This is a genomic window from Clostridium thermobutyricum, from assembly GCF_000371465.1.
Lineage (GTDB): Bacteria > Bacillota > Clostridia > Clostridiales > Clostridiaceae > Clostridium > Clostridium thermobutyricum.
In genome coordinates, this window is the sequence record NZ_KB850956.1 from 261,532 (window position 1) to 319,202 (window position 57,671).

Annotated in this window: 54 protein-coding genes (1 of these 54 running past the window's edge); 43 read left to right on the top strand and 11 right to left on the bottom strand. The window is 24.9% G+C overall.

Going from position 1 to position 57,671, the window contains the following annotated elements:
- Positions 1-471 precede the first annotated feature (471 nt).
- Genes HMPREF1092_RS16355 through HMPREF1092_RS01155 form a run of 3 tightly spaced genes read left to right on the top strand, consistent with a single transcriptional unit; the run spans position 472 to position 3,707 of the window.
- Positions 472-2,145: an AAA family ATPase gene (locus HMPREF1092_RS16355; RefSeq protein ID WP_002596742.1), complete on the top strand. Its 1,674-nt coding sequence runs from the start codon at positions 472-474 to the stop codon at positions 2,143-2,145.
- Between the two features lie 11 nt (positions 2,146-2,156).
- On the top strand, positions 2,157-3,386 hold the full coding sequence (locus HMPREF1092_RS01150) for a hypothetical protein (RefSeq protein ID WP_002596743.1): 1,230 nt from the start codon (positions 2,157-2,159) through the stop codon (positions 3,384-3,386).
- Positions 3,387-3,431: 45 nt separating this feature from the next.
- Complete coding sequence (locus HMPREF1092_RS01155) at positions 3,432-3,707, top strand: hypothetical protein (RefSeq protein WP_040413593.1); 276 nt, start codon at positions 3,432-3,434, stop codon at positions 3,705-3,707.
- Positions 3,708-3,832: 125 nt separating this feature from the next.
- On the opposite strand, the gene HMPREF1092_RS01160 is transcribed toward HMPREF1092_RS01155, so the two are convergent.
- From HMPREF1092_RS01160 to HMPREF1092_RS01170, 3 genes are read right to left on the bottom strand one after another with little or no spacing between them, the layout of a single operon-like run.
- A complete protein-coding gene (locus HMPREF1092_RS01160) occupies positions 3,833-5,719 on the bottom strand; it encodes a PTS fructose transporter subunit IIABC (protein WP_002596745.1) in 1,887 nt (628 codons plus the stop codon).
- Positions 5,720-5,764: 45 nt separating this feature from the next.
- Positions 5,765-6,676: a 1-phosphofructokinase gene (gene pfkB / locus HMPREF1092_RS01165; protein ID WP_002596746.1), complete on the bottom strand. Its 912-nt coding sequence runs from the start codon at positions 6,674-6,676 to the stop codon at positions 5,765-5,767.
- Positions 6,673-7,422, bottom strand: a complete 750-nt coding sequence (locus HMPREF1092_RS01170; protein ID WP_002596747.1) for a DeoR/GlpR family DNA-binding transcription regulator — start codon at positions 7,420-7,422, stop codon at positions 6,673-6,675. Before HMPREF1092_RS01170 ends, pfkB begins: the two co-directional genes overlap by 4 nt.
- A gap of 634 nt (positions 7,423-8,056) precedes the next feature.
- Here HMPREF1092_RS01170 and HMPREF1092_RS01175 point away from each other — a divergent pair.
- Positions 8,057-8,455: a hypothetical protein gene (locus tag HMPREF1092_RS01175; RefSeq protein WP_002596749.1), complete on the top strand. Its 399-nt coding sequence runs from the start codon at positions 8,057-8,059 to the stop codon at positions 8,453-8,455.
- 132 nt (positions 8,456-8,587) lie between these two features.
- On the opposite strand, the gene HMPREF1092_RS01180 is transcribed toward HMPREF1092_RS01175, so the two are convergent.
- Complete coding sequence (locus HMPREF1092_RS01180) at positions 8,588-10,210, bottom strand: amidohydrolase (protein ID WP_002596750.1); 1,623 nt, start codon at positions 10,208-10,210, stop codon at positions 8,588-8,590.
- Between the two features lie 234 nt (positions 10,211-10,444).
- Between HMPREF1092_RS01180 and HMPREF1092_RS01185 the strand changes: the two genes are divergently transcribed.
- The 4 genes from HMPREF1092_RS01185 to HMPREF1092_RS01195 are packed head-to-tail and all read left to right on the top strand — an operon-like array spanning position 10,445 to position 13,125.
- Positions 10,445-11,629: an MFS transporter gene (locus HMPREF1092_RS01185; RefSeq protein WP_002596751.1), complete on the top strand. Its 1,185-nt coding sequence runs from the start codon at positions 10,445-10,447 to the stop codon at positions 11,627-11,629.
- Between the two features lie 51 nt (positions 11,630-11,680).
- On the top strand, positions 11,681-12,349 hold the full coding sequence (locus tag HMPREF1092_RS01190) for a replication initiation protein (protein WP_002596752.1): 669 nt from the start codon (positions 11,681-11,683) through the stop codon (positions 12,347-12,349).
- Between the two features lie 56 nt (positions 12,350-12,405).
- Positions 12,406-12,546, top strand: coding sequence for a hypothetical protein (locus tag HMPREF1092_RS17045; protein ID WP_002596753.1), 141 nt, complete (start codon positions 12,406-12,408; stop codon positions 12,544-12,546).
- 39 nt (positions 12,547-12,585) lie between these two features.
- Positions 12,586-13,125, top strand: a complete 540-nt coding sequence (locus HMPREF1092_RS01195; protein ID WP_002596754.1) for a hypothetical protein — start codon at positions 12,586-12,588, stop codon at positions 13,123-13,125.
- A gap of 107 nt (positions 13,126-13,232) precedes the next feature.
- On the opposite strand, the gene HMPREF1092_RS16360 is transcribed toward HMPREF1092_RS01195, so the two are convergent.
- A complete protein-coding gene (locus HMPREF1092_RS16360; protein ID WP_002596755.1) occupies positions 13,233-15,677 on the bottom strand; it encodes an SH3 domain-containing protein in 2,445 nt (814 codons plus the stop codon).
- 363 nt (positions 15,678-16,040) lie between these two features.
- On the opposite strand from HMPREF1092_RS16360, the gene HMPREF1092_RS01205 reads away from it, so the two are divergent.
- From HMPREF1092_RS01205 to asnB, 22 genes are all read left to right on the top strand, one after another.
- Entirely contained in the window at positions 16,041-16,490 is a 450-nt protein-coding gene (locus HMPREF1092_RS01205; protein WP_002596756.1) for a MarR family winged helix-turn-helix transcriptional regulator, read from the top strand.
- 1 nt (position 16,491) lies between these two features.
- Positions 16,492-16,887, top strand: coding sequence for an HsmA family protein (locus HMPREF1092_RS01210; RefSeq protein WP_002596757.1), 396 nt, complete (start codon positions 16,492-16,494; stop codon positions 16,885-16,887).
- 129 nt (positions 16,888-17,016) lie between these two features.
- Positions 17,017-17,706 carry a hypothetical protein gene (locus HMPREF1092_RS01215; RefSeq protein ID WP_002596758.1) on the top strand — a complete coding sequence of 230 codons (690 nt, stop codon included), beginning with the start codon at positions 17,017-17,019 and terminating at the stop codon, positions 17,704-17,706.
- Between the two features lie 362 nt (positions 17,707-18,068).
- On the top strand, positions 18,069-18,731 hold the full coding sequence (locus HMPREF1092_RS01220) for a TVP38/TMEM64 family protein (RefSeq protein ID WP_002596759.1): 663 nt from the start codon (positions 18,069-18,071) through the stop codon (positions 18,729-18,731).
- A 164-nt stretch (positions 18,732-18,895) separates the two neighbouring features.
- On the top strand, positions 18,896-19,663 hold the full coding sequence (locus HMPREF1092_RS01225; protein ID WP_002596760.1) for an ABC transporter ATP-binding protein: 768 nt from the start codon (positions 18,896-18,898) through the stop codon (positions 19,661-19,663).
- Positions 19,653-21,683, top strand: a complete 2,031-nt coding sequence (locus HMPREF1092_RS01230) for an ABC transporter permease (protein ID WP_002596761.1) — start codon at positions 19,653-19,655, stop codon at positions 21,681-21,683. Before HMPREF1092_RS01225 ends, HMPREF1092_RS01230 begins: the two co-directional genes overlap by 11 nt.
- A 300-nt stretch (positions 21,684-21,983) precedes the next feature.
- Positions 21,984-22,508 carry an SDR family NAD(P)-dependent oxidoreductase gene (locus tag HMPREF1092_RS01235; protein ID WP_002596762.1) on the top strand — a complete coding sequence of 175 codons (525 nt, stop codon included), beginning with the start codon at positions 21,984-21,986 and terminating at the stop codon, positions 22,506-22,508.
- Positions 22,492-22,731, top strand: a complete 240-nt coding sequence (locus tag HMPREF1092_RS17625) for an SDR family oxidoreductase (protein ID WP_207637617.1) — start codon at positions 22,492-22,494, stop codon at positions 22,729-22,731. The genes HMPREF1092_RS01235 and HMPREF1092_RS17625 overlap by 17 nt, the downstream gene beginning before the upstream one ends.
- Positions 22,732-22,885: 154 nt before the next feature.
- Positions 22,886-23,314 (top strand): zinc ribbon domain-containing protein, encoded by a 429-nt coding sequence (locus tag HMPREF1092_RS01240; protein ID WP_002596764.1) that lies wholly within the window; start codon positions 22,886-22,888, stop codon positions 23,312-23,314.
- Positions 23,315-23,530: 216 nt separating this feature from the next.
- Positions 23,531-25,402 carry a molecular chaperone HtpG gene (gene htpG / locus HMPREF1092_RS01245; RefSeq protein WP_002596765.1) on the top strand — a complete coding sequence of 624 codons (1,872 nt, stop codon included), beginning with the start codon at positions 23,531-23,533 and terminating at the stop codon, positions 25,400-25,402.
- A gap of 399 nt (positions 25,403-25,801) precedes the next feature.
- The gene (locus HMPREF1092_RS01250; RefSeq protein WP_002596766.1) at positions 25,802-27,370 is read left to right on the top strand and encodes a ClC family H(+)/Cl(-) exchange transporter; all 1,569 of its coding nucleotides are present in this window, start codon (positions 25,802-25,804) and stop codon (positions 27,368-27,370) included.
- Positions 27,371-27,662: 292 nt separating this feature from the next.
- On the top strand, positions 27,663-28,217 hold the full coding sequence (locus HMPREF1092_RS01255; protein WP_002596767.1) for a hypothetical protein: 555 nt from the start codon (positions 27,663-27,665) through the stop codon (positions 28,215-28,217).
- Positions 28,218-28,232: 15 nt separating this feature from the next.
- Positions 28,233-28,595 carry a metallophosphoesterase gene (locus HMPREF1092_RS01260; RefSeq protein WP_002596768.1) on the top strand — a complete coding sequence of 121 codons (363 nt, stop codon included), beginning with the start codon at positions 28,233-28,235 and terminating at the stop codon, positions 28,593-28,595.
- Between the two features lie 204 nt (positions 28,596-28,799).
- Positions 28,800-28,982, top strand: a complete 183-nt coding sequence (locus HMPREF1092_RS01265) for a hypothetical protein (RefSeq protein WP_002596769.1) — start codon at positions 28,800-28,802, stop codon at positions 28,980-28,982.
- 159 nt (positions 28,983-29,141) lie between these two features.
- Positions 29,142-29,648, top strand: coding sequence for a YbhB/YbcL family Raf kinase inhibitor-like protein (locus tag HMPREF1092_RS01270; RefSeq protein ID WP_002596770.1), 507 nt, complete (start codon positions 29,142-29,144; stop codon positions 29,646-29,648).
- Between the two features lie 204 nt (positions 29,649-29,852).
- Complete coding sequence (locus tag HMPREF1092_RS01275) at positions 29,853-30,770, top strand: DMT family transporter (RefSeq protein ID WP_002596771.1); 918 nt, start codon at positions 29,853-29,855, stop codon at positions 30,768-30,770.
- Positions 30,771-31,314: 544 nt separating this feature from the next.
- Complete coding sequence (locus HMPREF1092_RS01280; protein ID WP_002596772.1) at positions 31,315-31,557, top strand: YgjV family protein; 243 nt, start codon at positions 31,315-31,317, stop codon at positions 31,555-31,557.
- A gap of 112 nt (positions 31,558-31,669) precedes the next feature.
- The gene (locus HMPREF1092_RS01285; protein WP_002596773.1) at positions 31,670-31,948 is read left to right on the top strand and encodes an ArsR/SmtB family transcription factor; all 279 of its coding nucleotides are present in this window, start codon (positions 31,670-31,672) and stop codon (positions 31,946-31,948) included.
- Positions 31,949-32,098: 150 nt separating this feature from the next.
- On the top strand, positions 32,099-34,600 hold the full coding sequence (locus HMPREF1092_RS01290) for a DsrE/DsrF/DrsH-like family protein (RefSeq protein WP_002596774.1): 2,502 nt from the start codon (positions 32,099-32,101) through the stop codon (positions 34,598-34,600).
- Between the two features lie 278 nt (positions 34,601-34,878).
- The gene (locus HMPREF1092_RS01295; RefSeq protein ID WP_002596775.1) at positions 34,879-36,174 is read left to right on the top strand and encodes a purine/pyrimidine permease; all 1,296 of its coding nucleotides are present in this window, start codon (positions 34,879-34,881) and stop codon (positions 36,172-36,174) included.
- Positions 36,175-36,299: 125 nt separating this feature from the next.
- Positions 36,300-36,626, top strand: coding sequence for a rhodanese-like domain-containing protein (locus HMPREF1092_RS01300; RefSeq protein ID WP_002596776.1), 327 nt, complete (start codon positions 36,300-36,302; stop codon positions 36,624-36,626).
- 221 nt (positions 36,627-36,847) lie between these two features.
- Positions 36,848-38,713, top strand: a complete 1,866-nt coding sequence (asnB, locus tag HMPREF1092_RS01305) for an asparagine synthase (glutamine-hydrolyzing) (protein WP_002596777.1) — start codon at positions 36,848-36,850, stop codon at positions 38,711-38,713.
- 71 nt (positions 38,714-38,784) lie between these two features.
- On the opposite strand, the gene yjeM is transcribed toward asnB, so the two are convergent.
- A complete protein-coding gene (yjeM, locus tag HMPREF1092_RS01310; RefSeq protein WP_002596778.1) occupies positions 38,785-40,293 on the bottom strand; it encodes a glutamate/gamma-aminobutyrate family transporter YjeM in 1,509 nt (502 codons plus the stop codon).
- Between the two features lie 644 nt (positions 40,294-40,937).
- On the opposite strand from yjeM, the gene HMPREF1092_RS01315 reads away from it, so the two are divergent.
- On the top strand, positions 40,938-41,255 hold the full coding sequence (locus tag HMPREF1092_RS01315) for a hypothetical protein (RefSeq protein WP_002596779.1): 318 nt from the start codon (positions 40,938-40,940) through the stop codon (positions 41,253-41,255).
- Positions 41,256-41,595: 340 nt separating this feature from the next.
- On the opposite strand, the gene HMPREF1092_RS01320 is transcribed toward HMPREF1092_RS01315, so the two are convergent.
- Positions 41,596-41,892: a hypothetical protein gene (locus tag HMPREF1092_RS01320; protein WP_002596780.1), complete on the bottom strand. Its 297-nt coding sequence runs from the start codon at positions 41,890-41,892 to the stop codon at positions 41,596-41,598.
- A gap of 177 nt (positions 41,893-42,069) precedes the next feature.
- On the opposite strand from HMPREF1092_RS01320, the gene HMPREF1092_RS01325 reads away from it, so the two are divergent.
- From HMPREF1092_RS01325 to HMPREF1092_RS01335, 3 genes are all read left to right on the top strand, one after another.
- Positions 42,070-42,744 (top strand): response regulator transcription factor, encoded by a 675-nt coding sequence (locus tag HMPREF1092_RS01325; RefSeq protein ID WP_002596781.1) that lies wholly within the window; start codon positions 42,070-42,072, stop codon positions 42,742-42,744.
- Positions 42,741-43,751 (top strand): sensor histidine kinase, encoded by a 1,011-nt coding sequence (locus tag HMPREF1092_RS01330; protein ID WP_002596782.1) that lies wholly within the window; start codon positions 42,741-42,743, stop codon positions 43,749-43,751. Before HMPREF1092_RS01325 ends, HMPREF1092_RS01330 begins: the two co-directional genes overlap by 4 nt.
- A gap of 102 nt (positions 43,752-43,853) precedes the next feature.
- Positions 43,854-44,897, top strand: a complete 1,044-nt coding sequence (locus tag HMPREF1092_RS01335) for a hypothetical protein (protein ID WP_002596783.1) — start codon at positions 43,854-43,856, stop codon at positions 44,895-44,897.
- Between the two features lie 44 nt (positions 44,898-44,941).
- Here HMPREF1092_RS01335 and HMPREF1092_RS01340 read toward each other — a convergent pair whose 3' ends face one another.
- Positions 44,942-45,529 (bottom strand): hypothetical protein, encoded by a 588-nt coding sequence (locus tag HMPREF1092_RS01340; protein ID WP_002596784.1) that lies wholly within the window; start codon positions 45,527-45,529, stop codon positions 44,942-44,944.
- Positions 45,516-46,421 (bottom strand): DUF1700 domain-containing protein, encoded by a 906-nt coding sequence (locus HMPREF1092_RS01345; protein WP_002596785.1) that lies wholly within the window; start codon positions 46,419-46,421, stop codon positions 45,516-45,518. The genes HMPREF1092_RS01340 and HMPREF1092_RS01345 overlap by 14 nt, the downstream gene beginning before the upstream one ends.
- A 573-nt stretch (positions 46,422-46,994) precedes the next feature.
- On the opposite strand from HMPREF1092_RS01345, the gene cls reads away from it, so the two are divergent.
- Positions 46,995-48,530, top strand: coding sequence for a cardiolipin synthase (gene cls / locus HMPREF1092_RS01350; RefSeq protein ID WP_002596786.1), 1,536 nt, complete (start codon positions 46,995-46,997; stop codon positions 48,528-48,530).
- 72 nt (positions 48,531-48,602) lie between these two features.
- On the top strand, positions 48,603-49,280 hold the full coding sequence (locus HMPREF1092_RS01355) for a TrkA C-terminal domain-containing protein (protein WP_002596787.1): 678 nt from the start codon (positions 48,603-48,605) through the stop codon (positions 49,278-49,280).
- A gap of 376 nt (positions 49,281-49,656) precedes the next feature.
- Here the strand turns inward: HMPREF1092_RS01355 and HMPREF1092_RS01360 are convergent, their stop codons facing one another.
- Entirely contained in the window at positions 49,657-50,373 is a 717-nt protein-coding gene (locus HMPREF1092_RS01360) for a MurR/RpiR family transcriptional regulator (RefSeq protein ID WP_002596788.1), read from the bottom strand.
- A gap of 187 nt (positions 50,374-50,560) precedes the next feature.
- Here HMPREF1092_RS01360 and HMPREF1092_RS01365 point away from each other — a divergent pair, with 187 nt between their 5' ends.
- The 5 genes from HMPREF1092_RS01365 to HMPREF1092_RS01385 all read left to right on the top strand — a co-directional run bounded on the left by HMPREF1092_RS01365 (position 50,561) and on the right by HMPREF1092_RS01385 (position 56,151).
- Positions 50,561-51,325: a carbohydrate deacetylase gene (locus HMPREF1092_RS01365; RefSeq protein WP_278244372.1), complete on the top strand. Its 765-nt coding sequence runs from the start codon at positions 50,561-50,563 to the stop codon at positions 51,323-51,325.
- Between the two features lie 13 nt (positions 51,326-51,338).
- Positions 51,339-52,769, top strand: coding sequence for a PTS transporter subunit EIIC (locus tag HMPREF1092_RS01370; RefSeq protein ID WP_002596790.1), 1,431 nt, complete (start codon positions 51,339-51,341; stop codon positions 52,767-52,769).
- A gap of 1 nt (position 52,770) precedes the next feature.
- Positions 52,771-54,096, top strand: coding sequence for a family 4 glycosyl hydrolase (locus tag HMPREF1092_RS01375; protein WP_002596791.1), 1,326 nt, complete (start codon positions 52,771-52,773; stop codon positions 54,094-54,096).
- Between the two features lie 60 nt (positions 54,097-54,156).
- Positions 54,157-55,440: a glycoside hydrolase family 16 protein gene (locus HMPREF1092_RS01380; RefSeq protein ID WP_002596792.1), complete on the top strand. Its 1,284-nt coding sequence runs from the start codon at positions 54,157-54,159 to the stop codon at positions 55,438-55,440.
- Between the two features lie 66 nt (positions 55,441-55,506).
- On the top strand, positions 55,507-56,151 hold the full coding sequence (locus HMPREF1092_RS01385) for a hypothetical protein (protein WP_002596793.1): 645 nt from the start codon (positions 55,507-55,509) through the stop codon (positions 56,149-56,151).
- 231 nt (positions 56,152-56,382) lie between these two features.
- Here HMPREF1092_RS01385 and HMPREF1092_RS01390 read toward each other — a convergent pair whose 3' ends face one another.
- On the bottom strand, positions 56,383-56,655 hold the full coding sequence (locus tag HMPREF1092_RS01390) for a DUF1294 domain-containing protein (protein ID WP_002596794.1): 273 nt from the start codon (positions 56,653-56,655) through the stop codon (positions 56,383-56,385).
- Positions 56,656-56,790: 135 nt separating this feature from the next.
- On the opposite strand from HMPREF1092_RS01390, the gene HMPREF1092_RS01395 reads away from it, so the two are divergent.
- Together HMPREF1092_RS01395 and HMPREF1092_RS01400 are read left to right on the top strand one after the other, a co-directional pair.
- Complete coding sequence (locus tag HMPREF1092_RS01395; protein ID WP_002596795.1) at positions 56,791-57,387, top strand: hypothetical protein; 597 nt, start codon at positions 56,791-56,793, stop codon at positions 57,385-57,387.
- A 64-nt stretch (positions 57,388-57,451) separates the two neighbouring features.
- On the top strand, positions 57,452-57,671 hold the start of the coding sequence (locus tag HMPREF1092_RS01400; RefSeq protein ID WP_002596796.1) for a hypothetical protein. Its footprint extends 236 nt past the window's final position; 220 of the gene's 456 nt are visible here — the first part of the coding sequence; it begins with the start codon at positions 57,452-57,454; its stop codon lies beyond the right edge, outside the window.

Genomic DNA, 57,671 nt, shown 5'->3' on the forward strand with positions numbered 1-57,671 from the left:
TTCTTATAAACTATTATAATTATATCATTTTATAAATATTAAAAAGTATAAGGAAAATTAAATATAATTTTTTATATATAAATTCTTAAGAATAAAATCATAAAGAATTCATGAAGAAGATAATAATTAGAAATCATTTGTTTAAATGATGATAATATAATAAATACAAATGGTAGGGGTACTATTGATAAATTCTAATAATGCTTACATTAATATAAGGAGTGATATTATGTATGAAAAAATTAGAACTTTTATTATTGGGAGCGGATGGGTTATAATAGCCTTTTGTTTTGGGTTCTTTTTTAATAAGCTTTAAATTATAGTTAAATATATAAAGAGTGTTTAAATTTGATTTAAGCACTCTTTTTTTATTTATATAAAATTTAAAAAATAAAATCCATAAAAAGTTGGTTAAATAAAATAAAAATAGAGAAAAATAAATATTATTTGAGAAGGAGATGAAAGATTTATATGGAGATTACACCTATAATACATAAAAGTATAAACCTTAAAAATTTAAGAGATTTATTAAAAATGTATCCTTATTTAATAAATAATTTAAAATGGGAAAAAACCTTCTCAACTTTTGATTTTAATTCTATTAATACTAACTTTGAAGGTTATAAAGAGAGCATATATAAGTTTGCGTGTCAGCTTGGAATAGAAAATAGAGGAAATAAATATTTTGAAGTAAATGAATTTCTTTTTCTTTTAAGTGATAAACAACTTTTAAATTATATAATATTTTGGATTTTAACATATTATGTACCAAATCCTTATGTAATTAGCGAAGGTAATCCTAAAATTATTTGGATAGATATATGTGAAAATATACTTAAATCAGAAAGGTTAGAAATAGATTATTATAAGTATTTTCATGATAACATAAATAAAAAAATTAAGGTTTCAAGACCAGATAATTTCGCTAATTCAAGAACATTACTAAAAGCTATATTGGAATATGGTATTTTTATAGAATTAAAAAATGATAAAAGAACTATTTTTATAAAAAAAGAAGAAAAAGAATTAGTTAGAAAAACTGTAGATTATATAAAAAAATATTTTGAAATACCTAAAAGGCATAAAAATAAGAATGAATTTTTCAAAAGGTATTCAATTGATAATTTTCAAAAAATGTTTCCTATAAGTATTCGAAAGAAAAATTATAAAGATATAGAAGTTAACATGGATAGAGAGATAAAGATAGATAATTTAATATTTGAAAATAAAGAAGAGATAAAGAGAAGAGTAAATAAAGCTTTAAAGAGTGGAAAAAATATTATTTTAGCAGGTGTACCTGGAAGTGGAAAATCTAAATTAGCTAAAGAGATATGTGAATCTTTTGAAGTCGAATATAAAATGACTACAGCAATATCAGACTGGACTACATATGAAACTATGGGAAGTTATAAAGTTGATTCAAAATCAAATTTATATTTTGATGAAGGAATATTTTTATCTTGTTTTAAAGATGAAAGAAATGAAGTTAAAAATGAATGGCTTATAGTAGATGAAATGAATAGAGCTGATATAGATAAAGCTTTTGGAGTATTCTTTTCTGTTCTTTCAGGTGATGATATAGATTTAAGCTTTAAAAATGAATATAGAGAAAATATAGAGATAATAAGCGAAGAAAATATAACAGATCCAAGAGATATAAAAAGCAATCAATATCTTATTCCAAAGGATTGGAGAATGATAGGAACTATAAATACATTAGATAAAAATACGCTATATGAGATGAGTTATGCTTTTATGAGAAGATTTGCAATAATTCCTATAGAAGTTCCATCTAATATTACAAAAGAATTAATTAGAGAGTATTTTTCAATATGGAATATAAAAGAAGAGACAATAGGAAATATAAATAATGTAGATGCAATTTATAATCTATGGTTAGGAATAAATGATTATAGAGAAATTGGTCCAGCAATAATTAAGGATATTGTGAGTTATGTTGAAGAAGAAGAGGATTGGACTTCAGCAATTATTTTATATGTATTACCACAATTTGAAGGAGTAAATGAAGATATTATAAATGGATTTATAGATAAGCTAGAAGAGATAAATAAATTAGGAGTAAAAATAAATATAGATAAATTGAAAAAATATATAGAGGATTTCTTTTCTTTAGATTTATATTAGGATAATTAAAGATGACAAAAGAAGAAATTATAAAATTTATTGAAAAAGAACTCATAATTTATCTTAAAAGTGGAAAATTATCAATAAATCCTTATTTAAAAGATTTAAATTTTAATATTGATAACTTGGAAAAACTTTTAAAAATACATTTTTTATTAGATGAAGAAGTTTTAAGCTATATAAAGAGTTTAAAAATAAATATTAAAAGATTAAATACATCTATAGCTAAAGAAGAGATATTAACTAAAGGAAATATTAGAGGCAATATATTATGGCATAAAAGCATAATAAAAAGATATAATATAAATCCAAAAGACTGTAGCATTTTTATATGTAAAGAGAACTTTAAAAATCATATTGCAAAAGAAAATATAGTTTTAAATGAGCTATTAAAAATATTGTATGAAATAGTTACTGAAACGAGTGACTTAATATATGATAATTATGATTTAGATAAAGAGGTCTTATTAAAAAACATAAATGTATATAAGAAAAATATATATTTATCTAAAATAGAAGAAAAATATATTACAGATAAAATGATAAATTCAGTAATAAATAGTAGAAATAAATTTTATAGTCAATCAGCTAAATTACTTAAGAGATATAAAAAGATACTAAATTTAAATAAGGAAGAGGTAGAAAATTTATTTAAAAGAACTTTTATAGATATTTTAAATGATTGGACCTTATTTGAATTATATTGGGTAGTTAGAATAATAAAAGAAAACACAAAAAATGCAAAATTATATATATTAGATGATAAAAATACTAAAGTAGCGGAATGGAGAGATAATGAGAACATTTATACAATATATCATAACTCAACAGGAAGTAATGAAATAAGCTTTAAAGTAGATTTAGAAGAAATATCTGATATTGAAAATATAGTTATAAATAAAAGAAGAGAAATAATAAATGAAACAAATAATATTGCAAAAAAAATTTTTCCTAACATAAGAGAAAGATATTCAAAAGTTTTTAATGGAAGACCCGATATATTAATTGAGATAAGAAATATAAATGATAAAAAATTAAATAAAGTAGTGATAGGAGAAGTAAAATATACAAAAGATACAAATAATATAATTCAAGGAATAAAAGAATTATTAGAATATATTAAATTTATAAAATATAAACAGAATAATAAATATGAATATTTTTCTGAGTTAGATATTGATTTAGAAGTAGAAGGGTTACTTTTAAGTGATAATTTGATATTAAAAATAACTGATTCATAAAGAAAGGTTTAAGATATTGGATGGTTGATGAGAGGAGATATAAATTTGGATTTAATAAAAAGTGTAATTAAAGGATTATTAAAGAAATGGGGTGCCTTTGCCATTATATGGACTTTATTAGCTATACCTAAAAATCCAAGGCTAAGCGAAAGTCTATTAAATGAAAGGTTTATAGATAAAATACTTTATATAAATTTTTCTTTAGACTATTCAATAATAGCAATAGTTAACTATATTTTTCTAGGAATATTTATGATTTTAAGCTTTTTGGTAATGATATATTTAATTTTAGAGATTACTATAAATGAAGAAATTGAATAGAATTTTATATTATGATATATAAATAAAAACTCTTATGATTATAAAGTCATAAGAGTTTTTTAGTTGTTTTTTACTCATTATTGATAAATATAATATATTTATAATAGATTATATTTTAAATTATATTATGCTATATCTTTTAATGGTTTCTTTATTATAGTTAATATAATTGCACCAACTACTGAACCAATTACTAATGATAATAAATATAATAATGCACTTCCACCTACTAATGGGAATACAAATATTCCTCCAAAAGGAGCTGGCATAGTTATTTTAAATAACATTGATAATCCACCAGCTATAGCTGAACCAACAACACACGCTGGAATTACTCTTATTGGATCTGCTGCTGCAAATGGAATTGTTCCTTCTGTTATAAAAGATAATCCAAGAACATAAGCAGTTTTACCAGCATCTCTTTCACCTTTAGAGTATTTATGTTTTGCAAAAGTTGAAGATAATGCAACTACTAATGGAGGAACCATTCCACCAATCATTACAGCTGCCATTGGAGCAGAATCTCCTGAAGCCAACATAGCAATAGCAAAAGTATAAGCAGTTTTATTAATTGGACCACCCATATCTACAGCCATCATTCCACCAACTATGGCACCTAATAATACAAGATATCCAGTTCCCATTGTTTTTAATAAATGTTCAGCTCCATGCATTAACATTGCAACAGGAGGAGCAACAAATAATAACATTAATCCACCAGTAATTAATATTCCAAGAACAGGATAAATAAGCATTGGTTTAAGTCCAGCAAGACTTTCAGGAAATTTATTAAATATTTTCTTTAATAATAAAACAACATATCCACCAAGAAAACCAGCTAAAAGTCCACCGAGGAATCCAGCATCTGTGTTAGCAGCAATAAAACCACCAACCATTGCAGGAGCAAAACCAGGTCTATCAGCTATACTTGAACCTATGAAACCTGCAAGTACAGGAACCATTAGAGAAAATGAGTATTTAGAGCCAACGGTTTTTAAAACATAAGCAACTATATTGTATTGAGAACTATTAGGATCTGCAGAGTGAATTCCAAATACAAAAGATAATGCTATAAGGATTCCACCTCCTATTACAAAAGGAAGCATATTTGAAATACCATTCATAAGATGTTTATATACACCTGTTCTATTTTTAGTTCCAAGCATTCCAGCAATTGAAGTTTCTTCTTTTTTATCTGTATAAATAGGAGCATTATTTAATGATTCCTCAATAAGTTCTTTAGGTCTTTTTAAAGCATGAGTAACAGGAACTATCACAACAGGTTTTCCAAGAAATCTATCCATTTCAACTTTCTTATCTGCTGCAACTATTATTCCATCAGCTTTATCTATATCATCTTTAGTTAAACCATTTTTTACACCAGTTGAACCATCAGTTTCTATTTTTACTTTATAACCTAATTCTTGTGCAGTTTTAGTTAAAGATTCAGCAGCCATATATGTGTGAGCTATACCAGTAGGACAAGCTGTAACTCCAATTATATATTTTTCTCCTGAAGGATCATTGGTTAAAACGTTTTCTTCTTCAGCAGAATCTTTCTCTTCATATTTATCTAGGAGAGAAAACACTTCTTCAGCACTTTTAGAATTTAATAATGAATTTTTAAAATCATCATTCATAAGAAGAATAGAAAGTTTTGAAAGTGTCTCTAAATGCTCATTATTTGCTGATTCAGGAGCTGCAATCATAAATACTATATTTACAGGTTCACCATCTAAAGAATCAAATTCAACTCCATCTCTAAAAATACCTAAAGCTAGAGCAGATTCTTTAACTGCTGATGTTTTACCATGAGGAATTCCTATTCCTCCACCAATTCCGGTAGAGGACAATTCCTCACGCCTTAAAACTTCCTTTTTATAAAGCTCCTTATCATTTAATAAATTAGCATTATAAAGTGAATCAACTAATTGATTTATTACATCTAATTTATCTTTAGCTTTTAAATCTACTGATATTGTATTAGTTCTTAATAACTCAGAAATTTTCATTTGTTTTTCCTCCTAGATTTAAATTTAAATTAATATGAAGAATAATTATAATTTTTTCAATTTAATTTGTGGTAATAGTTCTAAAACAAAGTTATTATCACAAAGGTCTAATGAAAATGCACTAGCACTTCCAGTTGCAATTCCTCTTTTAAAAGAATCTAAAATATTTTTAGATTTTGAGTATTCATGTAAAAAACCAGCCACTAAAGAATCACCAGCACCTACTGAATTTTTTACTTCGCCTTTAGGAGCATTGCCAAAGAATACACCAGAATTATTTATTAATAATGCTCCATCTCCAGCCAATGAAATTATTACATTTTCAGAACCCATTGTATTTAGCTTTTTACCATAATCTATAAGTTCATTTTTATCTTTAATTTTTATATTAAAAGCTTCTTCAATTTCAAAATTATTTGGTTTTATTAAAAAAGGTTTCTTTTTAACAGATTCTAATAAGGCTTTTCCAGATGTATCTACTACAACTTTTACATTGTTTTTATTTACTATCTCTTGAATTTTAGAATAGAGATTATTTGGAAGAGAGCTTTGAATCTTTCCAGCTAAAACTAAGATGTCATCATCTTTAAGCTTATTTAATTTATCTAAAAGTAAATTTAGTGCTTCCTTTTCTATATAAGGACCATCTGCATTTATATCAGTTTCATCAACAGATTTTATTTTTACATTTATCCTAGAATCTTCTTTTACTTTTATAAAGTCTGTATGAATTCCTAAATTATTTAATGTTAAGTTTATAAATTCACCAGTAAATCCTCCTACGAAGCCTAAAGCTACACTATCAGTACCTGAATTTTTCAAAACTCTTGAAACATTTATTCCTTTTCCACCAGGAAATTTAAAAGTTTTAGTGCATCTATTAACTTTTCCTAATTCAACAGAATTAAGAGAAATTATATAATCAATAGATGGATTTAAAGTTAGTGTATATATCATTTTTTATTCACCATCCTTACATCTGTAATTTCTTTATATTTATCTAAATCAGAATTTTTATTAGTAATTATAGAGCAATCACTTAGCTTAGCAAATTTTACAAAGCTTACATAACCAAATTTTGATGAATCAGCTAGAATAAAAGCTTTTTTTGAATTGTTTATTGCACATTCTTTTATGCTTGCTTCTTCACAATCAGGAGTTGTAAAGCCAGATTCTAAATCTACTCCATTAGTTCCAATGAAGGATTTATCAAATTTAAATTTATTTAAACAGTTTAATGCGTGACTTCCTATAATAGCTTTTGTAGTAAGCTTTACATTTCCACCTATCATATAGCAATCAATGTTATTTTCAACTAGAGCATTTATATGATTTAAACCATTAGTAACTACAAAGACATTTTTATTTGCTAAATATTTTATTATTTCATATGTTGTTGTTCCTGCATCAATAAAGATACAATCACCATCATTTATTAATTCTGAAGCATATTTTGCTAATATATTTTTTTCATCAGTGTGTTTAGAAAGCTTTTCTTTGTAACTTAATTCTTTACGTTTTGAAGAAATTGCTTTAGCACCACCATGAAATCTTTCTAATAATCCTCTTTCTTCTAGTATTGATAAATCTCTTCTTATAGTAGAGTCAGAAGCCTCTAGTTTAGAAGATAATTCTTCAAACTTTATAAGTTCTTTTTCTTTTAATAAATCTAAAATTAAACTATATCTTTCTTCTGTTAACATAATTTATAACTCCTTTAGTGAGATCTTATGATATAAGTATAACTTAAAAAATAATCATTTACAATCAGAAATAATCAAAAATAATTATAAATAATCAAAAAAGATTAAAATATATATAGATTAATCTTTTATATAATGATATTTTAATTAGAAAAATTTATTTTTTATTATAAAAGTTGGGATTTATATAATAATATTTTTAAAAAATATTAAATTTAGGAATAAAAAGTACGATAAATAAATAGAATATATAGTTGCTAAATTTTAAGAGGGGCGTGATTTTTATGAGCACTAATGGAGTTAAAAGAAGGGTAATTTCTTTTGATTATGAAATACCAAATAATAAAAAAGAAAAAAATGATTCAAATAATAATGAAGAGAAAAAAACTTGTTAAAATAAAATATAAATAGAAAAATAATAAATCTTGATATTATTAATGAATTTTTAAGAGAAGTTCATTGATATATCAAGATTTTTTTGTGTTAACATTTACAAAAAATAAAAATTTTTATATAAAAAAATATTGTCATTAATTTGTAAGAAGTTTGTATTCAATTTATAAATTTTATTAAAAAAATAGAGAATATAATTAAATTAATAAGAGAGAAAAAATGTTTCTGGAGGGATAGTAAAATGAGAGATAATGCAAAGGAAATTCAACAAAATTTAATGGAATTATTAGTTTTAAATGGTGATAAAACTATGATTAGAAATTTAGAGAAAGAATTAGAGATGAGCTATTCATTTGTAATTGATAATGGTAAAGAAGTTATAAGAAGAAAAAATGAAGGATTAGGTGAATATATTGAAAGATATTCAGTTAGCTTAATGAAGAATTTTTCAAGAAAAAAATATGAAAGATTAAAAAATCTTTGTAATGAATACAATACAATTGGAGATTCAAGAGTTGTAGAAAAAGTTTTTGAAATAGATGAAAAAGCAGTTAAGCATAATGCATTTGAAAGAATATCAATGTCAGTAGAAAATTTCATACAAGGAATATTTAAGAACTCAAAGAAAAAGTTCGTGTAGTAAGAACCCTGAATTTACTAAGATATATCTAAAGAATATAGATAGTTATCTTAAAGAAAAATTCAGGGTTCTATTAATTTAAAATAAGTTATTATAAGTATATAAAAATAGAAAAATTTCAGTAATTAAAGTTTAGTCTGCTTTATATAAAACTTCACCAGATTTTATAGTTTCAAGGATTTTAATTTTATATAAATCTATAGGATTTATTTCAAATGGATTTTTATCAATAATAATCATATCTGCAAATTTACCTTTTTCTAATGAACCTTTTTTATCATCTTCAAAATATTGTTTTGCAGCATTAATTGTAACTGCTTTTATAGAATCTAGAACAGAAATTTTTTCATCTTCTCCAATAGTTACTCCATTTAAAGTTATTCTATTTACTGAACACCAAATAGTTCTAAACATATCAGGCATAAGTACAGGAGTGTCTTGATGGAAAGTGAAAGTTAAGTCTATATTTAAAGCAGATTTAGCAGGACTTATTTTAGAAGCTCTTTCTAATCCAAAATTTTTAATGTGTATATCACCCCAAAAATAAGAATGTGCTGTAAAGAAAGATGGAATCATTCCAATTTCTTTCATATCTTTAAGTTGAGAATCTCTAACTAATTGAGCATGTACCATAACAGGTAATGTTGAAGTAAAGGATTCATTTCTTTCATTTAATACTTTTTTAAATGAATAAATTAATTGTTTTGCAGCAGCATCTCCATTACAATGAGATAAAATTTGTGCATTATCATTTAAAGCTTGTTCTATAAAATTTGATACTTCCTCATCTGTAAGAGTTCCAATACCAAATTCTTCGCTATTTTTATCAGGATTATTAATATCTTTATAAGGTGTTAACATCCAAGCTGTTCTTCCTTGAGGAGATCCATCTAAGAACATCTTATATCCACCAATTCTAAAATTGTTTATATAACCTTTAACATAAGTTTCTTTATTTTCATCATAAATCTTTTTATTATTTTTTATATCAATAAAACTTACGATATCCATTTTAAGTTTCTTATTTTTAGATGAATAATCTAATATTTCAAATTCTTCTTTTCTCGTAAATCCATCTTGGCAAGTCGTTATTCCAAATTTTAAATAATCTTCTTGAGCCTTAACAAGTAAATCTGATAAATCTGAAACAGAAGGAACAGGAATTTTAAAAGTGTTTTGAATAAAAGCATTTTCCTTTAAAAGTCCAGTAGGTTCATTTGAATCTTTAAACTTAATAATTTCTCCACCATCAGGGTTTATAGAATCTTTTGTTATGTTAAATAGATTTAATCCAATAGAATTAATAACACCCATATGTCCAGAAATATGACTTAATATTATTGGGTTAGTTTTAGATAATTTATCAAGCAAAAGTTTAGTTGGGTGTTCTTTTTCTCTTAATCTTTCATGGTCATAATTAAATCCAGTTATCCATTCATCTTCTTTTAAATTATTTTTATCAATAAAGTTTTTTAAAGTATTAAAGATATCTTCAAAGCTAGTACAATTATATAAATTAACAAGTCTTAATGTTTGAGCATAACTAGTTATATGACTGTGAGAATCTATAAATGAAGGCATTATAGTATTTCCTTTTAAATCAACAAGATCAGTATTAGAATCTTTTAGTTTTAAAATTTCATTAGAAGATCCAAGTTCCTTTATAATACCATCTTCTATTAATAATGCTTCAAAAATAGATGATTTATCATCTATAGTCAAAATAGTACCATTATAGTAAATTATTCTTTCCATAATAAACCTCCTATCTAAATAAAATTTACTTTTTAAATATATTATAGCAATAAATGTAATGAATTAAGTCAAATAAATTTATTTTAACGAAATTACTTAAAATATTTAAATAAATAAAATAAAAAATTTTTATATATGAATTTTTAAATAACAAATATGACTTTTTATTGAAAAGGTCATATTTAAAGAGTAATATGACTAATATAAAAATAGGTCATATTTGAGGTGATTAACATGAGTAAATCAAAAATAAAAAAAGAAAATTTGATTTTAGTAATTGTAATAGCATTAGCATTAGGAAGTAGACAACTTGCAATGAACATAGTTACACCTTTTGTAGCTTATTATGCTCAAACTTTACTTTTTGGTTCTCTAGTGCTTGGAGGAATAGCTTTAGGAATTTTTAATTTAACACAAGGATTTTGTCAAGTTCCTTTTGGAAATTTATATGATAAGATAGGTGGAAAAAAAGTTGTTTTAATAGGACTTGGAATGCTTATTTGTGGATTATTTTTATCATTTATATCAAATAACGCATATGTTTATGTGTTATCTAGAGCTCTTCAAGGTTCAGGTGCTATAACATCAGCTGCTTATTCTTGGTTATCTAAAAGCGTTCCACCAGAAGAAAGAGCAGATTCAATAAGTTTAGTTGGAGTGGTTGTGGGACTAGCATCAGCAATAGCATTAGGTGGAGGACCAGTATTAATAAAATTTATTTCAGTAAAGACTTTATATTTAGCTTCAACAATAATAGTTTCTTTAGTATTTTTATTTGTTTTATTTTTTGTGAAATCAGATGTAGTTGAAAATACAAAAAAAGAAAAAATAGAAGGTAAAGGAATTTATTTGAAAAAGATTTTTAAAGATAAAAAATTTATTTCTTATTTAATAATAGCTTTCTCAGCAAATTATATAGGAATTGCTTCTTTCTTTTTAATACCTGAATATTTAAAGCTATCAATTGGATTAGATTCTATGTGGAAGGTTTTAACACCTGCAATATTAATATCAATAGTTATAATGAGAGTTTCAACAAAGTTTATTAAAAAAGGTCATATAAAAAGAGTTGCATTTTTAGCGGGAATTGGAACAATTATAGCAGGATTATTGTTATTAACTGAAAGTAGAAATTTACTTTTATTATTAATAGAAAGTATATTAGTTTTTGGAGCTTATACAGTTGTAACAGCTTTAATACCAACAGTAATAAATGATTTTGTAGATAATAAATTTAGAGGATTAGTTAATGGAATAGCAAATGGATGCTCTTATTTAGGAAGTTTTTTAGGAGCTACTATTTCAGGATTGTTATTTTCAAATCACTTAATAATAGCTTTAATTATTATTTTAGTTATAGGAATTATGTTCACTTGTACTACACTTATCATGTCTAATGAGAAAAAAGTTGGAGTTTAAAGTTTAAATTACTATTGTATAATTAAGTTATAAATCTTAAAGGAGAAGACTATGAGTAATTTTGATAAATGTGAAGTAATAAATATACCTGATATGAGTATAAAACCAGTTAATTTATTTAGTAATGAGCAAAAAAAGATGATAGGATTATTTATAGCAGCAGTAGATGAAAATAATTTAGATAAAGAAGTTACAATATTTTTTAAAACATTAACTGAATGTTTAGGGTTAACAGATAAAGAGATAATAAAAATATTTAAATTAATAAATGGTCAGTTATTAGAAGTTTCTTTACATAATGAAAGAAAAGAATATGTAATAAATATATTTTCCTTTATTTCTTATGATTTAGATCATAAAATAGTAACTTTTAAGTTTAATAATTCTATTGATGGTTTATATTTTAAACTTAAGAAAGTGTTCCAAGAGAGATTAAATTTTGAAGTTTCAAAATTAAAAGGAAAATATTCATGGCAAGTATATGAGATTTTAAAAAATCTAGAAGATGGGAAAAGGTATTATATCTCAATAGAATATCTGAAATATCTTTTAAAGATTGATAGTGCATATAAATTATATGCTGATTTTAAGAGGAAAGCGATTTTATATACACAAAATGAAATAAATAATAAAACAGATATACATTTTGAATTTGAAGAGAAAAAAGAAGATAAGAAAATTATTGGACTTTATATAATAGTTCATAAGAATTTAGAGTAAAAGTATTATAGTGAAGCATACTAAATTTATAAATATAAATTAAAGGAGGCTTCATTATGATTAAAAAGATACTAGGAGTCATATTATTAATAATTATTATTTTGATAGCAATGGGATATTGCTCAGGTAGGAGAAGTGTTAGTGATAATTCAAATGAAATAAGAGTTATAAATGTAACATTTAATAGAAGTGAATAATGCGTCCTTATTTATTATTTTAAATAAGGAGGAATTAATATGATTAAAAAAATACTAGGAATTCTAATTATAATTATAATTTTATTTTTAGGGATAGGTTATTGTACTGGACGAAAAAGTCTGAAAAGCAGTGAAATAAATATTAGTTTAGATTATATAAATTCAGAGCTTGTAAAAATTGATAATGAACTTATTAATATAGGAAATAATATTATAACTATTTGGCAAAATACTATAGATAAAAAATCTATAACTAAAAGTGATATGGCTATTATTTCTAATATAAAATATGATACTTTTTTAGAAAACACTAAAGAATATAGTAAAGAAGTGTATAATGATGGATTAGAAGCAGCAAAAGTTGTAGTTGCATATTATAATAATTCAGAAATATTGCCAAGTATAAGAGAAAAACTATTAACTATAAAAAATCAATTAGATTCAATGAATGTGAAAAATGAAGTTGAGTATAACTCTACAGTAATTAAATATAATAATATTAAAGAATTACAAGAGTTAATAAGTAGTCCAAAAGGAGATTTTAATACATATAAAAATACTTTATATAGCGTAGAATAAAATAAAAAGACATCATATTAGTTTTAATAAATATGATGTCTTTTTATATTTAAGAACTATTTTATTTGAAAAATTTAATCTATGAATAATAAAAATATATTTTATTATTAGCTTTGTTGAAATTTAGGAATTCCAAATGTAAATGTATCATTTGAATTATAAAGATAGCTATATTGTTTTATTAATTCTCCAAGTGTTTGAGCATATTGTATATCACTAGAATATTGATGCCACATTTGGTCATTAGTTCCATTTATATATCTTATTTCATATGGAGTAACTTGTTTAACTTCATTATATAAATAATCATCATGTAGCATTTTAGCTCCACCTTCAATTGCATCTGCAGGAGTAAACCATCCATGATTGTAAGCATAAGTTAATGCATAATTAGGATCAGAATTATAAGCTCCTATTCCAAAGAAATTATAAACTGTTACAGGTTTTGAAAGTTTTTCATTAGTAATTTTTATGATTTTACCTTCTTTATTTTTTGTAATATGTTGTATTGAATCAATAGTTATACCATTAGCAAAATTACTATGTCCATGATTAGTTTCTAATATTGATTGTGATAAAAGGTATATAGGATCCATTCCATATTTCTTTGCAGCATTTACGAATGCTTGTCCTTGTCCTTTAAATACTCCCATATTTTCTAAAGCTGCATTAAGTTCATCAACATTAACATTTCTAAATTTATTAATTTCTAAAAATTCAAACATTGTATCAGCTGCTTTAGGATTTATAGCTGTACTTAATTGTTTAGAATAAGATTCAAGTTGTGATTTTGTTAATTTATTTCCATAAATTGCATTAAGTTCTTTTAATTCACCAGCTACATATTTTTTCATTGTATTTGGATAATTAGCATTTACTGTAATAGTATTTGCTTTATTTGCAACTGATTTTGCAGTTGGAATATTAGCTCCATTAGTATTTACGAAATCAGGTCTAATATATCCTACACTTCCTCCAAATTCTATTTCATACCATCCATTAATTCTACTAATTACTTGAACAATATCACCTTTTTTTACAATTCCTAAAATAGATTCATAAGAAGGATTAGTAGAAGGTGCACTTCTTACTGTAGCTGTATTTGGAATAACAACAGCAGAATAAGTTGGTATTATTTGTCCAGGCATTACCTTTGGAATATTATTAACTGGTTTAACTTCAGGCTTTACTTCAGGAGACGTTTTGTGAGTATCAGGTTTAACTTCAGGCTTTACTTCTGGAGAAGTTTTGTGAGACTCGGGTTTAACTTCAGGTTTTACTTCAGGAGAAGTTTTATGAGACTCAGGTTTAACTTCAGGCTTTACTTCTGGAGAAGTTTTATGAGACTCAGGCTTAACTTCAGGTTTTATTTCTGGAGAAGTTTTGTGAGTATCAGGCTTAACTTCAGGTTTTGCTTCAGGAGAAGTTTTGTGAGACTCAGGCTTAACTTCAGGTTTAACTTCAGGAGAAGTTTTGTGAGACTCAGGCTTAACTTCAGGTTTTACTTCTGGAGTAGATTTATGAGTATCAGGTTTAACTTCAGGAGAAGTTTTATGAGACTCAGGTTTAACTTCAGGTTTAACCTCAGGAGAAGTTTTGTGAGTATCAGGCTTAACTTCAGGTTTTACTTCAGGAGAAGTTTTGTGAGTATCAGGATTAACTTCAGGTTTCACTTCAGGAGAAGTTTTGTGAGTATCAGGATTAACTTCAGGTTTTACTTCAGGAGAAGTTTTATGAGACTCAGGTTTAACCTCAGGTTTTACTTCTGGAGTAAATTTATGAGTATCAGGATTAACTTCAGGTTTTATAATTGGAATAGGATTATTAGTAGTAGAATTTATTTCAGTTTTAACATTTGGAGATTGTTGAATAACTCCAGGTTGAGATTGATTAGAATTATATGAAGGAGTTATTTTTACTTTAGGATTTACTATTTGTCCTTTTGAGCTATTTGTTGTTGAATCTATTTTTTGATTTGATTGTTGGAAATTTTTAGTTGATGTGTTTACAAATCCATTTTGAACAAAATCTCCAAAAACAAAACCAGTGTAGCCATTTACATTAACTTTCAGCCATTGACCTTGTCTTCCAATAACATTTAAATTAGTTCCTTCTTTTAAATTAGTTATAATTGGAGAATTTGCTGAAGCTTCACTTCTTAGATGTAAATCAGTAGTAACATGAATTACATGTTCTTGTTCATTAAGGGTAATTAATTTATCTTGTTCATCATTTTGTACAATTAATAAATCATTTTTATTTACAGTTCCAATTAATCCGAATTCAGTAACTACATTATAAGTGTTCCCATTATGACTTTGAATTACAGCCATATCATAAGCATTAGCATAACCTACAATTTTTCCATTATTCATAATAGCTACTCTTCTAGTTATAACAGCTTTTTGTAAATGAACATTTGATTGTTCTTGATTATATATATTTATATTATTAAGAGTGTTTGCATGTGAAATAATAGTTGGAGCAGCACTTATGGTTGAAACAGCCACACCAGCTAGGAAAATAAGTTTTGTTATTTTTCTTTTATTCATTATAAATCTCCTTTTTAATAATGTTAATTTAATAATTAAAATAAATTATAATATATAAATATTTCGAACTTAGAAGCTAGTTATTAAAATTATGTTAATTTAGAATAAAATGGAACAAATAATAAAATATGAAAAAATTAAAACTTAAAGTAAATAAAATTTTAATAATTAGTTAAATTGTATATAGATATATTTATAAATAGCAATATAACTAGGCTTTAAGTAGTTTTATATAAATTGACAATAGAAAATATTATGATATTATAAAAATATAGTTTGCATACAAACTATATTGCATTTACATAATTATATTTAAAAAATATATTATATAAAATTTAAGTTAAAAGAGTGGAAGTGAAAATTATGTATGAGCATAATAAAAAGAATAATATAGGATTTGAAATAGCAATGATTATAAAAGAAATAGATTCAAAAATTTATAGTGCTATTTTAAATGAACTAAGAGATGAAAAGTTAACACCTCAACAAATAATTATACTAAAACATTTAGGGCATAAAGGTGAAATGACTGTATCAGAAATATGTACAAGTATGAGTTTAAGTAAAGGTACTGTTTCAGGAATTTTAAATAGGATGGAAAAGCAAAATTATATAAGAAAGATTAAATATGAAAATGATAAGAGAAATACTTATATAAATTTTACAGAAGAAGGAATAGAGTTAGCGAAAAAAGTAATGGTTAATTTTAATAGAGGATTTAATAAAATATTTAAAGATATAGATATAGAACAATTAGAAGAAACAAAAGAAAATTTATTAAGTTTTATACAAAAGATTAAGGAGAGTGAATAATATGAAACTATTATTACCAGCAATAATTTTTATTACATTAGCATTAGTATTTTATACAATAGGTGTATGGGGGGAATTTTTATCAAAAACATTAAAGAAAAAGCATGTAATTATATTTTGGTTAGGTCTTATATGTGATACATTAGGTACAACTACAATGAGTATGATAGCTTCTTCAGGAACTGATAAAGTTACAACTCCAACAGAGCTTTTAATTCATCAAACAACAGGAATGCTTGCAATAATATTGATGCTTATACATGCTATATGGGCAACTTGGGTTTATAATAAAGGAAGCGAAAAAGCAAAAAGAGTTTTCCATAAATTTAGTATAGTAGTTTGGGTAATTTGGTTAATACCTTACTTTATAGGAATGTATATAGGAATGCATTCTTAATATAAAGAGAGTCTTGCAATTAAATTTGCAAGGCTTTTTTATTATAAAATTTATTAAAAGTCTACATTACAAAATAAAATTTATGCATAAATTTATTTAGTCATAAATATTATTTACTAGGGGGTGAACATGATGAAGTATTTATCAGGTAAAACAGGATGTTATGATTCATATGAGTTTGCAAAAAATATATTAGGAAAAGTAGGAGAATTAAAAGAATTTACAGCATTTTATTCAGAAAAAACTCCTTATTATCAGGACTTTGGAATAGATAAAGCTTATTATAATTTTATAATAAAAGATGAAGAAGGAAATGAAGTTTGGTTTGATACAAATTGTGGTTATGGCGGAACAGGACCAAGCTGTACTGAAAAAATTCTTCAATTATTTGGTGCAAGAGATGAATATGGAATTGATAAGGAAAAAATAATTCATAAGATAAATGTAAAATTAAATCATGATATAAATATATTAGTTTTAGGTCAAAACAGATATAAAACTATAAATAAGAACAAAGAGATAATGCTTATTAAGGTAAAACCTAATAGTGCAAAATGTAGATATAATTTAATAAAAGGGTTAGAGAATATAGGAACTTTTGAGCAATACAATAAAAAGTATAAAGATTATGGAGAATATTTTGAAGAAACGTTTGAAGATAAGAGTTTAGGAATTTATAGAACTAATAATCTATTTTATATAAGTAGATATTTAAAAGAATTTAGTAGAGAGGAACTAGAAAAGATATTTAGAACTATTATAGTTAAAAATGCTGGTGAAGCAGTAGAGATAGATATAAAAACTATTCAGAAAGGATAATTATATAGAAAGTTTTTATTAAAAATAAAATTCTGTTTTTATAAATTGTTAGTTTATCAAAAACAATTTAGTAAAACAGAATTTAATATGATATATACATAATAAAATAACTGTATATTGGTATAAAAAATTTTTTAATACATATAATAAATATATAAGAATACATATAAGACCACTTTGGTGAGCTAGTTATATTAAATATAGCTTGTTTTCCAGAGTGGTCTTCTTATTTATTTAGAGTTAATAAATAAATGTTAATATATTTTGTTGAAAATAGTACTTTAAAAATTCATGTTATAATATTATTTAAAAAAGACAATAACAAATATATAGAATTGGGGGAATGAAAAGGAGAAATATAAATGAAAAATTCTAAATTAATAAATATATTAAAATTTATTATATTTTTAATAATCATAGGAATAGGAATTTTTATTTTAATAAAGAATAGAGAATTCTTAATGCATTTAAAAGTAAGCGAAATAATAAGTTTTGCAGAATCTAAAAACACAAAATTCTATGCAATATTAATAACACTTATTATATTTACTGTTAAACCAATTTTTATAGTAATACCTAGTAGCATAATTGCAATTGCAAATGGACTTATATTTGGACCATTTGAAGGTTTTTTAGTAACAATGATAGGAAATTTTATATCAGCAACGATAGGATTTTTTCTAGCAAGAATATTAGGAAAAGATTTTGTTCAAGGAATATTAGGAAAAAAATTTAGAAATTTTGAATCAAATATAGAAAAAAAAGAATTTTTGATAATGATGTCTTTAAGAATGATACCTGTAATTCCATTAGATCCTATAAGTTATGCATGCGGACTTTCAAAAATTTCATATAAGAAATTTATAGCAGCAACTTTAATAGGAGTATCTCCAGAAACAATATGTTATTCTATATTAGGAGAAAATTTTGATAAGCCATTTTCACCACAATTTATAATACCAGTTGCAATATTAATAATAGCTTTATTATTATCAGGAAGAATAATAAAAAAAATACAAGATTAAAAATTAAGCTCTAAGAAAAGATATGTTAGTTAACATGAATTTTCTTAGAGCTATAGTTTTATCTTTCAAAACTGTAAGATAACTGAAAGTTAAATCGATACTAGAAATATAAAAAAGAGATTAAAATAAACACATAAGATAAAGAAAACGGAGGAAATAAAAAAATGACTACTATTTTAGATGTTAGAGATGTTGAAAAATATTATGGAAATAAAAAAAATGTAACTAAAGCTTTAAGAGGGGTTAGCTTTCAATTAGAAGAAGGAGATTTCGTTGGAATAATGGGAGCTTCTGGTTCAGGTAAAACAACTCTTTTAAATTGTATATCAACAATAGATAATATAACTACTGGTAAAATTGTTTTAGAAGGAAGAGATATAACAAGATTAAAAGGAAGAGATTTAGAAAAATTTAGAGGAGAAAAACTTGGTTTTATATTCCAAGATTATAATCTATTAGATACTCTAACTATGAAAGAAAATATAGCATTAACACTTACTATAAAAGGAGAAAAAGCTTCAAGCATAGATAAAAAGATAGAAGAAACTGCAAAAAGACTTGGAATTTATGAAATACTTAATAAATATCCTTATGAAGTTTCAGGAGGACAAAAACAAAGAGTTGCTTGTGCAAGAGCAATAGTAAAAAAACCTTCACTTATTTTAGCTGATGAGCCAACTGGAGCATTAGATTCTAAATCAGCAAGAGCATTGCTTGAAAGCTTTGAAGAAGTAAATAAAGAATTAAAATCAACAATACTTATGGTAACACATGATCCATTTACAGCAAGTTATGCTAATAGAATAATATTTATAAAAGACGGAAAGCTTTTTACAGAAGTAAATAGAGGAACTTCAACAAGAAAAGAATTTTTTGAAAGAATTATTGAAGTAGTAACATTATTAGGAGGTGACACAGCAAATGAATTTTAAGCTAGCCTTAAAAAATGTAAGAAAAAGCTTAAAGGATTATGCAATATACTTTTTAACTTTAAGCTTTGCTGTGTGTATATTTTATGCATTTAACTCAATAGGAGCACAAAGTAAAATATTAAATTCAGGTAATAATGGTGAGATAGTTAAAACTATAGGTGAAGTAATAGGATACATATCTGTATTTGTTTCAGTAGTACTAGGATGTCTTATTATATATGCCAATAATTTCTTAATTAAAAGAAGAAAAAGAGAACTTGGACTTTATATGAGTCTTGGAATGGGCAAAAGAAAAATATCTACAATTCTTGTTTTAGAAGAGTTAATAATAGGAGTTTTTTCACTTATTTGTGGATTAGTTGGAGGAATAGTATTATCACAACTTTTAGGAGTACTTACTACAAAACTTTTTGGAGTATCAATAAAAAACTTTAAATTAGTATTTTCAGCAAATGCAATGATAAAATCAATTGTTTATTTTGGGATAATATTTATTTTAGTAATGATATTTAATGTAATAGTAGTTTCAAGATATAAACTTATTGATTTACTTACTGCACATAGAAAGAATGAAAAAATAAAAGTAAAAAGCCCAGTTTTAGCAGGAATTATATTTTTAATTTCTTTAATTGTGATTGGAGTTGCATACTATTTTGTAATAAAAGCAGGTTTCAATCCTAATGATTCTAGATTTGGTATGTCTATTGTACTTGGAGTTATTGGAACATTACTTTTCTTCTATGGATTAACAGGATTTTTGATTTTATTACTTCAAAGAAGTAAAAATATGTATTATAAAAAATTGAATATTTTTACAGTAAGACAAATGAATAGTAAAATAAATACAAACTTTATTTCAATGGCTGTTATATGCTTAATGATTTTTATAACAGTAAGTTTAATTGCTGTATCAGTTGGATTTAAAAATCAAAATATAAGTCAATATACACCTTTTAGTGCGACAATATTATCTAGTGGTAGAGTAAAAGATTTTAATTTAGAGCAAGGGTTAAAATCTATAGGTTTTAAATTACCAGAAGGTAGCAAAATGAATTATATTACTGAAAAAACTATTAACGGGATTACATATAAAAGTGAATTTTCAAAATATGCAGATTCAAATTTAAAATCATCATATTTATGGAAATCAGATGATGGTAGTGTTTCTCCAATAGATTTCTTAAGCTTAACAGATTACAATAATAACTTAAAATTACAAGGTAAAGAGCCAATTACTTTAAATCAAAATCAAGTTTTAATAACTTCTAATTCTAGCTTAATGAAAGGTACACTTAATAATTTCTTTAAAGAGAATGGAAAAATAAAAATAAATAATAAAGAGTATACACCTAAAGGGGATAAAGCACTTGATGAAAGTTTAACTACAAACCAAGGTCCAGTTAACTTCCTTACTATTATAGTAAATGATAATCTTCTAGATAATGCAGAAATAGATCATCAATATATAAATATAAATTACAATAAAAATAATATTACAGCATCAGAAAACTATATACAAAATTTATTCAAAAAAGAAGGTTATATAGATATAAAAAATCCTCATGGAAAAAATTCAAATGATGATATATTCGTAATTTTATCAACAAAAATTGGAGTAATGGAGCAACAAAATCAGTTAACTACAATGATACTATATATTGCATTATATATTGGAGCTATATTCTTAGTATCAAGTGCAGCTGTTTTAGCTCTTCAACAACTTTCAGAAGCTAGTGATAGTTATGATAGATATAAAGCTTTAAGAAAAATTGGAGCTAGTGATAAGCAAATAAATAAAAGTATATTTACTCAAACATTAGCATACTTTGGATTACCTCTTATATTAGCGCTTGTACATGCAGGTGTAGGAATATATGTATCAAATGGATTAGTAGAGATGTTAGGAAAATCAAGTATATTTATAGCATCTATATGGACAATGGTTTGTATAGTAATAATATACTTAGGATATTTTATAGTAACTTATTTAGGTTATAAAAATATAGTAAAAGAAAAATAATGACACCCTTATAGTCTAATAGACTATTTAATAAATATAAAATTTAATACATCCAATCTAAATATTTTGTTTTAATAACTCCTTTATAAAAATTATAAAGGAGTTATTTTTATTTTAAATAATTAGATAGATGTTATTTAAATTAATTTTATAAAGTAAATTCCTTAGTTTTATAAAGTGAAAATTGTAAAAGAGAGTAAAGAGTATATATTCTTCATTTAATTTATTTAAAAAGTAAATTGACTTTAGTTTTTTAGTTAGTTACAATTTATTTTAATAAGAACTAAGGAGGAAAAGAAAATGAAATTAATAGATAAAACAGCTGTTATTACAGGAGGATCTAGTGGAATTGGATTAGAAACTGCTAGGCTTTTTAATAAAGAAGGAGCAAAAGTAATTATAACTGGAAGAAATGAAGAAAATCTTAAAAAAACTAAAACTCTAATTGGAGAAAATGTTATTACTTTTAAGATGGATGTTTCTAAAGTTGAAGATATATATAAATTAAAAAAATTTTTATTAGAAGAAGATATAAAACTTGATATTTTATTTGGAAATGCAGGTATGTCTGAATGTCCTTCTATTTTTGAAACAGATGAGAAATTTTTTGATGAAATTATAAATACAAATTTAAAAAGTAATTTTTTTATCTTCACAAATTTATTTGAGTTATTAAATGATAACTCATCAGTAATATTCACTTCTTCTGTTTCATATGATATGGGAGTACCAGGAGATCCATTATATTCAGCTTCAAAAGCTGCTTTAAGAAGTTTAGTAAGAACATTTGCTGCTGATGAATCAGTTCTTGAACAAAAAAATTAGAGTTAATGCAATAAGTCCTGGACCTATTAAAACACCACTAACTGAACAAGATAATAAAGAAATGCAAAAATTAATTGATGAATATATAGAAAATACTGTTCCAATGAAAAGATGGGGAGAAGCAGAAGAAGTTGCTAAAGCAGTTTTATTTTTAGCATCAGATGATTCATCATATATGACAGCTAGTGAAATAAGAGTTGATGGAGGACTTAGTGAAATTTAAAATAAAGTAAGTGAATAAATTTAATATAATTTTAGTACAATAAGTATCAGATTTTAATATTACAAATTAAAAATTGATTTTGAAATTACTAAGAAAAATTTATATTGATATATCTAAATTTGATAGTAAAATAGAATAAAAAGGAGATGATATTATGTTTTTTATTGGTATATTTGGAATATCATTTAAAGAGAAAATAATAAAAATTTTAAATTCAATACCTTGTAAAAGTTGCAATTGGAATACAAGTGGAAAACTGATAAAAAAATATAGTTACTTTCATTTCTTTTTTATTCCAATTTTAAAATATGGAATAGAATATTATGTAGTATGTAATAGATGTAATTCAGTTTATAGAATATCTAAGGAAAAAGGTTTGGCTTTAGAAAAAGGAGAGATAACTGAGTTAAAATCTTATGATTTAGAGTATTTAGGAAAAGAAAATAATTATAATAGTAATAATTATGAGAGAAACAATGGATTTAATAGTGAATTCAATTTAAAAAGCAAATGCCCTAAGTGTGGAGCACTTGTAGATGAAAAATTTACTTATTGTCCTGAATGTGGAGAAAAATTGAAATAAAAAAGATTGCTTTTAATATTGCAATCTTTTTTTATTTCAGTTTAAAAATATAATTTTAAAGCAAGCAATATATATAATTGAGGTTTATTATATCATATTCAAAAATAGGTATTCATTGACAAAAAATTCAAGGTGTGATATAAATTAATTATGTGATTAGCACTCAACTGGTGAGAGTGCTAACAAAAGGGTTTATTTTGAAAGGAGATGTTTAAATTGGAAAAGAAACAATTTAAAGCAGAATCAAAAAGATTATTAGATATTGTTATTAACTCTATATATACAAATAGAGAAATATTTTTAAGAGAGTTAATTTCAAATGCTAGTGATGCAATTGATAAAATTTACTACAAAACTTTAAGTGATAGTTCTTTAATATTTAACAAAGGAGACTATTTTATTAAGCTTATACCAAACATGGAAGAAAGAACTCTTACTATAAGAGATACTGGAATAGGTATGACAGAAGCTGAACTTGAAGAAAATCTTGGAGTTATTGCAAAAAGTGGTTCTTTACAATTTAAGAATGAAAATGAATTAAAAGATGGATATGATATTATCGGACAATTCGGAGTTGGATTCTATTCTGCATTTTTAGTTGCAGACCATGTTAAAGTTATTACAAAAGCTTTTGGAGGAGATAAAGCATTTGTTTGGGAATCTGATGGAGTAGATGGGTATACAATTTCAGAAGGTGAAAAAGATTCATTTGGAACAGATATAGTTCTTCATTTAAAAGAAAATACAGAAGATGAAAACTTTGATGAATATCTAAATGAGTATAAATTAAGAAGTTTAATTAAGAAATATTCAGATTTCATAAGATATCCTATTAAGCTTGATGCTAAGAAATCAAGACTTAAAGAAGGTTCAGAAGATGAATATGAAGAGTATATAGAAGAAGAAATAATAAACAGTATGGTACCTCTTTGGAGAAAAAATAAGAAAGAGCTTACTGATGAAGATTATAATAATTTCTATTTTGAAAAAAGATTTGGTTTTGATAAACCATTAAAACATATACACATAAGTGTTGATGGAATGATAAGTTATAATTCAATTATGTTTATTCCTGAAAACACACCTTATGATTATTACACAAAAGAATATAAAAAGGGATTAGAACTATATTCAAATGGTGTATTAATAATGGAAAAATGTGAAGAATTACTTCCTGATTATTTCGGATTTGTAAAAGGAATTGTTGATTCTCAAGACCTTTCATTAAATATATCAAGGGAATTATTACAACATGACAGACAATTAAAGAGAATTGCTAAAAATATAAAAAATAAAATAAAAAATGAGCTTGAATCTATGATTAAAAATGATAGAGAAGCTTATGAAAAATTCTACAAATCATTTGGTAGACAGCTTAAATACGGTGTTTATGATGATTTTGGTGCAAATAAAGATGATTTAAAAGATTTAATAATGTTCTATTCATCTAAAGAAAAGAAAATGGTAACTTTAAATGAATATATTGAAAGAATGCCAGAAGATCAAAAATATATTTACTACGCTTCAGGTGAGTCAAATGATAGAATTGAAAAAATGCCACAAACTGAAATGGTTCTAGATAAAGGATATGAAATTCTTTACTTTACAGAAGATATAGATGAATTTGCTATAAAAATGCTTCAAAGTTATAAAGAAAAAGAATTTAAATCAGTTTCAGCAGGTGATTTAGGAATAGAAAATAAAGAAGAAGAAACTAAAGCAAATGAAGAAAATAAAGATTTATTTACTGGAATTAAAGAAGCTTTAAGTGGAAAAGTTAAAGAAGTTAAAGCATCTTCAAGATTAAAGAAATATCCAGTATGTCTTTCAGCTGAAGGTGAGCTTTCAATAGAAATGGAAAAAATATTAAACTCAATGCCTAATAATGAAGGAGTTAAATCAGAAAAAGTACTAGAAATAAATACAGGTCACGAAGTGTTTAATTCATTAAAGAATGCTTATAGTAGTGATAAAGATAAGTTTAACCTTTATGTTAATTTACTATATAACCAAGCACTTCTTATGGAAGGATTAAGCATAGAAGATCCTACTGAATTTGCAAATGATATTTGTAAATTAATGAAGTAATGTTTAAAAGATTCTCATAATATTTAAATATATTATGAGAATCTATTTTTTTGTGGTAAAAAAGTAAAATTACCTCGTTTATAAGTAAAAAAATTTTTTTTACATAATTTATTATTTTTAGTTAAAAAATAATAAAAACTGTTTTTAAGAAAAGAAAAAGTAAAAGTAAACATATACATATACTTGAAAAGTAAAAAATAGAAAAAGGTAGTAAAAAAGTTTATAAAAATTTATTTTTAATTAACATTATATTCTTTGAGTTAAAAGTTTGTTGAGATATATAATAAGAAGGAATAGATAAAATAATAATGTAAGCTTTAACGAATTAATAATTAAAGACATTTAAAATTTAATCTAAAAAGCTAAAACACAAAAAAATTAACAGATAGGAGGATAAAAATGGACAGTAAGATAGCTAAGATGATAAATGCTTCAAAACTAAGAGTCGTGTTAGAAAGTGTTATCGTAGGAATTGGGGTTGGACTATTAGTTTCACTATATAGACTTGTTTTAAAATACGTATTAAATTACACTTACTTGACATATAAGTTCATTGGAAGACATATTCTTTACATAATTGTAGGTCTAATAGTACTTTCTATAGTTGGTATTATTGTGGGACTGATGGTTAAAGATGAGTCTATGATTAGTGGAAGTGGTATTCCGCAAATCGAAGGTATTTTAACAGGATATTTTAAAGCACCATCACCTGTAAAAGTAGTTTTGTATAAATTTGTAGGTGGAGTTTTAGCAATTGGAAGTGGATTATCATTAGGAATAGAAGGACCATCTATTCAATTAGGGGCAAGTATAGGTCACATATTTGGTAATATAACTAAAAGACTTAAGCTAGAAAAAAGATTTTTGATTTCAAGTGGAGCCGGAGCTGGGCTTGCAGCGGCGTTTAATGCGCCATTTGCGGGAGCTTTATTCGTACTTGAGGAAGTACATAAGAAATTTACTCCAATGCTATTTGTATCTGCAATAGCAGCTGCTGTTTCATCAGATGCCATTACTTGGATTTTCTTTGGTAAAGGGCAAATATTAGAAGCGCATGTATTATCAACAGTACCTTTTAGATATTATGGATACTTAGTAATCTTAGGAATAATTGTAGGATGTGCAGGAGCTTTTTATAATTTTTCATTAGTAAGAACTATGGGACTTTACAAAAAGATAAAATTACCAATTCAATTTAGAATGATTATTCCATTTGTATGTGCAATGTTTTTTGGTATTTTTATACCACAAGTTTTAGGTGGAGGAGAAAACTTAATTGATAGTGTATTAAATGGAAGAGTTGTACTAACATTTGCAATTATATTATTAATAGCTAAATTTATATTTTCAATGATAAGTTTCTGTTCTGGTACTCCAGGTGGAATTCTTTTCCCACTATTGACTTTAGGTTCATTAGTTGGAGTAATTTTTGGTGAGATATCAATACAATTCTTTGGATTAGATAGAATGTATTTAATGAATATTATTCTTTTTGCAATGGCAGGAATGTTCTCTTCTATAGTAAGAGCACCATTAACTGGATTAATGCTTGTTTGTGAAATGAGTGGATCATTTACTCAATTTGGACCAATAATTCTTGTATGTGGAGTATCTTATTTAGTAGCTGAATTATTAAGAAGTGAACCAGTATATGAATCATTATTTAAAATGAGACTTCATTCAATGGAACCGAAAGAAAAGAGCGAAGAATATGCTAAAGAAAATAAAGGTGAAGTTGTTGTTTCTTATATAGTAGGTATGGGTTCAAATATAGCTGGTAAGAAGTTAAGAGAAATTAACTTAGGAAAAAATGTATTAATAATTTCTATTGAAAGAGAAGGAGAAATATTAATACCTAATGGAGAAACTGTAATAATGGCAGGTGACACAATAAGCACCTTAGCTAGTGAAAATAAAGAAATTCAACTAAGAGAAAGACTAGAAGAACTTTGTGAATGTGATTTATAAATTATAAAAGAAGCTATCCAATAAAATTTTGGGTAGCTTTTTTATTTTATCAAATAAAAATTTATTTATATTACTTAAAAAGTTGACTATATCTTTCATGGAAATATAACCTAAAAGAATTTTATTTATCTATGTGACTTAAAAATAGTTTATATAGAAATAATAGATAAATAATGTACAATTTATATATTTAATAAATATTAGATATTATTTTAAGATAAATTATTGAAAAATAAAAATTAAAGGATTATATTCGAATAAATAGATAAAAGTTAGAAAGAGAGGAAACTAAATGAAAGAGTTGGACAAGTTTATAAGTTATTTAACAGGAAAATTTGATAATCATGAACAAATAGAAAAAGAAGAGAAAAACGGAAATATAGTACATCCTAAATCAAAGCATTCAGCTTATGTTTTTAATGATAAAATAGAGAATTTACCTAATGACTTTAAAGACTATTTTATAATAGAAGAAGGCTATTATGAAATGAGAGAGATGAAACAAGATATATATCATATCTTTAAGCTTTCAAAAAATGAAAATGAAAATTTAATATTAGAATCATATGAGATATCTAATTTAGATGATAATGAATTAAAAAATTATAATAATATAAATATTAAATTTGAAGATTTAAAAGAATCTCATAAATTTACTCCAATGGAATATATTTTTAAAGATAATGCGTTTGAGGGAATATCAATTAGTAATCTTCCTGACGAAACAACTTTAGAAATAAAACAAAGAGTTGAAAAAGATGCTTTAATGGTAAGTGAAGTTCTAAGAAAAGATGGGAAAATAACTTTTGGTCTTGAAGAGCCTATAATGTATAAAAGAATAAAATAATAGGAAAATAAAAGAATGGAAAATAAAAAAGGGCGAATATTTATTACAAGTGATGTGCATGGATGTTTAGATGAATTATTAAAAGGATTAAATTTAGTTAATTTTAATTCTAATGATATTTTATATGTATTAGGAGATGCAAATGATAAAGGTCCTAAAAGCTTAGAAACAATTGATTATATAAGAAACAAGAAGAATATAATTCATATTAAAGGAAATCATGAATATGCAATAGAGCGTTCAATAGAAGGAGATATACGAATACCTAATAAAAAGCAAATTTTAAAAGAAGTAGAAGAAAGAAATATAATAGATAATGGATATAAAGAATCACTTTATAGATATATTAAAGGGTTGCCATATTATATTATAGAATGAGATTTTCTTCTTATTCATGGTGGAATAGATATAAATATTGAAGATACTAAAGAAGAAATAATTAAAAAATTAGAAGATAAGACAATAGAAGAACAAGTTTTATTAAATAGAGAATTTTGGATAAATATTTTTGATCCTATTTATAAAACAAAAGAAAATAATTTTGGGTCAAGATATTTAAATATAATAATAGGACATACTCCAATGCAAAATGCATTTGAAAAGAATATAAATATAGGAATAAGAGAAAATAAATATGGTAAAAAAGTTATTTGTTTAGATACTGGAGTTTTTACTTCAGCAAAAGATTATGATGGGAAATTATCTATAATAGAAATAGGAAAATATAATATATTAAATATAGTATATGTAAAGACAAGTATTTGACAAATAAAAAGAAATATTAATTTGAAAATATAAAAGATTTTTATACTGAAAATATAAAATTATATTGAGAAATTTTACAATGATTATTTTTAGATATAATAAATTAATACTCATATAGATAAAATAAAAATATTAAGATTAAGGAGAGATTATAAAATTATGAAAATAAAAAGTAATTCAATAAATGAAAATGGATATTTTTATGATAAGTATGGAAAATACGGAGAAAAATTTTTAAAGGGAATGCCAAGTCATTCAATAGATTTTGAAATTATTGATGCACCAGAAGGAACTAAAAGCTTTGCTTTTATATTAGATGACCATGATGCAATAGCTGTATGTGGGTTTACTTGGGTACATTGGGCAGGAGCAAATTTAAAGAAGACTAAAGTAAATGAAGGTGAATCAGAAAATACTTCAGATTTTATCCAAGGAGTAAATAGTTGGGGAGCACCTATATTAGGAGAGGAAGCTCTTTCAAGAGAAGAAGCATCAAATTATGGAGGAATGGCACCACCTAATTGTGAACATACATACGAATTAAGAGTTTATGCTTTAGATTGTGAAGTAAATTTAGAAAATGGATTTTTAGTAAATGAATTATATAATGAAATGAGAGGTCATATACTAGAAGTCGCTACATTAGAAGGATTATATAGAAGTTAATAAATATAGTATTAAAAATGGTAACTTATTTAGTTACCATTTTTTTATTTAAAAAAATTAAATACTATGATTTTATTTCAAATAAAATTAAAAACATAGTAACAAAATAAATATCTATATAAAAAATTAGGAGTACACTTAATTATAGATATATAACAAAATTTTACTGAGAGATAATTTATTAACAGAGAGGAAGTAATAAATATGAAATCATACAAAGGTATAATATTTATATTTCTGACAGCTTTATGTTTTAGTACACAAGAGATTGTTGGAAAATATTTAGCTACAGATAAGCTAAATTCATTACAAATAAATTTAATATCTTTTTTAGTAGCAGCAATTATATTTTTACCTTTTGCGTTAAATGACATGAGAAAATTAAAATTCAAAGTTACTAAAAGGACAATTGGTCTAATAGCTTTTTTAGGAATTGTACAAGTATCCATTGCTATGACTCTTTTTCAAGAGGCATTAGTATTCACAACTCCTGCTATAGCCGCAGTAATTTTATGTTCAAATGCAATTATAACAATTCCAGTTGCAAGAGTAATATTAAAAGAAAAAATGCCAAAATTCAGTTTTATAGCAATAATACTTGCAGCTATTGGTATTATAGTTATTCTTAATCCATTTGCAGGAAGTGATGGAAGAGGAGCAGAAAGTCACATGATTGGTGTTGGATTATGTGTATTAGGTGCAATAGCAATGGCATTTTATAATGTATTTGCAAGTAAAGCAACAAAGAAAGTTGGACCAAATATAACAAATAGTTTTTCATTTTTCTTTGGAGTTGCAGCACTTTTTCTATTTATGATAATATTCAGAATACCAATTTTGGCCAATTTAGATTTGCATACAATAGGATTACTTGTTTACTTAGGAATTGTAGTAAAAGGAATAGGATATTTTTTCTTCTTAATGGCTATAAAAGAGACATCTGCTATAACAGCAACAAGTGTTTTTTATATAAAGCCTATAATAGTACCAATATTAATGTTTATTATAATGGGAAAAATGATAACAATAAATGTATTAATAGGTACACTTATAATTATAGTTGCATCAATAATACTCTATAAAATAAAGAAAAATTCAGAGTTAAAGAAAATTAATATATAGATTTAATATAATAAAAAGGATACATAACTAGAGTTAAAATATGAGTAGTAGTTGAAAATATTTTACCCGAATTTTTATGTATCCTTTTTATATAATTCTATTATATTACAATAAATCCTTCTTTTACAAAGAATAATTACGAAAGAAAATAAGAACAGTTTTGAAATATTATATTAGAACAGAAAGATTTTCATATAAAAGTTGGCAAAATCTCTAGATGATAAAATCTTTTTTGTTTAGAAAAATTACAGTGTTTAATATAATATGAAAAAAACTCTTAAAATAAGTAAAAAAATGGCTTCGTATTAAGTATAAAGTAGTATGGAGTTTTTATAAAAATAAAAAATAAAATATTATTATGTAATCGTATTAATAAATATAATTAGTTAAAAATTTCTAATTAATAAAAAATATATAAATTAAATATAAAAGCAATTGTAAAGGTTTATTTAATATTTTTTTTACATATGATAGGATGTAAATTACGAGGGGAAAGTAAAATTAAAAAACTACAGATTATTATGAGCTAAAGAGGTGTTAAAATTTGAGTAATTCATTGATTGAATGGGTAGGTTATGGCGCATCAGCAATGGTAGTAGTATCATTATTATGTACATCAATGGTATGGCTTAGGATACTAAATACAATAGGATGTTTATTATTCGTAACATATGGAATAATAATTGGGGCATATCCAGTTGCAATTTCTAATGGTATAATAGTTATAATAAATGCAGTTAACCTTTATAAATTGAAGAAAAGTAACTCTAGTTTAAGTGGAGCTTAATTTAAGCTATCTTAAAGTTATTTAAATAACTTTAAGATAGCTTTTTATAAATTATTGACAAAAAAATATATATATCGTAATATTTGAATATAAAGATTAGGAGACGATAAATATGGAAAATGATTATAAAGCATTGACAAATAGTGCAGAGCTTTTAAAAGTTCTTGCTCATCCAGTAAGACTTTGCATAGTTAGAGGATTATTAGATAATGGTGGTTGTAATGTTACGTTTATGCAAAATTGTCTTGACATGCCTCAATCTACAATATCTCAACATTTACAAAAATTAAGATCAGTTGGAATTATTGAAGGCGAAAGAAATGGATTAGAAATAAATTATAGAGTTGTGAATAATAAAGTAGAAAAAATTATTAAAGCTTTAGAAATCTAATTAGGAAGTGGCTTAAGCTCATAAGAGCTATATAGAAGCTACTTTTAATATATTAATCGTAATATTTGAATATATTAATTAACTGATTTGAATTGTATTTAATTAAGAATATATAAAATATATTTATTTTAAAAATTAGGAGGAGACAAAATGAATAGAAAAAAAGTTTTAATAATAGGAGGTGTTGCAACTGGAGCATCAACGGCTGCGCGTCTTAGAAGATTAAGAGAGGATATTGATATAGTAATATTTGAAAAAAGTGATTATATATCTTTTGCTAACTGCGGATTACCATATCATATTGGAGAAGTTATAAAAGAAAGAGATAAACTTTTATTACAAACACCAGAGAAAATGTATGATAGATTTAGAATTGATGTAAGAGTAAAAAGTGAAGTCTTAAGAATAGATACAGATTCTAAAAATGTAGAAATAAGAAAAGAAGATAATAGCACTTATATAGAAAATTATGATTATTTAGTGATAGCACCAGGGTCAAAACCAGTAATTCCTAATATTAGAGGAATAAATAAAATTTATACTCTAAGAAATATAAAGGATATGGATAAAATAAAAAAAGAAATTGATAGTGGTAATGTAAAAAATGCAGTAGTTGTAGGTGGAGGATATATTGGAGTTGAAGTTTGTGAGAATTTAAAGCATAGAGGAATAAATGTAAATTTAGTAGAAGCTGCACCACATATCTTAGCACCATTTGATTCTGAGATTTCAGAGCTTTTAGAAATGGAAATGAATGACAATGATGTTTCTATAAATTTGAATGATAAGATAATAGAAATTGATGAAAGAAAAGATATTATAAATATAAAATTAGAAAGCGGAAAAGAAATAAAATCAGATATTATTATATCAGCTATTGGTGTTATGCCTGATACTGAATTTTTAAAAGAAACTGGAATTGAATTAGGTGAAAGAGGACATATATTAGTTGATAAATATATGAGAACAAATATAAATGATGTTTATGCAGGGGGAGATGCAGTAGCAGTAAAAGATTTTGTAAATGGAAGTACAACTTATATTCCTCTTGCAGGACCTGCTAATAGACAGGGAAGAATAATAGCTGATAATATATCAGGTCTTGAAAGTGTTTATAATGGAACATTAGGTACTTCAATAATAAAAGTTTTTGATATAACAGCAGCTTCAACAGGAAATAATGAAAGAATTTTAAAAAATAAAGGAATAGAGTATAAAAAGGTTTATTTATATCCTATGAGTCATGCTGGTTATTATCCTGGGGCAACTGGACTTTCAATAAAAGTACTTTATGAAAGAGAAAGCAAAAGAGTATTAGGAGCTCAATGTGTTGGAAATGAAGGTGTAGATAAATTTATTGATGTATTAGCTACAGTTATTAAATTAAAAGGAACTATGAATGATTTGAGAGAATTAGAGTTAGCTTATGCACCTCCATATCTTTCAGCAAAATCCCCAGCAAATATGGCAGGATTTATAGCTGAAAATGAATCTAAAAATTTAAGTAATTTAGTATTTGTTGAAGATTTAAAAAATAGAGATAAAGAAAATACAATATTATTAGATTTAAGAGAAGATATAGAAGTTGAAAATGGAATGATAGAAGGTGCAATTCATATTCCATTAAATAGCTTAAGAGATAGATTAAATGAGTTAGATAAAGGAAAAGAGATATGGGTTTATTGCGCAGTTGGAGTTAGAGGATGGATTGGAGAAAGAATTCTTAAAAATTCAGGATTTAATGTAAAGAATTTATCTGGAGGATATAAAGCTTTTAAAACATTTGGATATAAAGCAAAAAGCTTTGATTTTAAAGAGATAGATTCAGTTAATAGTGAGGAAATAGTAGATATGAATTTAAATAACAATAGTGGAAAAACAAAAGAAGTTAATTTACAAGGTTTATGTTGTCCTGGGCCTCTAATGCAAATTAAAATGTATATGGATGAACTAAATGAAGGAGATAAATTAATAGCAACTGCAACAGATTCAGGATTCTTTAAAGATGTTGAAGCTTGGGCAAAAAGAACAGGAAATACATTAGTTGATATAAGCAAGGATAAAGGAATAATAAAAGCTCAATTAATAAAAGGAAATATAAATAATTTAAAAAATTTAGAAAATATAAAGATTTATAATAATGATAAAAGAGAAGTAGCTGCAACAGAAATTAAAGCAGAGAAAAACGGTCAGACAATGGTAGTATTTAGTGGAGACTTAGATAAAGCCATAGCAGCATTTATTATTGCAAATGGAGCAGCAGCTATGGGAAAAAATGTTACAATGTTCTTTACTTTTTGGGGATTAAATATTTTAAGAAAAAATGAGAAAGTAAAAGTAAATAAAAATTTTATTGAAAAAATGTTTGGAAAAATGATGCCTAGAGGAAGTAAAAAATTAAGTCTTTCAAAAATGAATATGGGTGGAATTGGTGCTAAAATGATTAGAGATATAATGAATAAGAAAAATGTTCAATCATTAGAAGAATTAATCAAAAATGCAATTGATAATGGTGTTAAAATAGTAGCTTGTACTATGTCTATGGATGTTATGGGAATAAAAGAACAAGAGCTTATAGATGGTATTGAATATGGAGGAGTTGGATATTATTTAGGAGAAGCTGAGGACTCAAATTCAAACTTATTTATTTAAATTTAAAATATTTGTTAAGTAACTAATAGAAAAGAGTTTTAATTATTGATATAAGAGCTTTCACGAATTTAAAAAAGTGAAAGTTCTATTTATTTTTATTGAAATATTTTAAAAAATTTTATTTTAAAATAAGTTTTTTATGAGAATAATTGAGCAATAAAAAATTTTGATTATAAATATGAATTCTTAATTAATAATAAGAATATATAAATATGATAATATATAAATGCTATAAAAGACATATAGTATTAAATTAAACAAATAAGAAGGTAGAACAAATGAAAAAAATATTATCATCAATACAGTGGATGGCGTTTATTGTATTAGCTAATGTTGTCTATGCACTTGTTATTGGGCCTATGTTCCATTTAAGTGAAGTTCAAACAATGATGTTTTTACAAAGAACTATATTTATGTTAGGAGTAGGAGCATTAATTCAATTATTTATAGGGCATAGATTATACATAAGTGAAGTTCCATCAGGGCTTTGGGTAGGTGTATTTATAATTTATTCAGGTATAGGTCAAACTTTATTTGGAGGAGATATTCAAACTTTAAGAGTAATGTCTTTCTCTATAATAGTAACAGGAATAATTATTGTATTATTAAGTGCTTTTGGACTTTTAGATAAATTATTAGTTTTATTTAGTCCAAGAGTATTAGCGACATTTATGTTTTTACTTGTAGCTGAATTATCAAAAGATTTCATAATGGGGATGTTAGGAATAGGTTATGGAAGTAATAAAGTTTCAATTCCAATAATGCTTATTTCAATAGGAATGGTTATATTATCTCTTATCATAAGAAGATTTAGAAAACTTGCATCAGTTTCATTTATTATAGTAATTGCTGCAGGATGGTTAGCTTTTTATGTTTTTGGATTATTAAAAGATAATAATATGACGCATATTAAAGGTTTTATAAGTTTTCCAAAGGCATTTCCTTTTGGATTACCAATAGTAAATTTAAGCATGATACCATCTATAATAATAGCAGTGCTTATATTAATAAGTACAATGTTAGGAGCAATGAGTGTTATAAAAAGTGTAATGGAAAAAGCTAATAATAGAAGATATGAAACATCTGCTAAAAGAGGTGGAATAGCATTAGGAATAAACCAAATTCTTTCAGGTATATTTTTATCAGTTGCAGCAGTTCCAGGAATATCTATATCAGGATTTATGGAACAAACTGAATCAACTCATAAACAACCATTTTTAATAGGAAACATATTAGTTATTATAGTTAGTTGTATTACTCCAATAATGGCTTTCTTTACAACTTTACCAACTCCAGTTGCATATGCTGCAATATTTACTGTATTTAGTAATATGTTTGGAGTTGCAATAAAAGAGTTAGAAAAATTAGAAGATAGAAGTAAAATGTACTTTAGTATTGGTATCCCAATATTTACTGGAGTTGGAATAATGTTTGTTCCAAATACTGCTTTTTCGGCTCTTCCATCATCATTAACTTCTTTCCTAAGTAATGGTCTTGTTGTAGGAATAGCACTAGCAATAATAATTGAAATATATAATATAATTGTAGAAAAAAAGACTAAGAAAAATGCTTAGAATGTAAAAATTAAATTTTATATGGTTAAATTTTATATTTAAAATGAAAAAATAAATATTGATTTAAAAATATTTAAAAGGAAAATGATATAATTTATAAAGAATAATATTTAGGAGGAATAAAAATGAGCGAAAATAAAAATGAATTAAAGAAAATAAATATAAACGAAATAGATAAATTAATAGGAAATATAGATATTATAGATATAAGAGATGAAGATGAAATTGCTCTATTTGGAACTATAGATACAGCAAAACATATCCCAATGAATAAAATATTAGAATGTCCTGAAATATTTATTTCAAAGGATAAAACATATTATATACTTTGTCACTCAGGAAATAGAAGTGGAAGGGTTTGTGCAGAATTAAATCCTTTAGGATACGATTTAATAAATATTGAAGGTGGATTTGCTAGATATAGAGGAGAAAATAGAATAGATATGTATTAAAAGAAAGCTTTTAGCTTTCTTTTTTTGTTATAAAATACGGATTTATTTTGTTTAATAAATAGAAATATAAGAATAATTATATAAATTTGGGAAATAAAATAATATAGTTGAATATTTCTAAAAATCAACAGATATTGTACGATAATTACAATACATGACATAAAAATCCAGATAAAATATAGCAATATATTAGAGAGTTTGATTTTTGAGGAGGAAAAGATATGTGTGGCTTTATAGGGGTATTAAAAAATGATATTAATGAGGAGGATATTAATCAAATAACAAAAGGATCTGAAGTAATAATTCATAGAGGTCCAGATGATTCAAAAAGTTTTATAGATGAAAATATTATTTTAACATTTAGAAGACTTAGTATAATTGATTTAGAAAATGGGGCTCAACCATTTAATTTTTATAATAAATACATAGTTGTTTTTAATGGAGAAATATATAATTTTTCTGAATTGAGGGAAGAACTTATTGAAAAAGGATATGAGTTTAAGACTAATTCAGAAATAGAAGTTATAGCAACTTTATATGATGAATATAAAAAGGATTTTATATCATATTTAAGAGGAATGTTTGCAATTGTTATATATGATAAAGAAGAAAGAAAAGTAATAATTACTAGAGACCATTTTGGAATAAAACCTTTATACTATTTTGAAAATGAAAAAGGATTATACTTCTCTTCTGAACTAAAATCTTTATGGGCAATAAATGAAAATCTTACTTATAACAAGGATGAGATAAATAATTATTTAACTGTTCAATATATACCAGGAGAGAAAACTTTATTCAATGAGATAAAAACATTAAGACCAGGATATTTTATAGAAAAAAGTATTGATTCAGATTTAGAAATAAATAAATATTTTGAATTAGAACTTAACCCAATGGAGGAATCAGATAAAGAAAAATTAAAAAAAGAAATTTATAATTCGCTAGAAGATTCTGTTAAGAAGCATATGGTTTCAGATGTTCCAGTAGCAACATTTCTTTCAAGTGGAATAGATTCTTCAATTACAACTTATTTAGCATGGAAACTTAATCCTGATATAACTGCTTATAGCATAGGATTTAATATTGAGGGATATGATGAAACTCCATATGCTAAAAAATTTGCAGATGAGTTTGGAATAAAATTTAAGTGCTTAAAGTTAGATTATAAAGATTATGTAAGAAATTTACCTAAAATAATATATCATATGGATACTCCTATTGCAGATCCATCAATAATACCACTTTATTATATATGTAAAGAAGTAAGTAATAAGTTTAAAGTTGTATTATCTGGAGAAGGTTCAGATGAATTTTTTGGTGGTTATAATATATATACGGAAGATAATTCATTAAAAGTATTTGAAAAAATGCCTAAGGGATTTAAAAAATTAATGCTTGCATCTTCAAAACTAATACCAAATCATGTGAAAGGAAAAAGTTTTATAGAAAGAGGATGTACAGATTTAGAGGATAGATATGTTGGAAACGCTAGAATATTTAAAGAGGAAGAGAAGCACAAAATAATAAATAACTATAAAGAGAATATGAAATCAACAGATATAACAAAAGAATTTTTTAGAAAAGTAGAAAACTTAGATAATGTTTGCAAAAGGCAATATGTAGATATTAATACATGGTTAGTTGGGGATATACTTTCAAAAGCTGATAGAATGTCTATGGCAAACTCTTTAGAACTTAGAGTTCCTTTTCTTGATAAAGAAGTATTTAGAGTTGCATCTAAGCTTAAATTAGAAGATAAAATAAATGGATTTACTACTAAGCATATGTTAAGAGAAGCATTTAGAGGGATACTTCCTGATTATGTATATGAAAAGAAGAAGTTAGGATATCCAGTTCCAATTAGAGTTTGGTTAAAAGATGAACTTTATGATTGGGCAAAAGAAATTATACTTAGTAATCCAGTTAAAGAAATAAATACAGAAGTAGCAATAAAAATGTTAGAAAAACATAGAAGTACAAAAGTAGATTATAGTAGAAAGATATGGTCTATTATAGTTTATATAATATGGTATAGATTATATATAGATAAATCAATGTTACCAGAAGAAGAATTTATTGTATAAAATAAATAGTTATTAAATTAAAAATATCATTAAATAAAAAAACAACAGAATTAAAATTCTGTTGTTTTTATTTAATCAATTAATCCTTTATTAAGTTTGACTTTATATCTTCTATATAAAATATATGCAACTAGTCCAAATAATACAGGACCTCCAGCTACCCAAAGTGAGTTAGAAACATTACCAGCTAATGCAGGTTCTATCATTGAATAGATATTTGTAAATGTAACAACTACAAAACATATAGCAGCATAAATTACACCAGATTTTTTACCAAAGAAAACATATTCTTTTGGTATATTATCATTAAGTTTAAATTTAATATATGCAAAAACTATAAATGATATTGGAACTGAACTAGCAACAAATGTCATAAGAGTCATTTTGTTAAATAGAGCAGATACGTTTCCACCACCAAATCCAAGTAATAATACAAAGAATACTATTATTATAGTTTGTAGTAATATTGCATAAATAGGCATACCATGTTTATTTATTTTTTGTAGCTTTTCAGGGAACATTCCTTTTGGAAGACCTTCAAACATGTGCTTAATTGGTGTATATAATCTTAATGGAATTGAAGTTAAACCAATTAAACCAATTATAGTTATAACTCTATTTATCCATTCTCCAACAAGTAAAGAATTATGAGCTGATAATCCCATAAGAGTACCAAGTCTAAAGAATTCTTCTTGAACAATATATATAGAGAAGTTTGCTAAGTTAACATCTGGAGTACCAAATGTTTTTTTCCAATTACATACAAAACCAAGTATTAAAACTGTGAATATATAAAGGAAAGTTATCATTATAGTAGCAACAAATATTGCTCTAGGAACATTTTTCTTTCCGTTTTTAACTTTATCTACTAATCCACTACTATTTTCCATACCAGCAAATATAGAAACTGCGAATACTAAGAATCCTAATGCAGGTAGAAATGAAGCATAAGAAGGGTTTGGACCATAAAAATATGAATGTATATTTGAAAAGTCAAAACCTTGAGCTGGTTTAAATCCAGATAATGCGAAAATTACTAATCCTCCACCTAAAATCAAAATATGAGTAAGTATTACTGTTACAATTGATATATTAGAAAGGAATGATAATCTTTTTAGTCCTCTAGTTGTTATAAGAGCAGCTACTATCATATAAATTGCTCCACAGATAGCTAATGTTTCTGGAGCATTAAACATTAAGAAGTGCCATGTTGAAGTTGTATCTACACCAAATAATGCAACTGAAATTGCAATACAAATTGAAGATGCAGAAAACCACATAACAACAAAAGATCCGTACCAGATGAAAGTTCCTACAAGTCCAAAACCTTCATTAACTGATTCGGACATCCAAGAGAAAATACCGCCTTTTTTATCCTTGAAAGCAGAACTCATTTCTGCGACTATAAATGAATAAGGAACAAAGAAAATAATTACGGCTATTATTAAATATGTTATAGCAGCATATCCCATTTGGTAGTAAACTTGTTCACCATTTGGTAAACCGTAAACAGTTAAGAAAATCATAACTAAAAAACCAAAAAAAGATATACTATACTTGTTATCTTTTACTTTTGACATAAATCTACCTCCTAAAATATATCAATTGTATCTATAAAAATTCTAAATCATGCTAAATTTGTAAAAATAATGTCTTTCTATTAAATACATTTGTCTTTATAAATATAATACTTTATTAATATGAATAAAAATAAAACGAATAATGCATAATTTGTAAAAATGAATTAAATTAATAAAAATATGTATAAATGATAATTATTTAATATCTAAAGGGAGGTTTATTAATTAAATTGAGAAAATAATACTTTATTTTGATGAATTAAAAAAATGGAATATAAAAAATATTAAATTTAAGAGTATTTAAAAATTAAATTATAATTGCTAAATGATTTTTAATTCGCATAAAAATTCATTTAATAAAATTAATTTTTTTACAATATTAAAAATAAGTAATTTTTTATTTTAACTAAAAAATTTCGTTAAATATATTTTGTAATAATTAATAGGTTTTAATAGTATAAATAATATATAATTTAAATTATAATTACAGTAGTAATGTTATTAAATTAAATAAAAAAAGAAAAAAATTGTATTATAAATATGTTAAAAGTTTTTAAGGAGCTAATATGATAAAATAAGTTATTATAATTATAAAAATAAAAGTACGATAATATAAATTATATATTTTTAAGGAGTGGTAGAAATTGTTCGAATTATATAATGACATTATAGAAAGTTGTAGAGAAGCTGGATTAATAAAAAATTATAAGTTTAATAAAGTTCTTCAAATGGTTAATAATAAAGGTGCACTTTTAGCAGTAAAAGAAATAATAAGACTTGAAGAAGATGTTGAAGCTTTACAAGAGTTAATAGAAAGTGGAAGAGAAGATTTATCAGTAGAAGCTTTAGTATTAAATGAAAAATACAAAGATCAATTTACTGATGAAGATAGAATGTTAGCTAAAGAAAAATTAGCTATATATAAACGTAAAAAAGAAATTGTAGAAGAAGTTCAAGAGTAGTTTATATATATCTTTAATTTTTATAATGTTAAATTATAGAAATTAAAGATATTGTTTTATGGTTATATAAAGAATAACATTAAAATAAGATTATTAAAAATAGACAAATAAAAAGCTATTCAAAATATTAGATAATGTTATTTAATATTTTGAATAGCTTTATTTTATAATATTTTATCAATCTCTAATAAAAAAATATTATTTCCTATAAAATATACTGTAACTGTTTGATTTATATATTTTTTTAGCTCTATTGAGTCTAAAGCTTTTATAGAATATAATTTTTTTTCACCAATAAAAAATTCTAGCTTTTTTCCTTTTTCATTTAAATTAGGACAAGTTAAAATTCCTGTATTTTGCTTAAAGGCGAAGTTCCTTTTAAAGCATTAGACATATTTAATATTTCTTTAAATGAATCATATAAAAGCATAAGGCTTACAAAAGCAATAATCATAAATATAACATTAACTGTAGTATTAGGAATTACATTTAATAAAAGTAAAGCCGAGCTAATGACTATTATAATTAAGTATAAAATTGTATGTATTCTAGCTTTGGACATTTGGTCATTTATGTTCTGGTAAACTATTTCATCAAAGCTCTTATTTTTAAGACTATCTTTAACTAAAATTTTCATAAATTAAGTTGCGAAGAAATAAAGCAACAGTACACCTCCGTATTTAAAATTATGGCTACATTATAACATAAGTTTTATGTAATGGTTATATCTGATATACTAATTATTAGATATAAAAATGGATATAATTATAATATAAAATCCTTAAAATAAATTTAAAGGGGGGAAAGTACATATATGGCAAAAATAGCAGTTATAGAAGATGATTTAATAATAAGAGATGAAATAATAAAAGCAATAGGACGTTATGGATATGAAGGCGTGGTGTTAAATGATTTTGAAAATATAATAGAAGAAATAAAATCAGTAGAAAAAGATTTAATTTTATTAGATATTAACCTTCCATATTTTGATGGATACACTATATGTCGAGAAATAAGAAAGTTTAGTAATGTTCCTATAATAATAGTAACTAGTAGGAATAGTGATATGGATGAACTTATGAGTATTAATATAGGAGCAGATGATTTTGTTACTAAACCATATAATCTTCAAGTTCTTTTAGCAAGAATAGAGAGATTACTTATAAGAAGTGGGCTTAGAAATAATGAGCAAAATGAAAAAATAGAGCATAAAGGTATGGAACTTAATCTTTCAAAAGGTGTAATAACATATAATGGAAGCGAAATGGATTTAACAAAAAATGAAATAAAAATAATAACTTATCTAATGAAGAATAAAGGAACTATAGTTTCAAGGGAAGATTTAATGAAGTATTTATGGGATTCTGATTATTTTGTTGATGATAATACTCTTTCAGTTAACATTACAAGAATAAGAAAGAAGCTTTTAGATTTTGGGTTAGAAAATGTAATTGAAACTAAAAGAGGAATGGGGTATATAATGCCATGAGTTTCTTAGAATATTTGAAAGATAAAGGATTATACATAATTTTTAATATAATGATTTTTGTAGTTTTTATATTTGCTTCACAGCTTATAAATTTAGATGGAGATATTATATTTGTAATTTTTATGATTTGGTTTTTACCATTAATTTTCTATATATTATTAGAATATATAAAAATAAATAAATTTTATAAAGAGATTGAATCTTTAACTAGTGAACTAGAAGAAAAATATTTAATTACTGAAGTGATGAAGAGACCTAACTTTATGGAAGGTAAAATTACATATGATATTCTTAAAGAATGTAATAGAGACATGCATGAAAAAGTTAAGTTTTATAGAGAAAAAAGAAATGAATATAAAGATTATATAGATATGTGGGTTCATGAAATAAAGACGCCTATAGCAGCTTCGAGATTGATTATAGAAAATGATAAGAACATAGTAACAAGACAAATAGATAGAGAAGTTGAAAAGATAGATAAAATGGTAGAGCAAGTATTATATTATTCTAAAATAGATGAGGCAAATGAAGATTATAGAATAAGAGAATTAATAATACATGATATAGTCCAAAACGTAGTAAAAAATAATGCAATGGACTTTATATTAAAAAGGATAAAAGTAGATATAGAAAATGTAGATTTTAAAATATTTTCAGATAAGAAGTGGTTAGAATTTATATTAAATCAGATTATTTCAAATTCTTTAAAATATACAAGTGAAAATGGAACTATAAAACTTAAAGGTATACAAAAGGAAAATAGTGTATTATTAAAAGTGATAGATAGTGGAGTTGGTATTCCAAATGAAGATTTAGATAAGATTTTTCTTAAAGGATATACAGGAGAAAATGGAAGAAAATTTGGGAAATCAACTGGAATGGGATTATATATCTGTAAAAAGCTTTGTGATAAATTAAATATAGGGTTAGAAATAGATTCAGAGGATATAGGAACAGAGGTTACTTTAATATTTTCAAGAGGAAAAAATACTGATTTATTCAAGTAAAATCATAAATTTAGTTAAAATGTAATAAATAAGTTGGATAAAAGTAGTATTATCAATTAGAATATAAATATCGGATATTATAAAGAGAAGGCAGGAATTTCTATGAATAATACAAAAAAGAAAAAAGGAATAATTATAGGAATTGTTATAGTTGTAATCATTATTATAATTGCTTTAATAGCTACTTTTGTAGGAAGTATAGGAAAAAAAGAATCAGCAAATAAAGAAAATAACTATAAAAATTCATATCAATACAAAATGAAAAGAGAAAAAGATTTAGAAGTTCTTAAAGGATTTTATGGAAATTATATAGTAACAGGAGTAAGTGGTACATCACCTTCAATAGAATTACCACAAGACCAATTAAAAACTTTAGAAAACAACTTTATAGGATCACAAGTTGTAATAAATGAAAATAATTTTTCAATTAAATATAACGATACTAAATCAGTTAACGGAATAAACTTTAGTAATGTAAATATAAATAAGCCTTATTATGAAGTAAATCAAACAAATGATACAATGTTTAATTCAATATATAAAACAACTCTTCAAAAAATAGGAGTTAAAGCTAATAGTGCATACTTCATAAATGTAGGAGCAAAAAATGACTATGAACAAGAGATAATTAAAAATGATAATGATTCATTATTAATATATAGTCAGGGTGCATTCTTTAAATTAGAACCAGCAGCTAAAATATTAGCTAAGAAAAATGCTGAATTAGAAAGATATGCAAATGATGCATTAAAATTTGCTACAGGAACAGATTATAAATATGTTTTCCCAGTTCAACAAATATTAAAAGATGGAAAACTTGCTTATAAGAAAGTAGATAATAGTGAATTATTTATGTGTAGCAATAAAAATGATAGTGTTGATGGTGATAAAGATACAATGTTTATAACATTAACAAAAGGAGTAGTTACTCCAGATCAAAATAAAGATAATAAAGACAACAAAAATAATAATAACAATAAAGACAAGAAAGATAATAAAGACAACAAAGATCAAGATAAAAATGCAGGAAAACCATTCTATAACTTCACAATAAGTACATTTGGAATGATGAATAAAACTCAAAGTGGCAAACAAATAGTTGGTAAAGTATATATTGATGGTAGTGTTGAAGTAACACACAGATAAAATAAAACATCCTAAATTAGTGAGATTCTAATTTAGGATGTTTTTTATTTAGGTTGATTTATAGAGACATTTAAAGATGAAGTAATGTTATTTACATTCTCTTCGAAAGTTTCTAAAATTACAGAACCTTTAAATGTACTAGGAATATCTAAATAAACACTAGAATAAAAAATTCCTTCAATTTTATCATTTAAAGTTAAAATACCTGTTTTAGTTTTTTCTAAATACTGATAATTAAAATATTTGCTTGCATTAATATCAATTTTATTTAGTTTTCTTATATCTACATTAGTAGAAAACTTATTGTTTTTAGCTAGATATGAATTTTTATCAGAATCTTCATGTAGCCAAATATTAGAATTAGGTGCTTTTATTATAAGTTTATCTAAATTATCTAATGATATATTTCTATGGATTCCTTCATTACTTGAAGCAAAAAAATAATTAAAGCTAAAAATTTCATTGAAATTTACTCCAAATGTTTCTTCTATTTCTTTAGAGAATTTTGAAAGTTTATAATTTGAATTTCCTATATAAATCATAGCAGTAAAAAATAATAATATAGATAAAATAAAGGAAATAAGTGATATTTTTATTAGTTTATTTTTATTAAAAAAATTATTTAGTTTCATAAACATCTCCTTTATCAATGAAAATTACTTTTAATATACATTTTGAAATATAAGCAATTTTATTTTTAGCAAATCTAAAATAAGATAAGCCTAAAGTAAATATGCATACAAATAAACATAATGCAGAAAATGATAATAAAATGATAAAGAAAGTAGGAAACTCTAATATAAATTTAGGAATATCAATAAAAAACAAAGGAGATAATGTTTTTACAATAGATATCATAAATCCACCAAATGAAGCTATTAGTGGAACAAGTGATATAAAGAAAAATAATGCTCCTATAGCTAATAATAGTAGTACAAAAGATATATAAACAGAGGATGTAGCAATTGCTAATCCAATTCCAATTGGAATTGATATAATAGCAAGAGGTAATGAAAATAAAATTCCTAAAAAGGTTGATTTTTTAAATCTTTTAAATGGATTTTTTAGTTTATACTTTCTTACACTTTCTTTAGATAAATCTATGTTATCTTCAGAACTATTATTAAAACTATTAGTGGCATTTGTATTGATATTAGAGTAATTAGAATTTTCTTCATAAATAGAATCTTCTTTAGATTTACTTTTTTCCTCTTTAATATAAGTTTCATTTTGATGTTCATCTAAATTAGGATCAGTTGTTTCAGTATTTGAGAATTTAAAATCTTCGAACTTTGAATCATTTTCAAATTTTTTACATTCAATAGGATAATCAGAATATTCTTCTTTATATTTTTCTATAAGATCATCTACTTTTCCTAATGAAAGTATCATTTCTTCTTCAGACATTAAACATTTTTGTGAGTTGAAATAATCTTGATAATCGAATAATATATCTGAAACCTTATCAGGCGGTAAATCTTTTAAACCGTTAGCTAAAGCTATCAAAAAATCTTTTTTATTCAAAATTTTGTCCCCCATAATTTAAAATAATTACTTTTAAGACAAGTATACAGAGTTATATATGTTTAAACAATAATAAGATAATTTTATTAAGGAAAGAATAAGAAATCTTAAAATTTCTTAAGAATTTAAAGAGAATTTTTTATAAAATAGATATAAAGAGCTGTCTAAAATATTTCATAAATAAGAAATAAAATTAAAAAATAAAAAACAATTAACTAAAGTAAAATTTGTAATCATATATTTTTATATAATTTAATAATGTAAACTGAAAAAACAATATATTATGTATATAATATATATTTTTTTTGAATTAAATGTAAAATATCACTTATTTTATAACATAATTATGACTTTGTATGATAGAATAAAAGTACAAAAAGCTAACCAATAATTTAATATTAATTTGAGTTAATCAAAAAAATCCCTATTTGCTATACACAAGTTTGAGCCACTTGCGTATAACCAATGGGGATTTTTTGTCCAAAAGTATATAAAATGTGAAATAAATACTGTATAAGTATATAATATTGTATTAGAATATATTATATTGAAAACTATAAAAAGGAGGTATAAATGAGAAAAATATTTGAATTTTTATTGAGCAGATTAGTAATATTTGGATTCTTATTGTTCTTTCAAGTAATTATATTATTATTCATAGTCTGGCAATTAGCAGAAGCATTTATATATATTTATATACCCTTACTTATAATAAGTGGGCTAGTTGTAATTTATATAATAAGTAGAAGAGATAATCCATCTTATAAACTAGCCTGGACAATACCAGTTTTAATTTTTCCTATTTTTGGAGGATTGATTTATTTAATTTTTGGAGGAAAAAAAATAAATTTAAAATTCAGAAAAAAAATAGCACGAGCTTATAATGAAGCAATAAAGGTGTCAGTTCAAGATCCAGAAATAATAAAAGAATTAGAAAAAGAAAATAAGCATGCAGCAAATCAAGCAAAATACACAAGTAAATATGCATTATCTCCTGTTTATAAAAATACTACTACTGAATATTTATCTCCGGGAGAAAAATTCTTTGAAAGGTTACTTGAAGAATTAGAAAAAGCAGAAAAATACATATTTATGGAATATTTTATAATTCATGAAGGTAAAATGTGGGATGATATATTAGAAGTTCTAGAGAGGAAAGTAAAAGAAGGCGTAGATGTTAGAATGCTTTATGATGATGTAGGATGTTTAAGAATACTTCCTTATAGATATGATGAAGTTCTGAGGAAGAAAGGTATAAAGTGTCATGTGTTTAATAGATTTGTGCCTTTTCTATCTGTAATACTTAATAATAGAGACCATAGAAAAATAACAGTTATTGATGGTCATACAGGATTTACAGGTGGAATAAATTTAGCTGACGAATATATAAATGAAATAGTTAGATTTGGTCATTGGAAAGATTCATCAATAATGTTAAAAGGGGAAGCAGTATGGAATCTTACTGTTATGTTTCTTCAAATGTGGAGCTATGAAAGTAAAACTAAAGTTGATTATGAAAAATTTAAACCACAAACAAAGAATAATGAATGTTTTATAAATGATGGATATGTTCAACCTTATGGAGATAGTCCTTTAGATGAAGAGATAGTTGGGGAGAATATATATTTAGGTATAATAACTAAAGCAAAAGATTATGTTTATATAAATACTCCTTATTTAATAATTGATAATGAATTAATAACTGCATTAACTCTTGCTGCAAAAAGTGGGGTAGATGTAAGAATAGTAACTCCTCATATTGAAGATAAATGGTATGCACATATGCTTACAAGGTCATATTATCCCCAGCTTATAGAAAGTGGAGTTAAAATATATGAGTATACTCCTGGATTTATACATTCAAAAACTGTAGTTTCAGATGATGAAGTTGCAACAGTGGGAAGTATAAATTTTGATTACAGAAGCCTTTATCTACATTTTGAATGCGGAGTTTGGTTATATAAAACAAAGTCAGTACTTCAAATAAAAGAGGATTATTTAGAAACTTTAAAAATTTGTACACCAATAACACTTGAAATGGCTAAAGATGTGAGTTGGCTTAGAAAAATAGCAACAGCAGTATTTAGAGTATTTGCACCACTTATGTAAATAAGATTGAGCTTTCATAAAAATTATCTTTATGAAAGCTTAAATTTATAATACAAAGGAAGAGGAAAAATTATGGTTTTAATATTAACATTTATATTATTTATGACTATATTTTTATTAGTTATAGATTTCTTTTCGATATTATTTAGAATGACAGGAATGCCAATATCAAAAGCAAGATTTCAAGTTATTTCTCTTCTTTCTAGTACAGGCTTTACAACTAAGGAAAGTGAAATGATAGTTCAACATCCAACTAGAAGAAAACTCGCAAGTTGGTTAATGATATTTAGTTATGTTAGCACAGCAACTTTTATTTCTTTTTTTGTTTCTATGTTATCGGATACTGTTACTAGTATAGGATTTTTTGCAGTAGTATTAATATTTATATTTGTAACTTTCTTTTTTCATAAATCATATCTTTTAGAAAAGATAGAAAATAAAATAGAAGATAAAATTTTGAAATCAAAATTATGGAGTAAAATAAATTCTAAGACTTCTATATTGATAACTAGTTCTAGAGGTTATGGAATATATGAAGTGTACATATCAAAAAACAACAGACTTGTTGGAAAATCTATAAAAGAAAGTGAACTTAAATCAAAGGAAATAGAAGTATTAAATATTGATAAAGGAGATAAATTTATAAAATTTCCATTACCTGATTATGTATTTGATATTTTTGATAAGGTAACTGTTTATGGAAATTTGAAAAATATAAGAGAAGAATTTGAAACTAAAATAGATAGATAATAAAAAGGGGACTGTCGCATGATGATTAATTAAAATCGGCTAGCGATAGTCTTTTTCTCTTTTAGATAAAAATATTCTAAAATCTATATCTTGTTTTATTTGAGTAAATAATTATTGAGTTTGATTGCTTTTATTTCGAATAAATAAAATATCTTTTTCAGTTGTTATATTTTTTTATTATTTTCTTTTCTCTCTAAATTTCAAAGAAAGAGTAAATGATTTTACTCTTTCTTTTTAATAGGAATTTGAAATTGTTTCTTTTAATATAGGCTTTTTTATAGCCTTAGATATTGATTATAACTTACCAAAGGATATTTTTATAAAAAATAGATAAAAAATAAACAAGCAGATATTGAAAATTTAATTTATATCATAACTAAATAGAAAATAAATGTTCAAGTAAATTTATACTATCACCATAAAAGGTAGTAAAACATTCGTTTTTATTATCAGCAATATGATTTACAGGAATTGAGAGTGAAACATCTGAAATACGTCCTATTCCACTATTGAGATTTGAGGTTATAGATATAATATCTCCTCCTAAAGCTGATAAATGCTCTATTTTTTTGATACAAGAAAAATTTTCGCCAGATTTTGAGATTATAATTAAAGTTGGATTATGTTCTTTTTCATGAACTATTGGTATTTCTAATCCATGTAGTAAAAGAACTTTATATTTTTTTACAAGCAATTTTCTATGAATGTATCCTGTTACAAATTCACAGAAACCTTCTCCATATAAATAGATATATTTATCTTTATTTAAATATTTTTTTGATAATTCATTTAAATTAGATAATGGATATTTTGAAGCCCAAGAAAAATCATTTTCATTTTTTACGGTATCTATTTCAAGATTAGAAGTCATTTTTTTTATATCAAAAATTAATTCATTGTATCCACTATATCCTAGTTTTTTAGCTAATCGTATTATAGATGTAGTTGAAGTAAAGTGTGTTTTGGCAAGTTGTCGTATCCCTTCTTTTTTTATTTTTTCAGGATTATCAAATATATTTTCTAAAATTTGTATTTCTGATTCAGAAAGATTTTGATTTTTGAAAATTCTACCAATGTGAAATGCATTATTCATTTTAACCTCCTAAAATACTTAATTTCCCTATATGGTTAAATTATAACATAAAAATATTGTTGTATGAAACCCGTTACATTATTGTATATTTGTTACATAAAAGTTTTAAAATGTATTCTAAATGGAAGAAAATATATATAATTAAACTATATCAAGAGAGGAGGAGATTAAGATTAGAAAATTAATAATTAATGCAGATGACTTCGGGTATTCTCAGGCTGTAAATTTAGGAATAGCTAAGAGTCATATAAATGGGATACTAACATCAACAACATTAATGGCGAATATGCCGGGAACACATCATGCGATTGAATTATCCAAAAGTTTACCAAATTTGGCGGTTGGAATACATTTAACATTAACTTGTGGTAAACCACTATTAAAGAAAGGAGTAGACTCATTAGTAAAGGAAGATGGGAACTTTTATAAATTGAACGATTTTGAAAAAGGGATTCCCAAAATAGATTTAGATGAGTTATACAATGAGTGGGAAGCTCAAATAAATAAGTTACAGTTAGCTAAAATTGATTTAAGTCATATAGATTCTCATAATCATATTCATAATTTTAAAGAATATAAAGGGGTAGTTGATGCACTTTCAAAAAAGTATAATTTGCCAGTTAGAAATTGTAATCCAATAAAAAATAATAATGAAATAAACTTTTTAGATTTATGTAATTATGGAACTATTAGAGATATGAGTCTTAAGTACGAATCAGTAAGAGAAGAGTGTTTTCAAATTATTGAAACTAATATACTTAAAAATATTAATTTTGAAAAAAGTGAAGCAATGTGTCATCCAGCTTTTATAGATACACCTTTATTTGAAGGTTCATCTTTTAATATTGCTAGAATGAGAGAAGTAGATATATTATGTGATTCACTTATGAAAGAACTTATAAAAAAATATAATATAAAACTTTGCAATTATAATACTATAAATTTAAATTAAGGGGGACATAATTTTGAATAATTCATTTAGATTAATAAGCAATCAATTATCAAAACTAGGAAAAGCAATGTTGATACCAGTTGTTGCGATGCCTGTAGCAGGGCTTTTAGCAAGATTTGGACAACCAGATTTATTGAATTTAGAGATATTAAAAATCGCATCTGACGTTATTTTTGGAAACTTAGACATGTTATTTGCAGTAGGATGTATACTTGCATATACAAAAGGAAAAGATAAATCCTCAGCAGTTTTAGCAGGAGTTCTTTCTGTTATGGTATTTAGACAAGCTATAACTTATTTAGATGAAAATATGAGTATGGGTGTATTTGGTGGTATAGTATCGGGGATAAGTACAGCTGTTATATATAATCACAGTAAAAACTGGAAAGTTCCAAGTATGTTTGCTTTTTTCGCTGGAGAAAAGTTAGCATTAACTTTAGGTCCAATATTTTCAATTATTTTAGCTGGGGTATTTAGTATTATTTGGCCTCCTATTGAAGCTGGATTAAATGTTTTTGCAACTGGTCTTGGTTCAATGGGGATCTTTGGTGTATTCTTATTTGGTTTCTTAAATCGTATTTTAATACCAACTGGATTGCATCATGTTTTTAATGCTTATATATTTTACGAATTAGGAAGTTATACAACTGAAACTGGAACAGTAGTAACAGGAGAAATGACAAGATTCTTAGCAGGGGATCCGAGTGCAGGTGCATTTTTAGTAATGTTTTACGTAATAATGGTATTTGGAGTACCTGGTATAGCTGCTGCATTATATAAAACAGCACGTCCTGAAAATAAAGCTGATGTAAAGGGATTAGCTAATAGTGGAGCTTTAACATCAATATTTGCAGGTGTAACTGAACCGATTGAGTTTTCATTTATGTTTATTTCACCACTTTTATATTTTATGCATTCAGTATTTACAGGATTAGCAGGAGCAATATTATATTTATTTGATTCAAGACTTGGATTTAATTTTGGATTTAATATTATAGACTTAGGATTAAACTGGAAAATGGGGAATAATGTAATATTCATAATACCAGTAGGAATAGTATTCTTCTTCTTATATTACTTTACATTTAAAACAATTATTCTTAAAAAAGATTTAAAAACTCCAGGAAGAGGTGAAGTTTTAGAAGCTGTAGATGAAACATCTATTAAATTATCTCACTCAAATTATGCTTATATGGCTAAGAAGTTATTACAAAATCTTGGTGGAGCAGAAAATATAGTAAATGCAGAAAACTGTGTTACAAGAATGAGATTAGAAATAAAAAATATAGACTTAATAAATGAAGATAATATAAAGAAAACTGGTGCAAGAGGAGTAGTAAAAATAAATAAAAATAATATACAAATCATAATAGGAACAGATGTGGGAAATGTTATGAAAGAATTTAATGCATTATTAAATGAAAATATGAATGAGGTGAGATAATATGGGAAATAAAATAGTAATTGTAGGGGGAGGATCAACCCATACTCCAGGAATTGTAGAAGTTCTTAGGAATCGTGTAGAGGATTTAGATTTAGAAGAAATAGTTTTATATGATAATGATGAGGAGAGAAATTATTTAATTGGTGAATTCACAAAAATATATTATAGAGATAATAATTCATCTGTTAAAGTTTCATATACTACAGATATAAGAGAAGCTTTTAAAAATGCTAACTTCTTATATGTTCAAATAAGACCAGGGCTTAATAATCAAAGAGAAATAGATGAAAAAATATGCTTGAAGCATGGAGTTGTAGGTCAAGAAACTTGTGGTTTAGGAGGATTCTCTTTTGCATTAAGAGTTATACCTGAAATATTAAAGATTGTAGAAGTAGCACAGGAAGTTTGTCCAAATGCTTGGATTTTAAATTATACTAATCCAGAAGCTATAATATCAGAAGCTATAAATAAAAAGTTTCCTAATGCAAAGTGCTTATGTATATGTGATATGCCAATAAGTATAGAAGAAACTTTAGCAGAATACTTAGATGTACCATATAAAGATTTAACATTTAAATATTTTGGACTAAATCATTTTGGATGGTGGACAAATATATACAATAAGCAAGGAAAAGATTTATTACCTGGAATAAGAGAAAAAGTAGAATCAGGGGAGCTAAAAGGATTAATTCAGACTAATGAAGAGATAATTGGAGATGATTATTGGACTAAGACTTTTCAAAATGTAATTAAAGCATTTAAGATGTATCCACAATATTTCCCTAATTGTTATTTACAATATTACTATTTTGCAGATGAAATGGTTGAATCAGATAATATTGAATTTACAAGAGGATCATATGTATTAAGTACTAGAGAAATAACAGTATTTGAGGAATGCAAAAGAGTTATAGAGCTTGGAACAGCTAAAGATTCTAAATTATTAGGTGGAGTTCATGGAAACTATATTGTAGATATAACTAATGCAATAATTCATGATACTAAGGAAAGATTTATAGTAAATATAAAAAATAATGGAGTAATAAGTAATTTTAATAAAGAAGCGGTAGTAGAAGTTCCTTGCTATATTGGAGTTACAGGTGCAGAACCAGTTGCAATTGGTGATATACCAATATTCCATAAAGGAATGATGGAAATGCAAAAAGCATATGAAAAACTAACAGTGGAAACTGCTTTAACAGGTTCTTATGACACTGCTATGGAAGCTATATTATTAAATAAAACAATACCTTCTTACAGAGTAGGTAAAGCTGTGTTAGATGATTTAATGGAAGCTAATAAAGAGTATTGGCCAGTTTTAAAATAGAGGACAAGGATAGAAGTTTAAAAAGTGTAACGAGTAAAAATATAAAAGAGAGGGTATATTATGTATAAAGTTTTAAAGGGGTTTTTGTTAACTTTCATGACTTTATTAGTTTCAGCATCAACGATATTTACTCCAACAGTTTATGCAGAGGATAAACCACCTAATCCATTAATTAAAGAAGGCTATACTTTAGATTTTTCAGATGAGTTTGATGGTCCAGAATTAGATAAATCAAAATGGACAGATTATTATTTACCTCATTGGACTAAAAATCCGGAAAATGCAAAAGCTCAATATAGATTTGAAAATGGATCTTTAATAGAATATATAACTAAAGATCAAAAACCTTGGAGTCCAGAACATGATGGAACAGTTCGTTCATCTGCTATAATGTCATTTGATAAAAACTGGATTCATAATTTTAGTGGTACTACCAACAATGAAAATAGAGAACCTTGGGTAGGATATGCAACTACTTATGGATATTTTGAAATACGTGCAAAATTTGCAGATTGTGGTGGTGGAGGTCACCAAGCATGGTGGATGGTAGGTATGCAAAATGATACAGATGATTGGTTTAATTCAAAAGAAACTGGAGAGATAGATATTATAGAATCTTTCTTTAGTAAGCCAGATACTTGGAGAATAGCAGCTTATGGATGGAATGATCCAAACTTCCAAACAAGCTGGATGATTTCAGAAGAATCTGTTCCATCAGGAAATCCAACATCTGAATATCATATTTATGGACTTGATTGGTCACCAGGAAGTCTTAAATTCTATTATGATAATGAATTATATAAAGAAATAAATCAAGCTCCAGATTATCCAATGGGTACAATATTAAATATATATACTGATGCAGGATCAGGACAACATAATGATGTTTGGCCTAAGGAATGGGCAATAGATTATTTTCGTGTTTGGAAAAAGAATGAAGGATATAAAGTGCCTTCATATCATATAAAAAATAGACAAACTGGAAAGTATTTATATTTAGATGAAAATAATGAGAAAGTATTATATGGAGATCTTGATGACTTTGATATGAATGGAGTTTGGAAAAAAGAACAAGCAGGAGATTATGTTAGATTAAAGAATGAAAAGACAGATGAATATCTTCATTTAGAAAATCAAACTGGAATGTTAGAGCATGGAAAGGTTCCACAGACTTATTATAGTGCTCAATGGAAAGTTGAAAATGAAGGGAATTATTTAAGGTTCAATAATAGATGGAAAAATAATTCTTATATTCATACAGAAGATCAAAATGGTGCAGTGCAATATGGAAATGTACCTAAAGGTTATTGGAGTAGCCAGTGGGAGCTAATACCGACTAAATAGATTTAAATAAGCAAAAGAATCTAGATTTATCTAGATTCTTTTGTAAAAAATGAAAGGACTATGTTTATGAGGATTTTAAAGGTATCTATAATTTTTTTGATAGTTTCGATACTTTCAGGATGTGGTGTTAGTAAAGCAAATACTAATGAATTGAATAATTCATCAGAAAAAAATGATAGTGTAAATTATGATGAAGAAACAAAGAAACAAGAGGAAAGAAATAAACAAACTTTATGGACAGTATTAGATGCTGATGGAAATGAAAAAGAAATGGTAAGTGAGAAGAATAGTGATGATGTAAAAAAGATAAAGAAGATTATAAATGACCATTGTACATTAGTAGACAATAGGGATTTCAAACAGCTAAAAGTAGAAAATGAATATAATTTATATAATGATAAATTTAGTAAAGTGTTAGATAAGGGAGATTATAAAAAATCAGTACAAGCTATGTATGAAAGTAATAAATTATCTTTAAAGCATGAAAATTTAATATGGTATCGCAATTATTTCAATGAAGATATGACTACATGCAAAGTAACTGTTGAATCAGAGTTTAAAATTAAAGAAGCAAATAAAGAATATTTAGAAAAAAATAAAATGAATTTGAAAGAAGTTTATCAAGAAAAAAGAATATATTATTTAGAAAAAAATAATAATGAATGGAAGATAATTAATATAGAAAAAGGAGCTTTAACTAAAAGAAGCTAAAATATATAGAAAATAAAATTAAAACTAGGCATTATCAGTTAGTAGATAATGCTTTTTTATTTTATATAAAAAGATTAATTATGTTACGAAATTTCAAAAAATAAATCTAATAAAAAAGAATATATTAAAAGAAACAATTACAAAACTAAATTAGAATTTTTGTTTTACATAAGGGAAAAGGCTATCGCTAGCTGATTTTAATTAATCATAAGGCGATAGCCAATTTTTATATTAATATAATCTTCCGAATATCAAAAAGATTAAAATTAATTGAATTGCTATTATTAGTGGTATTCCTAAATTAAATTTTATTCTAGAGGTTTTATGTCTAAAAGTATACATTCCAACCCAAGATCCAAACCCACCACCTAAGATTGGAATGGAAAGAAGATGAGCTTCACTAATTCTCCATTTGTGATTTATAGCTTTCCTTTTATCAATAAACATAGATAAAAAGCCAATAATGTTTATTAATAAAAGATAAGCACCTATAAAAGCGTGCAAATTATAACCCCCTCAAAAGTTGATAAGGTAATTATATAAAAAAAATCATAAATTTACAAATTTGATTATAGAGGAGAAAAAGTTAAATTTGAATGGTATAATAGGTATTATTACAAATGAGGAGAGATAAAAAAAGTGATAAAAAAAATAGTGTTAGCAATAATAGTAGCTATAATTGTAATTATATGTGGAGTATATATTTATTCTAATAGAACAAGTTCAGCTGATGAAAGTTTTAAAAGCTTTATTTCTGATTGCAATAAATTTCAATTAGATTCTGCAAAGGAGTATGTTAATCCTAATGGAGATTTGAGTAAAGGAATATCTCAAATACAGAATTATAATTCAATGAAACAAGCTGCAATGAAAAATTGGCTTAAAACTATAAAAGTAAACATATTATCTACTAAAAAAGAAAATGGAGAAGCAGTTATAGTAGCAGAAATATATTCCCCAAATGGAAAAGAAATTTATAATGAATTCCAACAAAGTATGAACAGTTTAAATATAGATAGTCAAACAATTCAAGATAATAATTTAAATGGAGATTTTTTAGGAGCACAATATAATAATGCATTTACTAATGCAATTGATGATAATATAAATAATATTGTTCAAACAAAGGTTGAAATTAAAATGAAGAGAAATCTTGGAGATTGGAAAATTACAAATGATGATCAAGTAATTACAGCTTTATTAGGTGGGTTAAACTCAAGTGCAGTTATAAATTAACTAATTTATAGAAATTTTTTGGTGAAAATTGTATAATTGTATAAAAGGGGGAAGAAAAATAATTATGAAAAAAACAATGGTTAGTATAGCTGTGATTGTTATTGCAATTATCATAGGCGTAGTATTAATAAAATATGTGAATAAAAATGGATTATTTACTAAGAGTGGGTTAGATAAAATTCAAATAAATGAAATTATAGCTACAGATGATGTAACAGGAAAAGTTACTAATATAACAGATGCAGATGCTATAACTAGATTTTTTGATGAACTAAATAGTATAG

Bases quoted from the DNA above. Each gene is read 5' to 3' on its own strand.
- HMPREF1092_RS16355 (WP_002596742.1), top strand. From the start codon at position 472: ATGGAGATTACACCTATAATACATAAAAGTATAAACCTTAAAAATTTA.
- HMPREF1092_RS01150 (WP_002596743.1), top strand. From the start codon at position 2,157: ATGACAAAAGAAGAAATTATAAAATTTATTGAAAAAGAACTCATAATT.
- HMPREF1092_RS01160 (WP_002596745.1), bottom strand. From the start codon at position 5,719: ATGAAAATTTCTGAGTTATTAAGAACTAATACAATATCAGTAGATTTA.
- pfkB (WP_002596746.1), bottom strand. From the start codon at position 6,676: ATGATATATACACTAACTTTAAATCCATCTATTGATTATATAATTTCT.
- HMPREF1092_RS01170 (WP_002596747.1), bottom strand. From the start codon at position 7,422: ATGTTAACAGAAGAAAGATATAGTTTAATTTTAGATTTATTAAAAGAA.
- HMPREF1092_RS01175 (WP_002596749.1), top strand. From the start codon at position 8,057: ATGAGAGATAATGCAAAGGAAATTCAACAAAATTTAATGGAATTATTA.
- HMPREF1092_RS01180 (WP_002596750.1), bottom strand. From the start codon at position 10,210: ATGGAAAGAATAATTTACTATAATGGTACTATTTTGACTATAGATGAT.
- HMPREF1092_RS01185 (WP_002596751.1), top strand. From the start codon at position 10,445: ATGAGTAAATCAAAAATAAAAAAAGAAAATTTGATTTTAGTAATTGTA.
- HMPREF1092_RS01190 (WP_002596752.1), top strand. From the start codon at position 11,681: ATGAGTAATTTTGATAAATGTGAAGTAATAAATATACCTGATATGAGT.
- HMPREF1092_RS17045 (WP_002596753.1), top strand. From the start codon at position 12,406: ATGATTAAAAAGATACTAGGAGTCATATTATTAATAATTATTATTTTG.
- HMPREF1092_RS01195 (WP_002596754.1), top strand. From the start codon at position 12,586: ATGATTAAAAAAATACTAGGAATTCTAATTATAATTATAATTTTATTT.
- HMPREF1092_RS16360 (WP_002596755.1), bottom strand. From the start codon at position 15,677: ATGAATAAAAGAAAAATAACAAAACTTATTTTCCTAGCTGGTGTGGCT.
- HMPREF1092_RS01205 (WP_002596756.1), top strand. From the start codon at position 16,041: ATGTATGAGCATAATAAAAAGAATAATATAGGATTTGAAATAGCAATG.
- HMPREF1092_RS01210 (WP_002596757.1), top strand. From the start codon at position 16,492: ATGAAACTATTATTACCAGCAATAATTTTTATTACATTAGCATTAGTA.
- HMPREF1092_RS01215 (WP_002596758.1), top strand. From the start codon at position 17,017: ATGATGAAGTATTTATCAGGTAAAACAGGATGTTATGATTCATATGAG.
- HMPREF1092_RS01220 (WP_002596759.1), top strand. From the start codon at position 18,069: ATGAAAAATTCTAAATTAATAAATATATTAAAATTTATTATATTTTTA.
- HMPREF1092_RS01225 (WP_002596760.1), top strand. From the start codon at position 18,896: ATGACTACTATTTTAGATGTTAGAGATGTTGAAAAATATTATGGAAAT.
- HMPREF1092_RS01230 (WP_002596761.1), top strand. From the start codon at position 19,653: ATGAATTTTAAGCTAGCCTTAAAAAATGTAAGAAAAAGCTTAAAGGAT.
- HMPREF1092_RS01235 (WP_002596762.1), top strand. From the start codon at position 21,984: ATGAAATTAATAGATAAAACAGCTGTTATTACAGGAGGATCTAGTGGA.
- HMPREF1092_RS01240 (WP_002596764.1), top strand. From the start codon at position 22,886: ATGTTTTTTATTGGTATATTTGGAATATCATTTAAAGAGAAAATAATA.
- HMPREF1092_RS01250 (WP_002596766.1), top strand. From the start codon at position 25,802: ATGGACAGTAAGATAGCTAAGATGATAAATGCTTCAAAACTAAGAGTC.
- HMPREF1092_RS01255 (WP_002596767.1), top strand. From the start codon at position 27,663: ATGAAAGAGTTGGACAAGTTTATAAGTTATTTAACAGGAAAATTTGAT.
- HMPREF1092_RS01260 (WP_002596768.1), top strand. From the start codon at position 28,233: ATGGAAAATAAAAAAGGGCGAATATTTATTACAAGTGATGTGCATGGA.
- HMPREF1092_RS01265 (WP_002596769.1), top strand. From the start codon at position 28,800: ATGCAAAATGCATTTGAAAAGAATATAAATATAGGAATAAGAGAAAAT.
- HMPREF1092_RS01270 (WP_002596770.1), top strand. From the start codon at position 29,142: ATGAAAATAAAAAGTAATTCAATAAATGAAAATGGATATTTTTATGAT.
- HMPREF1092_RS01275 (WP_002596771.1), top strand. From the start codon at position 29,853: ATGAAATCATACAAAGGTATAATATTTATATTTCTGACAGCTTTATGT.
- HMPREF1092_RS01285 (WP_002596773.1), top strand. From the start codon at position 31,670: ATGGAAAATGATTATAAAGCATTGACAAATAGTGCAGAGCTTTTAAAA.
- HMPREF1092_RS01290 (WP_002596774.1), top strand. From the start codon at position 32,099: ATGAATAGAAAAAAAGTTTTAATAATAGGAGGTGTTGCAACTGGAGCA.
- HMPREF1092_RS01295 (WP_002596775.1), top strand. From the start codon at position 34,879: ATGAAAAAAATATTATCATCAATACAGTGGATGGCGTTTATTGTATTA.
- HMPREF1092_RS01300 (WP_002596776.1), top strand. From the start codon at position 36,300: ATGAGCGAAAATAAAAATGAATTAAAGAAAATAAATATAAACGAAATA.
- asnB (WP_002596777.1), top strand. From the start codon at position 36,848: ATGTGTGGCTTTATAGGGGTATTAAAAAATGATATTAATGAGGAGGAT.
- yjeM (WP_002596778.1), bottom strand. From the start codon at position 40,293: ATGTCAAAAGTAAAAGATAACAAGTATAGTATATCTTTTTTTGGTTTT.
- HMPREF1092_RS01320 (WP_002596780.1), bottom strand. From the start codon at position 41,892: ATGAAAATTTTAGTTAAAGATAGTCTTAAAAATAAGAGCTTTGATGAA.
- HMPREF1092_RS01325 (WP_002596781.1), top strand. From the start codon at position 42,070: ATGGCAAAAATAGCAGTTATAGAAGATGATTTAATAATAAGAGATGAA.
- HMPREF1092_RS01330 (WP_002596782.1), top strand. From the start codon at position 42,741: ATGAGTTTCTTAGAATATTTGAAAGATAAAGGATTATACATAATTTTT.
- HMPREF1092_RS01335 (WP_002596783.1), top strand. From the start codon at position 43,854: ATGAATAATACAAAAAAGAAAAAAGGAATAATTATAGGAATTGTTATA.
- HMPREF1092_RS01340 (WP_002596784.1), bottom strand. From the start codon at position 45,529: ATGAAACTAAATAATTTTTTTAATAAAAATAAACTAATAAAAATATCA.
- cls (WP_002596786.1), top strand. From the start codon at position 46,995: ATGAGAAAAATATTTGAATTTTTATTGAGCAGATTAGTAATATTTGGA.
- HMPREF1092_RS01355 (WP_002596787.1), top strand. From the start codon at position 48,603: ATGGTTTTAATATTAACATTTATATTATTTATGACTATATTTTTATTA.
- HMPREF1092_RS01360 (WP_002596788.1), bottom strand. From the start codon at position 50,373: ATGAATAATGCATTTCACATTGGTAGAATTTTCAAAAATCAAAATCTT.
- HMPREF1092_RS01375 (WP_002596791.1), top strand. From the start codon at position 52,771: ATGGGAAATAAAATAGTAATTGTAGGGGGAGGATCAACCCATACTCCA.
- HMPREF1092_RS01380 (WP_002596792.1), top strand. From the start codon at position 54,157: ATGTATAAAGTTTTAAAGGGGTTTTTGTTAACTTTCATGACTTTATTA.
- HMPREF1092_RS01385 (WP_002596793.1), top strand. From the start codon at position 55,507: ATGAGGATTTTAAAGGTATCTATAATTTTTTTGATAGTTTCGATACTT.